Below are 55,034 nucleotides of genomic sequence, written 5' to 3' on the forward strand. Positions count from 1 at the left end.
AAATATAAGAAAACTGGAGCAGGATATATTTCCCCTCCAGTTTTAGTATAGAGCCTGTAAAACTAGTTGTTTTTTTGTTTGTAAATCTATAAGTTTTTATTTTATTTTAAAATAAATAAAAAGTGACAAATTATTCTACTGTAAGTATCTATAATCGATATTACGAGGTGAATGAAATGGATTTGACAGTAGCAAAAACAAAAACAAAAATAAAGAATACTGGAATGACTTATGTTTCAATCTTTGGATTAACCCTCCTTCTAGGTTTAGTAAAAATATATGACACATCACTGTGTTTTGTTCTCCCCATGCTAGTAGTATCATTTATGTGCGGCTATCGACATATCATTATGTACATGACCGCTTTATTATTGGTATCATACATATCTTATGATAACTATATGCTATTATTAGTTTCGATTACTAGCGTGATAATTATGCAAGTGATGATGTACTTAAAATTTGTCAAAAGTAAGTATTTAGCCCTAGTAGTTACTTTGGTAAGTTTACTCTTTCTTTACATTTATCAATATAATTATATTGAAGTATTAGTTATATTATCCTTTACACTATTACATAGTCTACTGTACCTAGAAGTAGTGCCTCTCTTTATCCATAACACGATTGAAGTATATACCAATAAACGGATGATGATTCTTTCAACAATGATAATGTTAGCCATCATTTCATTAGTTGAGCTCAATCAAGTCTATATGATGATATTACTAAGGTTCTATTTATTACTAAGTGTCTATTATTTAGGAATTAATAGTACCATGCCTACGATTCTATATATATCAATCATATTAATGTTTATTAATCCCTTATTAAAAGAGGAAATACTATCATTAATCCTTCCTTTTAGTATTTTCTTTATGTATAAGCCGGAAAATAAATTAGTCTGTTCAACCGTTTATCTTGTAAGTCATCTAGTTCTCCCTTTCTTTATTACATATGATTATTACTATCATAGTTTTATTATTGTAGTAAGCGCAACGTTGTTTTTATTTGTACCTACCTTTAAACATAAGCCTAAATTACTTAGTGATGATTTTAAAAATATCACAAGTCGAAACAAATTAATTCAACGTGCTACCACATTCGCCTCTTTATTTAAACAATTAACAGATATCTTTCAAGAAGCAAATCGTAATGTAAATGTCGGTGAGTTTGTTGGCTATGTTTATGAGGATGTATGTTCCAAATGTCCTAGTCGGGATTTATGTTTTTATCGTGATGGGAATGTAAGTCGATTAGGAAAATTGATTAATAAAGGATTTAAGACTAACTACACAAAAGAAGATATTAACTATATTAATAGTAATTGCATTAGTCCAAATCGCTTCTTAAAGAGTATCAGTGAATATAAGGATAGTTATGAAAAGATAAAAAGAGTTAATCAGGAAAATTCGCATTTAAAGAAAGATTTGTTTTATGAATTTTCGTTATTGAGTGAGGTGTTTGATAATTTTAGCAATTCTTTAGAACAAACGCCATTAAATGATGATAGTTTAAAAGAGCATTTATTAGGCTATCAATTTAATATTACATATTTATACCGTCATCAAATCGGTAATAATGTTTATACTTTAGAATTAGGATTAATGGATATTAGTGAGGAGGAGGTTGTTAATGAACTAGTTCCAATAGTAGAGTCATATTTAAATGAAACATTAGAAATAGTTTCTCTAAAGGATTCAATGCATCATCTTGGTTACACGTCATTAGTTTTAAAACATCAACAAAATTATTCATTGCAGTATGGTTTTCAGCAATATGCTTTAGAGCCTCTTAATTGTGGTGATTCGTTTAGCGCGTTCCATCAAGATAATCTTCATTATTTAGCATTGAGTGATGGAATGGGTCAAGGCAAGATGGCTGCTAATGAAAGTAAGTTGACATTAGAAGTACTATCAAAATTAATTTTAAATGGAATTGGATTAAAAGATACAATTGATTCAATTAATGCTTTATTAAAAATAAAAAATCGTAACGACATGTTTACGACTTTAGATCTATGTAATATTAATCTTGCTAATGCCCGAATGAAGTTAATCAAATATGGTGCTAATCCAAGTTATCATATTCGTAGTGGAATGGTTGAAAAAATTGCAACTAATTCATTACCAGTTGGAGTTGTTTCTAAATTAAAAATGGTTAGTTATGAGATGCCGCTAAAAAATAATGATTTAATTATTATGTCAAGTGATGGCACAGGAAATGATTTTGAACAGATCGTTAATGATAATGTTCACTTATATTGTGATCAGCACCCACAAGAAATAGCTACTTTTTTAATGGATCAAGTATTAGAGAAAAATAATTTAGATGATATAAGTATTATAGTTATTAAAGTGGTAAATAATTAATTTAGTGGACTTCATTAGTTTGAATGAATCAGCGATATGTACCCATAATTTTGGACACGTTTATTTATGAACTAGGCAATACATATGGATGTTTCCTTGTATCTTACAGGAGATATCCGTTTTGTTTTTCTTGAATTCTTTGGTTGTTGTAATGATCTATATATTCATCTATAACAACTGCAAATTCTTCAAAACATTTAAATTCATTTTTATAATACATTTTATTCTTTAATTTTCAAAAAAAATTAAACTAGGAAACATCAGTTGTACCAAAATTTCTATCTATGGTATTGTCAACAATCTTACTGAATAATCCTAAGTTGTACATAATGTGATGGACACGTTTATGATTTATCTGGTAAGCACAGTTAAGAAGTTCTCGATAGACCCTACACACTCCATAACGACTTTTATTTTGTTTGAATATTTTTTACTGTTTAAGCTAATTCTCTGTTTCTTTTTCTATTTTCATGGTAATACACTGCTAAATAATAAAGGCTATTTTTAGTATTATTAAAGCAAAATTTTAAAATATCTATATTTCAAAAAGTATAAAAAGATAGTGAGAATTTAGCTGAAATTTCTATTAGATGAGGTTAATTTATGGAATTGTGAATAAAATTAGTTATTTTAGAATAAATGTGTTATACTGCAAAAAACGATTAAGAGAGAGAAATAGATGAAATTTAGTGAATTAGAATTAATTGAACCATTATTAAATGCAGTAAAAGAAATGAAATATGATATCCCCTCACCGATTCAAGAACAGGCAATTCCAGCAATTATTTCGGGAAGAGATATTTTTGGATGTGCCAAGACTGGAACAGGGAAAACAGCAGCTTTTGCTTTACCGATTTTACAAAAATTATATTTACGTGATGAAAGCGAAAAGTATCCACGAACTATTAAAGCACTGATTTTGGCTCCAACTCGTGAATTAGCAATTCAAATCAATGAGACTTTTGAGGCAATGAATCCGCAGGTTAATTTAAAATCAGCAGTTATCTTTGGTGGGGTTCGTCAGGGTAGTCAGGTTACTAAAATTAATCGTGGGATCGACGTGCTGATTGCCACGCCAGGAAGACTGATTGATCTTTATAATCAAGGATTGGTGGATTTAAAACATGTAGAATACTTAGTTTTAGATGAAGCAGATCGTATGTTGGATATGGGATTTATTAAAGATATTCGTAAGATCTTAAGATTTATTCCTCGTCGTCATCAAACTATGTTATTTTCAGCAACCTTACCTGATGAAATTAAACACCTGGTTAGTGATCTACTGAATGACCCGCTTAAAATCATGATAAGCAGTGGTAATGTTGCAGTAGAAAAAATTAATCAATCGCTATACTTTGTTGATAAAGTAAATAAAGCTAAGTTATTGATCAAGTTATTAGAAAATCCTCAAATATATAATGCAATTGTTTTTGTTAGGACAAAAAGAAATGTGGATACTTTATGTAAGAAACTAATTAAGGCGCAAATAACTTGTGAGGGAATCCATGGTGATAAATCTCAAAATGCACGTGTTCGAGCATTAAATAACTTCAAAAATGATAAAGTTCGAGTTCTTGTTGCTAGTGATATTGCTGCTCGAGGGATCGATATTGATGAATTAACACATGTTATTAATTTTGATTTACCTGATCAAGCAGAAAATTATGTTCATCGGATCGGCCGAACTGCTCGTGCTGGAGCATCGGGAGAAGCAATTACATTTTGTAGTTTTCAAGAAAAGGCATTATTAAAAGATATTCAAAAATTTATTAACCAAGATATTCCGGTGGTGGATAACCCTTATTACCCAATGAAAGATTTATCAATACCAGAAAAGAAACATAAAAGTAAAAAAAAGGGTGAAACACAAAAATCACGTGATAAAGCTAAGCACTTGAAACAAGGACAAAAAAAGTCATCAGTAAGAACAAATAACATAAAAAAGAATAGTAAGACAAAAAGAAGTAATTTTAAAAGAAGGCGTCCTTAAAAATGACGTCTTTTACTAATTGATTAGTGAAAAAGTCACGAAAATGATATGTTAAATTAATAATTATTTGATATAATGGTAAAGATATTGAGGTGATTAAATGGATAGTTTTAAAGATTTGCTGAAAATGCAGGAGCTGTATATCCTTGGGGTATCAGGGGGCTGTGATTCGATGGCATTATTAGACATGATGAATCAAGCTGGTTACCAAATAATCGTATGTCACGTCAATTATCATTTACGCGAAGATAGTGACCTAGATCAACAGACAGTTGAAGCATATTGTCACCGATATGATTTGCCTTGTTATGTTCGAGAAATTGATAAACAAGTTTACGGACCGGATAATTTCCAAGATCAAGCTCGGCGGCTACGCTATCAATTTTATTTAGAAATTGGAATGAAATATCAAACCCAAAAGGTGGTTTTGGCCCACCATCAAAATGATGTTATTGAAAATATTGTAATGCAGTTACAGCGCCATAACACTAAGGGATATCTGGGAATCCAAGAAATCAGTGAAGTATTTGGAGTAACTGTAATTAGACCGTGCTTAGCGGTACGAAAACAGTTTTTAAGAGACTATTGTCATGGTCATAATGTTGAATATCGTGATGATTATACAAATTTTCAAACTGAGTTTACTCGTGATTATGTTCGAAATGTTACTTTGAAAGATTATGATGAAGAAAAAATAGAGAAATTACTTAAGTGGGCACAAGAACATAATCAAAGATATGCTAGTAAGCTAAAACAATTACAAATTTATCTTGATTTATATCATCAAAAAAATAAAATTGATTATACTTGTATTCCTAAAGAGCTGTTAGATGGATTTATTTATGAAATTTTAAAAGAAGTTGTTTATCCCCCTTTGATCAGCAATGCTTTGATTAAAGAAATTATTAAACAAATAAAAAGTAATAAGCCAAATATTAATATGGATTTGCCTGTTAATATTAGGTTCATAAAAGAGTATGATAATATATGTGTTTCTAATTTGAAAAATAACCATAGCTATTGTTTAAAATATGAACATTTAGTTTATGATAAGCATGAGCACTTTTATTTAAGTGAAGTAGGTCATTTAAATGAAGGCGTCTATGTGAGTAAAGAAGATTTCCCAATTACGATTAGATCGGCACGTCCTGGTGATGTTATTGTTACTGCTGGTGGAACAAAAAAGGTTTCGCGATTGTTTATTGACAATAAAATTCCTAAAAGTAAGCGGGATACTTGGCCAATTGTTGAAAATAGCCAAGGAATGATAATTCTTGTGCCACATCTTGCAAAAAATATTGGGTATTTATATTCAAAACCCAATATATATGTGGTAAAATTAGAAACATATACGACTAGGAGTGAGATAATGCATAAGGATATAAAAGAAATTTTGATCAGTGGAGATCAAATTAGTGCTAAATGTAAAGAATTAGGGGCAATCATTGATAAAGACTATGAGGGGAAAGAAGTCCTATTAGTTGGTTTATTAAAAGGTTCAGTCCCTTTTATGGCGGAGTTATCAAAATATTTAAATACTGATGTTACTTTCGACTATATGAATGTAAGTAGTTATGAGGGTGTTGAATCCAAGACATTAGTTGTTAAGCAAGATTTAAAGGAAGATGTCAGTGGTAAAAATGTCTTGATCGTTGAAGATATTTTAGATACTGGAAAGACGTTATTTAATGTTAAAGAGATGCTATTAAAACGTAAAGCCAATAGTGTTAAAATTGTCACTATGTTAGATAAAGAAGAGGGTCGGGTTTTTGAAATGAAGGCCGATTATGTGGGATTTAAAATCCCTAATGCTTTTGTAGTAGGCTATGGACTTGACTTTAATGAAAGATATCGTCAATTGCCATATGTTGGAATATTAAAAGAAGATTGTTATAAGTAAGGAGAGTATATGAGTAATAAGAATGGATTATTAAAATCGATTCTTCCATGGGTAGTTCTATTATTCTTAATCGGTGGACTTGTTACCTATATGAATCAGGGTAATAGTAAAGAGATTAAGTATAGTGAATTCGTGGAAGTAGTCCAAGACGAAAAAATTAAGGAAGTAGAAATTGTTCCTTCAAGTTTAGTCGTTGATGTAAGTGGGAAGTATACAAAGAAAGTAGATGGTAAATCAACAGAGTATGAATTTACAACTACGATTCCTAATACTGAAGCTGAAATGCAATCATTAACTGGATTGTTAAATGAAAAGGGTATTGAAACTACGATTGTTGATGCTAATGATCGTGGTGTATTTATGAAGGTCATTATTAGTATTTTACCATATGTATTATTACTTGGAGGAATGTTCTTTATCTTCAAGATGATGGGTCAAGGTGGCGGAAATGCTAAAGCCTTTGATTTTGGTAACTCTAGAGCTAAGTTAGAAAAAAACCAAACAACTAGATTTGCTGACGTAGCTGGTGCTGATGAAGAAAAAGAGGAATTAAAAGAATTAGTAGCATTCTTGAAAAATCCGAAAAAGTTCGCTCAAATGGGGGCTCGTATTCCAAAAGGGGTATTACTTGTGGGGCCACCAGGTACTGGTAAAACTTTATTAGCAAGAGCCGTTTCTGGTGAGGCTAGTGTGCCTTATTATTCAATTTCTGGTTCAGAATTCGTAGAAATGTTCGTTGGTGTCGGTGCTGGTCGTGTTCGTGATATGTTCAAAAAGGCCAAACAAACTGCGCCATGTATTATCTTTATCGATGAAATTGATGCTGTTGGGCGTCAAAGAGGTACTGGTATGGGTGGTGGACACGATGAACGTGAACAAACTCTTAACCAATTGTTAGTTGAGATGGATGGATTTAGTGGTAATGAAGGGATCATCATTTTAGCGGCAACAAACCGTGCTGATGTATTAGATCCAGCATTATTACGACCAGGTCGTTTTGACCGTCAAATTCAGGTAGCTAATCCTGATAAGAATGCTCGTACTGAAATCTTAAAAGTTCATGCGCGGAACAAAAAATTTGCTCCCGATGTAGATTTTAGTAATATAGCACAAAGAACTCCTGGATTCTCAGGGGCTGAACTAGAAAATGTTTTAAATGAAGCTGCTTTATTAGCAGTTCGTGAAGATCACAAAGTAATCTCAATGGATGATATTGATGAAGCAGTTGACCGTGTTATGGGTGGACCTGCGAAAAAATCTCGTAAATATAGTGAAAAAGAACGCCGTCTAGTTGCATACCATGAAGCTGGACATGCTGTGTTAGGTTTAACTTTAGAAGCTGCCAACAAAGTTCAAAAAGTAACTATTGTGCCACGTGGCCAAGCTGGGGGTTATAACTTAATGACGCCTAAAGAAGAAACATATTTCCAAACTAAGACTCAATTAGAAGCTAATATTGCTGGATTTATGGGTGGTCGTGTAGCTGAAGAAATTTTCTTTGGTGATGTAAGTTCCGGTGCTCATAACGATATTGAACAAGCAACTAGAATTGCAAGAATGATGGTTACTGAATTGGGAATGTCAGAACTTGGTCCAATCAAATATGATTCTGAACAAGGAAATGTTTTCTTGGGACGCGACTATACACAACACAATAATTCTCATTCTGGGCAAATTGCTTATGAAATTGATGTTCAAGTTCGTAAGATCATCGATGAATGCTATGCACAGGCAAAAGAAATTATTGAGGCTAATAAAGATAAATTAGTAATTATTGCTGATGCTTTATTAGAATATGAAACATTAGCTGGTGAACAAATTGAAGCATTATTTAATACAGGTAAGATGTTAGATCGTCATGATGGAACAGTTGATAGTAGCTCTAATGATGATTCATCAAATGATTCTAATGCTTCAAGTACAACAACACCATCGTTTGATGATGCTGATGATCTATTAGATGATATGAAATAAAAGCGGTATCCGCTTTTTTTCATATGTGAGGTAAATGATGAACAACAAGAAAAGAAAAATATTTATCTATTTTATTATTTTGTGTATGATAATACCAATGATATTATCATCATTGATGGTATTTTTATAAGGAGAATATATGAAAGATTATTTAGTTAGAGGTTTAGTTAATAGTAAAAACTGTCGTGTTTTTGCTTGTAAAACGACTAATTTAGTAGATGAGGCTCGCAAACATCATAATTTATGGCCTACTGCTTCTGCAGCAATCGGGAGAATGATGTCAGCTACTTTGATGATGGCAAAAATGAACAAGAATCAAGAGAAAATGACAGTTGTGATCAATGGTGGCGGTCCAATTGGAACTATGATGACGGTTACTAATGGTGATGGAAATATTAAAGGATTCGTTGCTAACCCAGAAGTGCATTATACTTATAATGATACTGGTAAATTAGCAGTTGGTGTAGCAGTTGGACATGAAGGAACTTTACAAGTAATTCGTGATATGGGTTTAAAAGAACCGTTTACGGGATCAGTTCCACTACAAACTGGGGAAATAGGTGATGATTTTGGTTACTACTTTGCAGTTAGTGAACAAACTCCTTCAGTTGTATCGGTTGGGGTACTAGTAAATGATACTAATGAAGTGCTTGCTTCAGGTGGATTTATTATTCAATTATTACCTGAGGCTATTGAAGAAGATATTGATTATATCGAAAAAGTTGTCGCTCAATGTCCGCCGGTATCTAAGTTGATCAATGAAGGGAAAAGTCCTGAAGAGATATTAAAGCAGCTATTTGATGATGTGGAGATTACTGAAAAACAAGATTTGTTTTTCAAATGTGATTGTTCAAAAGAAAAAATGGGTAAGGCTTTGATTACAGTTGGTAAGGATGAGTTACAAGCGATGATTGATGAGGATCATGGTTGTGAATTAAGTTGCCAGTTTTGTAATAAAAAATATCAATTTAGTGAAGAAGAATTAAAAGAAATTAAAAATAGATTATAGTAGAATAGTGAAAACTATTCTATTTTTTGTAATTTTATGTGATTATTTTGCTACAAATGTACTATTATGGTATTTTTTAGGTAAATTTTGTGCTATGATAATGGTATAGACAAATAAAGTGAGGGAAAATCAAATGAAAAAACTATTAAGTGTAATGTTACTGGCATTGCTATTAACAGGATGTGGTGGAGAAGAAAAAACCACTACTATTTGTAAAGGAAATATTGATGAAATGACAGCAGCTGAAGTTACGATCGAAGCAACTGGTGATAAAACTGATGTCATGAAAAGTACAGTTACTTATGATTTTACTGGTTATGTAACTGAAAGTACACCAATTGATACTTATTGGCTTCCTAAAGTGAAATCTATTAATGTTGATTATGATTCATTAAAAGGTGGTTCAGCTAAATATACTGTAGATGGTGAAAAAATTATTCTTAAAATTGAATTAGATTATGGTGAAGCTGATTTTGATGAACTTAAAAAAGCTAAATTAGTTACAACTACTGATAGTGATAAGAAAATCGTGTATATTTCTTTAGAAGAAACAATTAAAGAACAAGAAAAAGGTGGACTTACTTGTAAAGAAAAATAAAAAGAAAGGCGGGGGAAGCCTTTCTTTTTTTGTTGGAAACCAACATATTTAGGAATATAACTAACTCGATAACTTACGTCTATTTCGGGGAGGAAAATAGCGGGGAAGGGTAAGTTATCTATAAATAGTATGGCTATGAAGAAATATTTTATACATTTATATTTCTTTTTTTTTAATTTATTGATAAGATACTTTTGAGGAGTGACATAATGTTTAAAATAGGAAATGTAGAAATAGAAAATCCAGTAGTAATGGCACCAATGGCAGGGATTACTAATATGGCTTTTCGTAAAATTATTAAAGACTTTGGTGCCGGACTTGTCTATTCGGAAATGGTTAGTGATAAAGCGCTATGTTATGGAAATGCTAAAACAATAGAAATGTTACAAGTAGATGATGGCGAACATCCAGTTAGTATTCAGCTATTTGGCGGTGAAATAGAAACAATGGTTCAAGCAGCCAAATATATCGATAAACATTCTAATTGTGACATTATTGATATTAATATGGGATGTCCAGTAAATAAGGTTTTAAAGGCCGATGCTGGTAGTAAATTATTATTATATCCTGATAAAATTTATGAGATTGTTAAAGGTGTCGTTGATAATGTAACTAAACCTGTTACAGTAAAAATACGTAGTGGTTTTGATAAAGAACATATTAATGCAATTGAGGTTGCTCAACTAATTGAGAAGGCTGGTGCTAGTGCTATTGCAATTCATGGTAGAACTCGTTCGCAAATGTATGAAGGTCATGCTGATTGGGAAATAATTCGTCAAGTCAAAGAAGCTGTGAAAATCCCAGTAATTGGCAATGGCGATATCAAGAGTGTTGAGGATGCTAAAAGAATGCTTGAAGAAACAAAAGTTGATGCAGTTATGATTGGTCGTGCGGCCTTAGGAAATCCATGGTTGATTAAACAGGTTGTAGAGTCTTTAAAAACTGGTGAAACAATTAGTGAACCTACTTATCAAGAAAAAATTACGCAGTGTTTAGCACACGCACGACGTTTAATGGAAATTGAACCAGAAAAGGTTGCTATGTTTCAAATGCGTGGCCATGCGCCATGGTATATCAAGGGATTAAAGTCTTCAGCTCGTGTGAAAAATGAATTATCTAAGATTAATACTTTTGAAGAACTTGAAATTATTTTGAAAGAGTATCAAGAATATTTAGATCAGTTGGACTAAGAGTTGCAACAAGTTTATATTTTGGTATAATTGAAATAATAATTAAAGGGGGATTTGAGTAGTGATTATTAGTGGTAAAGAAATATCTGTAAAAATAAAGGATCAATTAAAGGAAGAAGTAAGTAAGATAAAAGAAACATATCCACGTCTACCTAAGTTGGTTGTAATACTAGTAGGGGATAATCAAGCTAGTCAGACATATGTTAGGAACAAAGAAAGAGGTTGTCAGTATATTGGGATTGAATCAAAAATCTTGAGACATGATGCATCTTTTAGTGAAATCGAATTATTACAAGAAATTAATGATTTAAATAATGATGATACTGTTGATGGAATTTTAGTGCAATTACCATTGCCACAGCATATTAATGAAGAAAAAGTTTTAGATGCGATTGTTCCTAGTAAAGATGTTGATGGTTTTCATCCCGAAAATGTGGCTAAATTATTTTTAGGACAACATAGTTTGGTTCCTTGTACACCAAAAGGGATGATGGTTTTATTAGAAGAAATTAATTATGATTTGGCGGGTAAAGAAGTAGTAATTGTTGGGCGCAGTAATATTGTTGGTAAGCCGGTAGCCTTATTGTGCTTACAAAAAAATGCAACTGTTACAATTGCACATAGTCAGACAAAAGATTTAAAGGCAGTTTGTTCACGTGCTGATGTACTTATTGCAGCAATAGGGAAACCGAAATTTTTTAATCACGAGTATGTTAAAGATGGTGCAGTAGTATTAGATGTAGGAATTAATCGTGATGAAAATAACAAATTATGCGGTGATGTTGATTTTGATGATGTTAAAGACAAAGTGTCAGCAATTACTCCAGTTCCAGGGGGAATTGGACCAATGACGATTACAATGTTAATGAAAAATACAATTGAAGCTTTTTATCATAGAAATGGTGACTAATATGGAATATAAATTAAATGATATTGTTGAAATGAAGAAGGCTCATCCATGCAAAAAGTCAACACAATGGCAAATTATTAGAATGGGTGCAGATATTAAAATTAAATGTTTGGGATGCGGAGCGATTGTAATGTTCCCACGCCGTGAATTTGAAAAAAAATTAAAGAAGATAATTGAGTAGTATGGATGATGATGATTTATTAGAAGATGAATTAGATAATGTCTTAGATATATATTGGCACTTTTAGTGCCAATTTTTTTGTTTGATTAATCTTGTAAAAAATATACAGTATTGGGAATAGACAATTTAAGGAAAGATAGCTATGATTGAAACAGGAGGAAAGCATTATGACGATTAAGGAATTATTGGAACAAGCTGATACAGTATTGAAAGATGAAAAGTTACGCGAAATGTTTAAACGGTGCTTTTTGTCTACGCTAGAAACAAGTGTTAAACGAGAAGGTGATAAGACTTATATTATTACCGGAGATATTAATGCAATGTGGTTACGTGATTCAAGCTGTCAAGTTAATCATTATTTAAAATATATTCATAATGATAGTGAATTACAGTCAATAATCAAAGGATTAATTAAAGCTCAAGTTGAATATGTTTTGTGGGATCCTTATGCAAATGCATTTTTAAATACAGAAGATGTTGAAAGGGAATATCATGATACGACTATTATGAAGCCGTATGTCTGGGAGCGAAAGTATGAATTGGATTCATTATGTTATCCGGTAAAATTAAGTTATCAATATTATAAAGAAACTGGTGATAAAAGTATTTTTAATCAACAGTATTTACATTTTATTAGAACTCTTTTAAATGTTTTTGAATGTGAACAAAATCATAGTCAAAATTCATCATATACGTTTGAACGAGAAGAAGCAAAAAAATGGAATTTAAGAAAAACCGAAACCCTCCAAAATAAAGGACGTGGTTTTGAAACACGTTATACCGGAATGATTTGGAGCGCATTTAGGCCAAGTGATGATGCATGTACTTTTAATTATAATATTCCTGGCAATATGTTTTGCAGTGTTGTTCTGGGATATCTCAAGGAAATTGTGGAATTAGTGTATCAGGATGAATATCTTCAAGAGCGAATTGTTGATTTGAAATTTCAAATTGATTATGGTATTGAATTATTCGGTATTGTTAGACACCCTAAATATGGGAAAATATATGCCTATGAAACAGACGGTTATGGGAATCATGTATTAATGGATGATGCCAATGTACCAAGTTTATTGTCAATTCCATATTTAGGATTTGCGGATGCTAATGATGAAATTTACAAAAATACACGAGCGTTTATTTTAAGTAAAGAGAATCCATATTATTTTGAGGGGAACAGGGCAAAGGGAATTGGATCGCCACATACCTGGTCTGAATATATATGGCCGATTGCGCTATCTATGCAAGGATTAACAAGTTTATTACAGCATGAAAGAGAAGCATTGATCCAGACTATTATTGATAATACCGGAGGTACTGGATATTGTCATGAAAGTTTTGATGTAAATGATGATACTCAGTTTACAAGACCATGGTTCTGCTGGGCTGATTCTTTATTTGCGGAGCTTGTAATCAAAACTTATTTTGAATAAATAATATCTATGATAAAATAGAAAAATGATAAGAAGATTTCGATCTTCTTTTTTTGTTTTTTGATTAGGAAAAATTTTACAAGTTCTGTAATTCTCTTATGGAAGCGCTTTGTATATACTTTTATATGAAAGAGGGAGGAAATAAAATGAAATTAATTATGTCATTATTAGAAAAGTATTTAATGCCATTTTCTAATAAAATTACATCAAACAAATTGCTTAATGCAATTAAAGATGCTTGTATTCTTACAAGTCCTTTTACCGTGGTAGGTTCGTTGGCAGGTCTAGTAAGTCAGCAGGCAAATTATTGGTTTGGAGAATGGGGAATCCCATTGGATGGTATTTTAGGAAGTATTATCAATGCCTTTACAAATATTAATACTGTGGCTATGGGTTTAACTGGATTAGTTGTTGTTATTGCTTCTTCATACAATTATGCTAATCAATTAAAAGGGCTAAATAAAGGAGATAAATGTGTTCCATTAGTTGCTTGTATTGTTTCTTTGATTGCTTATATAGCAACTATTCCTAATGCTATTAATGTAGGTGATAGTACAATTACAGCTTTTCAAATCAACTTCTTTAATTATGAAGGAATGTTTGCGGGAATGATTATTGGATTGGCTTCATCATATATGTACTATAAACTAGTTAATTCAAAATTTACAATTAAATTACCCGGACAAGTACCGCCAATGGTATTAAGTTCATTCTTATCAATTATTCCATTCTTTGTTATCATTACTGTATTTTCAGTGATAAAGGAAATTGTTGTTTTAGCAGGATTTGATTCAATCCAACAATTGATTACTCAATTTATTATTACTCCACTAAATGGGATTGGTACAGGTTTACCAGCAGTTATTTTAGTAATTATAATTATGCAATTATTATGGTTCTTTGGAGTTCATGGTTTTTCAATTATGTGGGGATTAATTTCTGTATTGTGGATGCCAATTTTCTATGAACATATTCAAATTTTTGTTGAAACAGGTTCTTTTGATAAAATTACACAAGTAGCACCAAATACTTTATGTAATGTCTATGCAATGATTGGTGGTTCTGGCTCTACTCTAGCATTAGTTGTATTATTATTAGTATTAGGGAAAAAAGGTTCTGCTGAGAGATCGATTGGAAAGGTTTCAATTATTCCTGGTTTATTTGGGATTAATGAACCTGTAACATTCGGATTACCGATTGTATTAAATCCAATTATGTTTATTCCATTTGTATTTGTACCAGTTATTAATGCAATTATTGGATATTTTGCAACATCATGGGGATTAGTTAACCATTTGGTTGTATTGAATTCTGGGGTGGAACCAATCTTTGTTAATGCTTGGGTATTGGGGGCATTTACATTGAGTCCAGTTATTTTATGTATAGTATTATTTATTTTAGATTTAGTTTTATATTATCCGTTTGTAAAATTACAAATCAAGCAAAATACTTTAGAAGCACAGAATGAAGGTGCTGCCGTTGAGTAAGATACATTTTATTCCCCATGTTCATTGGGATAGAGAGTGGTTACGTTCAACGGATTCATCAAGAATTAAATTAGTCTATTTTTATGATCGACTGATTGAAATGTTAGAGAATGATCCACAAATGAAATATTTTACATTTGATGGACAAACAGCAGCGTTAGAAGACTATTTAGCGATTAAACCATTTCAAAAAGATAGGATTTCGCAATTAGTAAAGAATCGAAAATTATTTATTGGACCATGGTATGTTCAACCAGATATGATTATTCCCTCGGGTGAGGCGCTGTTAAGAAACTTATTAGTTGGTTCTAAATATGCTGCGGGATTAGGTCATTGTATGAATGTTGGCTGGGTCCCGGATGCATTTGGGCAAAATAAGATAACTCCTTATCTATTTAAAGAAATTGGTATGAAAGGGATATTTGCTTGGCGTGGTTTTGATTATGATGTTTTAGATGATTCATTATTTATGTGGCAAGGAAATGGTGATGCATCGCTACCAACTGTTCATTTTGCTTTGGGATATGGGCATTACCGAGGATTTCCAGAGGATTATGAAGAAGTAAAAAAAGATATGACAGATTTTATTCCTAAATTAGAAGCTCGTTATCAAGATCAAGAAGTTTTATTTATGCTGGGGAGTGACTATGCTTTTCCACGGAAACATTCTTCAAAGACAATTGAACAATTGCAAAAAGATGGTTATGACTGTATTATGAATAACCCTGAGGATTATCTTGATACACTGCTTAATGCAGCAAAGAAAAATCATCATCAATTAAAAATTTATCAAGGTGAAGCAAGAAGTGCTGCACTAGGTCGAATTCACGCTGGTATCACCTCAACTAGAATTGATATAAAAAATGCAATGCGTCATTATGAAACAATGATGGCAAAAGTAATTGAACCAATGATTAGTATCTCGCGTTTTCAAGGAGGCTATTGTGATCAAGAATTAATTAATTATTTTTGGAAGATTATTTTTAAGAATCAATTTCATGATTCTATCTATGGTTCTTCACCAGATAGTATTAACCATACTGTAGAAAATCGTTTATTAAATTTAAGACATGGTTTAAATGAGCTAATCTGGATGAATTTCCGTTATTTGGCAGAATCAGTGGATTTGAGTGTACTAAAGGAAAATGAGGACATCTTAGTTCTATTTAATACTCTTCCTTATCAGCGTAATGATTATGCTTTTACAAGCATGATTGTTAAAGATAAGAACTTTGTGTTAAAACGTCAAGATGGAACAATCGTCCCTTATGAAATAATGAATGAAGTTAAAGCAACTAGCCATGATATTGAATATTATAATGGAATGGAAAATTTTCATGATGCAGGAGAAGTTTTAGAAGGAACAAAATTTAAAGTACAAATTAAGATTGCGGCATCTTTCTTACCACCAATGGGCTATGAAGTTTTAAAAGTGTGTTTCCACGAAAGAACTTCAAAAAGACCAGAAGGAGATGTTGTCATTTTAAAAAATGGTGCTGAAAATAAGTATTTAGTGATGCACATTCAAGAAGATGGAACGCTTTCTGTTACGAATAAACAGACTAAGGAAACATATCATCAGTTAAATACCTTTGTCGAAAAGGGGGATGATGGTGATGAATATAATTATTCTCCATGTATAGATGATACAGAAATAAGAATTAATGATATTCATCCAATGATTACTTGTATTGAATCATCTTCTATTGAAGTAAAGTATCGGCTTGAATATCAAATTCAAGTTCCTGAAAAAGTAGTTGATCACCATCGTGTACAAGCATTAAAACCCCTTAAAATATGTAGCGATGTCTCTTTGAAGGCAAACAGTCAAACAATAGATTTCGTAACTAAAATTAATAATCATTCATGTGATCATATCGTAAGAGTATGTTTTGAAGATATTTATAAAGCAGCAGAAAACTGTAGTCAAGATCAATTTGGAACAATTATCCGTCAAAACGTAATAAAAAATCAAAAGAGTTTAAAAGATGGTGCCACTGAGTATGTTCTGCCAATATATGCAATGCAGCGTTTTGTTAAACTAGATCATCAAAAATCAATTATGGCAGTATTAAGTAAAGGACCATTGGAATATGAAATTGAAAATAATCAAAAAATTTGTTTAACCTTATTAAGAAGTGTAGGAAAATTTGGTAAAGCGGATCTATTGATTAGACCTGGACGTTCTTCAGGATATCGTATGGATGCACCATCTTCACAATTATTAAATCAAACTATAACAAGTGAATATTCATTGTTTTTTGGAACAAAAGAACAGATGAGTAAGATGATTCAAACAGCAGAAGTAATAAATACACCAGTTCAAACACGCTATCTTAATGATATAAGTAGACGTGAAAATTTAAAACTTGATTGGTCTTATAGTGCGATTACGTTGGATGAACGAGTGGAATTTATGGCTTTGAAAAAAGCTGAAAATAGTGAAGCTTCTATCTTCCGGATTTTAAATAATCGTGAAGTAGATGTCGCAGATGTTGAGCTTTTCATTCCTATTAATAAACGATGTTATTTATGTGATGTTCAAGAAAATAAACAAACAGAAGTTGAAAATCAAAATGGAAAGGTAATCATCAAAAATATTGTGTCAAATACTTTCGTTACTGTTATAATAGAGTAGATTTTTTCTACTCTATTTTCATATAGGAAGGGTAATGCATATGAGTTTAATTAAGAATTTTCAAAAATATGGAAATAATTTAACAGAATTAGAAATTGAATGTTTTAATAAATTATTAACGTTTCGGGATTTAGAACCAAGTTTGACGATTTCTTCTTTAGCAGAAACATTAAATGTATCTACAACGACTATTTTTAGGATGGTAAAGAAATTGGATTATAAAACATTTATGGACTTTAGATATGATCTTTTATATCATCGTCGAGACGAATATGAGTATCAATCTCCAGTTGAGAGTACATGTGATTCCTTAGAAAAAGAAATTAAAGATACGATTGAGATGTTACGCAATCTAGATATTGATGATGTCATTAAGGATATTGTTAAAGCTAAAAGTGTTTTAATCTGTTCTTCAGGAATGAACAAATATGTCGCAAAGATATTAGCAGTGAAGTTGAGTTTATATGGAATTAGAACGATTTATCCTGATGATCACTGGTTTTTATACTTAGAAGCTAATAATTTGACTCAGGATGACTTTGTAATTGTGCTATCAAGAGGTGGTGCTACTGAGGCAATTATCGATGTAATGAAAAATGCCAAACTTAGTGGTTGTAAAATATTATTGGTTACAGAAACGAGAAATTCCCCAATGACGAAACTGTCAAATTATGTGATGAATGTTTCTGTAACTAAGGATGAAGGATATGATATTGATTCACGTTTGCATATCCATTTAGCAATAGAATATTTATTAAGAGAATTAATGAATCAATACTTATATAATAAAAAATATTTATAAGAAATGAGAAAATAGAGATGATTGAAAAAATTGTAAAAGAGATGACGTTGAAAGAGAAAGTTGGTCAATTAAATCAACATTTATATGGATGGCAATGTTATCAAAAAGTTAATGGAAAATATGAATTAACAGACTTATTTAAAGAACATGTTAAGGAATATGGTGGCGTTGGAGCAATTTATGGCATTTTACGTGCTGATGCCTGGTCTCAGATCAATAGAGAAAATGGAATTAGCCGTGAAGATAGTAAAATTGTCATTACAATGATTCAAGAATATATAAAAAAACATTCACGTTTTGAAATCCCAGCATTAATTAGCGAAGAATGTGTGCACGGACATATGGCATTAGGGGCACCGGTATTCCCAACTAATTTAGCAATGGGGATGACTTGGAATCCTGATTTGATGGAAAGAATTACGCATAATGTGAGCCAGGAACTTGCTGCCAAAGGTGGAAATTTGGCATTATTTACGGGATTTGATGTTTTAAGAGATCCTAGATGGGGCCGTAGTGAGGAATGTTTTAGTGAGGATGCTTACTTAACAAGCTGTATGACAAGTGCAGCAGTACATGGATTCCAAAAAGAAAAGAACGGTGTAGCTGTAGTTGTCAAACATTTATGTGCGCAAGGGGGTTGTGTAGGTGGACATAATTCAGATGCTGCATTAATTGGACCTCGGGAGTTGCGAGAAATTCATTTACCACCAGTTAAAGCAGCGATTGATGCTGGCGCTAAGGCAGTTATGGCTGCATATAATGAAATAGATGGAATTCCTTGTCATATTAATAAAGCATTGCTTTTTGAAACCCTTAGAAAAGAATATGATTTTTCTGGTATTGTTATGGCTGACGGATGTGCTTTAGATAGATTATTGTTGTTGGATGATGATATCTTAAAAGTTGGCAGTTTAGCACTTAAAGCGGGAGTAGATCTGAGTTTATGGGATAATGTTTATTTACGATTAGATGAAGCAATAAAACAAGGTTATTTAACTGAAGAGGAACTTGATCAAGCAGTATTAAGGGTATTGAGATTAAAAGAAGAATTAGGATTATGGGAAGAACTAAATACTTATTCATTACCAGAAGCATCAGATTTATTACTTCAGGCCGCTCGGGAATGTCAAGTATTATTGAAAAATAATGATTCACTTCTTCCATTATCCTCAAAACAAAAAATTGCTGTTATTGGTCCAAATGCTAACCACTACTTAAATCAACTTGGAGACTATACTGCTTATCAAAACAAAAGTGATATTGTTACAGTGTACGATGGTATTTGCCAAAAAACAGAAATTTCCCCTATCTATGTACAGGGATGTTCAATACGGGGAAGAAAATTCGATATTGAGCCCGCACTCGTGGCAGCTAAAGCGGCGGACATTGTTATTTTAGTATTAGGCGGTAATAGCACAAGATTATATCAAGATACCTTTGAAAACAATGGTGCGGTAAAAGCAAATCAAGAAAACCAAATGAATTGTGGGGAAAACATTGATTTAGCTTCATTAGAACTAGAAGGTTATCAAAACGAGCTTTTATTAGCTTTGAAAGAAGTGAATCCACACATAGTAACAGTATTGATTCAAGGCAGGCCACACGTCATAAATACGGTTCTAAAGCATTCTCAAGCAGTTTTAGCAAGTTTTTATCCTGGTAGTAGAGGCGGTGAGGGAATTGCTGATGTCTTGTTTGGAGATTATAATCCAAGTGGGCATTTAAGTGTTTCTATACCGCAACATGTAGGACAATTACCTTGTTATTACAATCATAAACATAATGGAGCACAAAAAGATTATGTTGACATGCCCGGTGAAGCGCTGTTACCTTTTGGTTATGGCTTAAGTTATTCACAATTTATTTATCGAGATATCAAGGTACCTAAAGCCATTAAAATAACCGATTTACTTGAAAATGGAATTGATTTGCAGTTAGAAATATACAATAACAGTACCTATGATGGTGAAGATGTAATACAAGTTTATTTAAAGGATCATCAGGCTTCAGTTGTTTCTAGAGTAATTGAACTTAAGGCTTTTAATAAAGTAAAAATTCAAGCCTATCAATCAAAACAGATAAGTATTCATTTAACTTCAGATGCTTTTGCTATTTGGAATTATGAAATGAAATATCTTGTTGAACCAGGTGATGTTTCAATTTGTATCGGAGTCGATTCTAAGCATTATCAAGAATTTAAGCTTACTCTTGTAAAATAAATATAGTATTAGTCATTTTATTATTATCTAATAAAAATATACTTTATTAATTTAAAATTCACATAAGAAGAGTAAGGTAAATGTAAAAATATGGTAAAGTTTGGTGAATGAAATTTTTGTTTTAGGTCTATTTATATGCTAGAATAAATAGAAATAATAAGAAGAAAGATGGTTGTGATGATAGAAAGAATAATACAGTTAATTACATTTAAAGAAGTGATTGGATCATTGATGATATTTATTGCAGTTTTGATCGTAGCCTCAATTATTTGGGGAAATCGAACTTTTTCTGTGAAGACATTAAATCAAATGATTTTTCATTTAAAAGTTCCTATGGATGGTACAGATGATGGAATTTATACTGACTGGTTTCTTCATACAGTTCCTCAGAGTTTTGTAATTGTTGCATTCACAGAAATAATCGTTTTTAATCTACCTTTACCAGCATTTCATATATATTTAATAGCGCATATATTTGCAATTGGTTGTTTTGCAATTATTGGTTCTTTGCTCTTTGCTTTGTATAATTATCAAATTTTTGGATATGTTTTTGATATGCTTAGAAAAACACAATTATATGAAGAACATTATGTTGATCCCAAAGGGGTAACGTTAACTTTTCCAAGCTGTAAACGAAATATTATTCATATCTATTTAGAATCTATCGAAAATGCTTATTTAGCAAAAACATCGGGTGGTGGTCAAGATGTTTCTTATATGCCTGAACTTGATGCATTAGCGAATCAAAATATTAACTTTTCTCATCATAACCAAATCGGTGGAAGTTTGACCTTAGAGGGAACACAGTGGACGATTGCTTCAATGGTTGGACAAGAAGCAGGAATTCCGCTGTTAGTACCATTTAATTCAAAATCATATAATGATAAATCGAATTTTTTTAGTGGTGTTTATACACTTGGTGAAATTTTGGAACAGCATGGTTATATAAATGAAATCATGATGGGTTCTGATAGTAATTTTGGGTGTACATCAAATTTTTATAAACAACATGGTAACTATTATATTTCCGATTACAATACCGCAGTTGAGGAAGGAAGAATTGCTAAAGATTATTTTGTTTTTTGGGGTTATGAAGATAAAAAGTTATTTGAGTTTGCTAAAGCGGATATTACTAAATTGGCTAAAAGTGGTAAACCTTTTAATATGGAGCTAGTCACGATTGATACGCATACACCTGATGGGTATGTATGTGAAGATTGTCAGCATAAATATAAAAGCCAATATGCAAACGTAATTGCCTGTCAATCAAAACAAGTGAATAATTTTATAAATTGGTGCAAGAGCCAGCCATGGTATGAAAATACAACTATAGTTATTACTGGTGATCATAATAGTATGTCAGAAAAGTTTTTTACTAATCTTGATCACGATTATGTTCGGACACCATACAACTGCTTTATTAATAGTGCAGTTACTACAAAATTTAATAAAAACCGAAAATTTTCAATTATTGATATGTATCCTACTATTTTAGCAGCAATAGGGGTAAAAATAGATGGAAACAAATTAGGTTTAGGAGTTAATCTTTTTTCTGGTGAGAAAACTTTGATTGAACAATATGGTTATAGAAAGATTAACCAAGAGGTCAAAAAGAAATCTAGATATTATCGTCATAAGTTAATTGGTGATGATATAAAAGAATGTGAACAAAAAGAATTAAGTAAACGAAGTGATTAAAATCGTACACTAAAAATAGTGTACGGTTTTAATCGTTTTTTATTTAAAAACATTGACTATACGCTTAGACAATAGTTTAGAGTAAAGGAAGAAAAGGATATTATTAAAGCATCTTTTTAATAAAAAAGGAGGGATTGGGATGCTGCAGATTTCTTTACAGATGCTATGGAAAGAGCGAAAAAAAGCTTTAAATCTTGGAATTACAATTACAATAACTTTATGTGTATGTATTATTTTTCTCCAATTCTTTAATAATCCCATAATTAACTATTTAGTAAATATTTTAAAAGATACAACAAAGTTTTATGGTTATGAAGCAATTACTGAATACGAAGTGATGCGATTTTATGATGGAATGTATAAAGGGACAATGGTCATTATTTTATTAGTGATTTTTATTTCATTAATAATGTATTCTTGTAATTACTATAATAAAACAAATTCACGGATTGTTGGTCTATTGAAAATAATGGGGTGTCGTGATCGAGAAATTTTATTTTTCCAGATGATTCAGTTGATTGTAATCACTTTAATTAGTTATTTAATTGCTGTGGGAATTAGTTTTTTGCTGATTCCATTATGTCAGGCACTTGCTTATCTTTATATGGGGGTTAGTGAAAATATCTTTTATTATGCTTTAGAAACATATGTCGATTCTTTGCCCTTGGTACTGCTTCTATTAGTTTTTATGACTTTTATGCAAATATCGTATTCTATCCGCGGAGTTATTCCTGATTTACTTAAAAATGATGAAATCGTCTCGTTTAAGAAAAGAAGGCGAATAACGATAGTAGCTAACGTTAATTATATTGTATTATTTATTATAGGTACTTTTACTATCTACATCAGTGATTTAAATCAGGGATTGATTTTTCCAGCCGGTTTATATGTAATAGGAGCATATAATTTAGGTGTTATGTGTTTTCCTAACTTATTAGAAAAGTGGATTAAATTAAAGAATATTGATGCTAAAGAAAGTCTAATTTTTAATAACTTTATTTTGAATCTGCAGCAGATGAAATCAGTTATTTTAATGTTTGTATTATCTTCTGCAATCTTATTAACAATGATGTGTACTAATCTTGATGATTTACAGTATACGATCTTATTTCAATTGGGGTATGTGCTAACAAATATTGTTTTAAGCTTTACATTGATTAATCGTTTTAGAATTAATCAAATTAATAAAAAGCAATATTATCGTAATTTAAGTCGATTAGGTCTTAATTATGAAGAAATCAGATATATGACAAAAAAAGAAAAAACATTGATGTATGAAATGATTGCGGTCTTATCATTGGTATATTTATCAAATTTAAATATTGCTTTTGTCTATCGTGATAAAATGGGAGTTTTGTCTGCATTATTTCTTATATTAGAGCTTATTATTCCATTGTTTATTTCATATCGAGTTGCTGTATATCAAGAGGAAATGAGGATAAGAAAATGGAAGAAATAATTAAAGCGGCTAATTTAAAAAAAGTGTATGGCTTAGATACACCATATCCTAAAACGGCATTAAATGGAGTTTCAATTTCAGTAAATAAGGGGACTTTTGCATGTATTATGGGGACTTCAGGTTCTGGTAAAACAACATTGATAAATATTCTATCAACAATTGATGAGGCTACTTCAGGAAAATTATTAATCTTTGATCAGAATATAGTTGGGTTGTCGGATAAAGAAAAAGCAAATATTAGAAAGAGATATATGGGATTTATTTTTCAAGATTATAATTTGATAGATTCTTTAAAAGTAATTGACAATATTTTATTTTCTTTAAAACTTAATAAAAAGAATATTATCAATGAAGCAGAAATCAAGCAAATAATTAGCAGTTTAGGTATTGAAGAACTTTTAGATAAATACCCTTTTGAATGTTCAGGGGGTCAACAGCAGCGAATTGCAATTGCTCGTGCACTTGTATGTAAGCCAAAAATTCTTTTTGCTGATGAGCCGACAGGGAACGTAGACAGTATTAGGGCTAAGCAATTAATGGAGTATTTTACAGAGATTAATCGTAAATATGGTATTACGATTGTTATGGTTACTCATGATTGCTTGGTTGCATCATATGCATCAGAAATGTATTATGTTGAGGATGGGAAGATAATTAATCATATTTTTAAAGGGAACGATTCTTTTGAGAAATTTTATAATCGAATTGCAAGGATATCAATGCAAATTAAATTGTAAACTAAAAGGGTAGCATTTTTTGCTACCCATAAGAGTTTAACGAGCTTTTTGTAAAGCTTTTTTTAGTTTGAAATCATCGATAAAACGAAGTGGAGTTTCATAGGTTCTTTGTCCATAAACAAATCTTAATTTTTTTGCTTTTGGATATGAAACACGTTTAATTTTACGATAATCCAGTTTGATCTTACCGATCATCATTTGACGGTGCCCAACTAAGATGATTTGCTGTAAAAGAAAACCAATCGCTAGTGTTCCGATCGTTAAGACATTTAGTGGTAAATATAGGTCGTCTAATTTATTGTTGATTAGCGCTAATACCATTAAAGCAACGCTCCCCACAAATAAGGCAATATAGAAAATTGTTAGGCCAATGTAAAAATATTTACCAGTATTGCTTAGACATGATGATAGGGTACTATCATCTTTTTTTGCGCGATACATTGCTACTGCTAAAGAAATATTTGTGTATGTAAACCATAATAAGGCTAAAAATACCAAAAAAGGTAATACATTTGTAATAATATCCATTAGTCATACTCCTTCTTTCAATATCTCTATTATACTAGAAAATCATGAATTAGCCTATATAAAAATTGATAAAAGTTTAATAATCATCATAAATTTTAGTGAAAAAATAATAGCCTGAGTACTGAAACAGGCTATTTTGCATAATTTTGTGCGTAATATTCATCATATGTTAAATTACTAGCAGTCACTTTTTTAGCTAAATCTTTTCCTAAATAGCGAAGATGCCAAGATTCGTAGCTATATCCGGTAAGTGTATCTTTGTTTTCTGGATAGCGAATAATAAAGCCGTAGTTAGCTAGTTGTCCAAGAAACCACTGATATTGGGGATGCTTTATAACGTCTTCAAAACTGTAATTATCAAGTGCAATATCACAAGCTAGACCGGTCGTATGTTCGCTATGACCGGGGCGGCTACAAGTTTGGTCAGCTTTAGCAACGCTGTATGTATTCACCATATGATTATAGATTTCGGTTTGCCAGGTTGTCGAACGATAGCCACTAACGACGTATAGATTAAAGCCTTTAGTTTTACATGCTTCTTTTAATGCAATAAAATCATCATAAACAACTTTTCGCATCTGATGTTTTCGATATTTATAGGCAGGATCGCTTGTATTGGCATAAGTATCATTGATGTAAATAAGATCGTCGGGAGTGAAGTTATCATCTAATTTATAATATTTATTTACGATTGTATTTAATTCTAATGGCTTATTTTGAGGAATGATTACTTCATAGAAAGGATAATCAAGATTCATGTTAACTCGGGTAATTATTTCTTCTGTCGAAAGATCGGGATTAGTTTTTTGATAGTTTTCATAACGTTCTTTTAACGAAGTTTGATAATATTGGGGATCGTTATTAACTGTTTTTTTCGGTTGCTTTTCTTCTGTTTTGGTTGAATTACTAGGCAAGAACCAGTAGATTATAGTACCGGCAATAATAAGGGGAATAAAAACTAATAATACTTTCTTTTTATTTAAGCGTTTTTTATTCATGGATTTAGTCCTTTATAGTTATTTTATCACCAATAACATCTCTTGTTTTGGCTTTGTATTGCTGAATAATGTTAGGTTTATCATGTAAAACAAAATGTTTAGCTAATTTATCATCTGGATATTTTGCAAGAGGATAAACTTCAACAGTATTATCACCGAAATGATTGATTAGTGGTGTCCAGGTAATGTCATCTATAAAAATTTTAGCATCTTTTTTAATAAAGTTTAATGATAACATCCCTTCTAATTGTGTATCTTGAGTTTCCATTGTACTTAAAAAATTTCCTAAACTGTAAGCAATGAGTGTTTTATTCCCACTTTGGCCATTCACCCATGTAACAGGTTGAATGATATGAGGATGAGTTCCGATTACTAAATCAACTCCTAAATCAGCAAATAATTGAGCATACTCTTGTTGTTTAGCAGTTACTTCCGCCTCATTTTCATCACCCCAATGGGCAGAGACGATTATTACGTCTGCTTGTTCTTTGGCTTTTTGAACATCTGCTTTGATTGCTGCTGTATCCTCCAATAAGGGTACAGCATAGGCAGTTTGTTTTAACAACTTATAAGGATTAGTATTATATTCATTGAGACTTTGGGTATAAGATAAAAGTGCAAATTTGATACCGTTTTTTTCAATGATCCTAATTGTATCACGATCACTTTGGCTATCGTATGTACCAGTATAAATAATATCTTGATATTGGCGCCAAGTCTGAGAAGCCGCTTTAACACCTTCAAAATCACGGTCGAAAGAATGATTAGTAGCACCATTGATCATATTAAACCCAGTGTCAATTAAATTTTTAGCTAATTCACTTGGTGAATTAAAAGCCGGATATCCTGTAATTTTTAAGGTATCACCACCTAAAATTGTTTCTTGATTAATAAAAGCAAGATCAGCATCTTGAATATATTTTTTTATATGTTTATAGCAAGGGGTAAAGTCATATGTACCGTTAGTGCTGGCATATTGAAAAACACGCTCATGAATAATATTATCACCAACAGCAACCAGAGATACAGTATCATAGCTTTCTTTTTTTGCTTTAGCTTGCTTATTTTTTGTAACACCGTTTGAATTATTAAATAATGGTAAGATAGTTAAATTGATAATAAGTGCGATTATTATGATTAAGCAGATTATTACCAGTGATGCAAAGGCTACCCTCTTTTTATTGATCTTCTTCATATGATTACCTCTATACAATAGTTTTAATTTGTTTTATTATATAGTTATTATATACTGATATTTATATTTTAGTATAAAAAAAAGGAGATATTATGGAGAATATTGTTTCTTATTGCGATTTAACAATTGAATGTCAAGAAGCTGATTATCAAGGAAACTATCGAATCTCATCTTTATTATCCAAGTTATCAGATTTAGCAACTAAAAATGCTGTTGAAGTAGGAATATGGAGGCCGGAGTTAGGGGAACGATTTGGTTTTGTTTTAGCTAAAGAAACATTAATTTTAAAAAGACCAATTAAGATAGATGAAAAAATAAGATTAAAAACTCGTGCCGCAGCCTGTAAAAGAATCCAGTTCACACGTAACTATTGGGTTGAAGATGAAAACGGTGATGAAATAGCATCAGTATACTCATTATGGACTTTAATAGATTTAGAAAAACGAAGAATTACTAAACCTGATAAAGCAGGAATTATAATGCCAGAAATCAAGTCTTATGATTATACGATCGAAGAATATCATGAAATTATTAAAGAACTGCCATTGGATTATGTCATGGAACGTCAAGTTTTATATAGTGATGTTGATGTAAATCAACATATGAATAATAGTCGTTATATTGAATGGGCATTTGATGCTGTGGGTCTAAGAATATTTGAACAACATTATTTTAAAGAAGTAAGTATTTTATATAAACAAGAAATGGCTCCGGGAACAATTGCTAAAATATATCGTTATTTTGATGATAAATATGTTAAAGTTGTTTTCAAATCTATTGATGATAGTGTTATATATTTTGAAATGGGTGGCTATTTAGATAATTTTTGATAAAATTTTCATTATATGAAAATTGATTTTCACTATTTGAAAACTATTAATAAGATATTATGGTATTATAAACGTGTCCCAAATATCTATAATAGTATTCGTTTTCCCGTATAGAATACAGATATTAAAAAAAGCTCTTGTCCCAAAGGGCTTTTTTATTTTTACAAAACAGATCTTACAATTATTTTGATGCAAAAAGCGATAAATAGAAAAATTTTCAGCTTCAATTTTTTCATCAAGAACTAATTTTTTGGTAAATAATGAATTTTATGAATATAAGGCTCACTGCCAAGACAGTAAGTTAGCTCAATTTTTAAACATTTAGAATCATAAGCTGAATATAATTCAGCTTGAGGAGATAACATGATTAAATAAAATTTTATATCTTCTTTTTTAGTTGCAAACCATTTTTATTAAGAATGCTAGAAAAAGATTGTTTATTGATTAAAGAATTAGAGATAATCGTAGTTCTCTTACCGTTTTTTACGGTTTATCACATCATTATGATGATGAATATCTTATTAATTATGCTGCTATATTGGGGGTGTTGGCTCGTAAGACTTAAGGCGACAGTCCGGTTATAGGTTGTAATGATATTGAGGAGTATCTTAAATATGATAGCAGTGGCACTAAACGAGAGAATTAAAGTCATCTTAATTTTAGTTCTTTTTCTTATCTAATTAGTGACGAACTTGGACATAATAACGTATAATGGAGATATGGAAAGAAGGTGGCATGATGATTTTAGATTATCCAAAAATTTATAAAGAGAAAGAATTGATTGGTCAGGGTGGTAATCAAGATTGGTTTGCTGACTCTTGGGCTCGTAAAGCTGGTTGTGCAAGTGTTAGTGCTACTGATATTTTTATCTATTATACGAAAAGAGAACGTGAATTTGATAAATCAACGTATTTAGACTACATGAATGAAATGTTCAAGCTGATGGAACCTGGTAAGCGTGGATTTCCGTATGTCTTTTTATATGCAAGACGATTGAGTAAATTGTTAAATAATTGTGAGTATCGTATTTTTAGACGTCCAAGACTTTATGATGCTAGTGAAATTGTTAAAGAGAGTATTGAGCATGGTAATCCTTTAGGATTATTGATCTTAACACATCGACGTCGTAAGATTCGAGATGATTTATGGCACTGGGTAACGATTGTCGGTTACGAAGAAACTAAAAAGGGTCTAGATATTATCTTTTTAGATTGTGGTGATGAAAAAAGGATTCCTGCGCGGATTCTTTTTGAAAAAAGTCGTTTTAATGTTGTTAAGATGGTTCGTTTTTTTTATCGATAAAAATAGTATTAAATAACGAAATATTTTGATGAAATAATGATTTAATATAATGCAAAGAAACACTATAAAAATTTAATAGGTTCTCTTGAAATATGTTGTTAGGGGAATCATGATATCTATTTGGAGATAACAGAAGACCGATGAAATTATTAATCAGCTATATAATTATAATTAACTTGATGATGATATTATTATATGGAATTGATAAGTATAAAGCAATTCATCATCATTGGCGAGTTTCTGAGAAGATACTATTAATAGGCGCTTTGTTTGGTGGTTCACTAGGAGCGATATTAGCGATGTATGGATTTAATCATAAGACTAGGAAAAATATTTTTAAGTATGGAATACCTTTACTTCTAGGACTTCAAATCATACTGATAATAAAAATAAGCATCGGTTAATCGATGCTTGTTTGATATATTGTTATTTTAATATCAATTGTAATATCTAATCGTTCTAATTCATCAAGAACGCCCCGGCGTTCTTTTTTTATATGGTAATAATGGGGGGTCATCTTTAGTAAATTTAAAGCATCTTCACGATTATCAATTTTTACTTGATGAACTAGATCATAGCTTTCAATTGTTTCAAAATCTAAACGAATATATTTGTCACTTTTAACTTTGATTTCATCATATATTAATTCTTTTATTTCAATTAGATGATTTGGGTTGGCAGTTACATGGATAATATAACCACCCTTTTTTAAAGTACGTTTCAGCTCATCTTGATTTACGACTGTAAATAGAGCTGTGATAAAGTCTAATGAGTGATCAACGATAGGCAAGTTCTTACTATTACCGACAAGCCAATAAACATCTTTAGTATATTTAGTGGCCATATTGATAGCTTCTTTAGATATATCTAATCCATAAATAGTGTCTAGGCTAAAGATTTCTTTTAATCCTCGAGTATAATATCCTTCACCGCAACCGAGATCAAGTATATCTAGTGGGGTATCATCACGATATTTTTTTATACAGTCAATAACTGATTTTAAAATGACATCATAATATCCTTTAGTTAGATATGCTTTGCGGGCAACTAAACTTTCTTTACTATCACCAGGGTTATTTGTAGCTTTATCAGGATTTAATAACAAATTTAAATATTTAGTTTTAGCTAGATCATAGCAATGATTATTGGCACATTTATATGAATTTCCTTCTTGAACGATTGATTCATGACATTTTGGACACGCTAATTTATGCATAATTTCACCTCGGAGTTATTATACCATAAATATAATCTGTGGTATAATTTATTCTTAAAGGAGGGATAGTTTTTGATTTTAACCGTAATGATGGTAGTAATTGCTATCTTGATCAATATATTTATTGCATATCATTTTAAAAAATATTTAAATAAGCATAGAGTTGTTGCAGCAGTAATTATTGTTTTAGTTGCTGTAAGTGTAAGTATTGAAATGATAATTTTAGGATTTTTAATCAATTTGTGTATTTGTTTGATAATTGCGGATTTAATTTACCCGCTTATATTTAAGACAAAATTGAAAAGACCATATCAAAAAGTTTATCTTATTGGAGTACTTATTTGTAGTTTAAGCTTGAGTGTTTATGGGATATATAATGCAAATAATATTGTAATCACAAATTACCAAGTAAGTATTAATAAGGAATTTAAGGATAAAAAGATCATGGCACTTTCCGATATTCACTTGGGAACAGCTGTTAAAACAGTAGATCTAAAACAGCTTGTTACGCAAGCTGAGAAAATTAAACCAGATATGATTTTTTTAGTTGGGGATGTTTATGATGAAAATACCAGTAGCGATGAAATTGATGATTCGATGAAAATATTCACCCAGTTAGCTAAATCCTATCCAGTCTATTATGTAATTGGAAATCATGAAGTTGGTTATAGTAGTTCCCCATTAAAAGAATATAACATATTAGAACGATTGCAATTGGCAGGAGTCAATACTTTAAATGATGAATATGTTGAATTTGAGGATATAAATATTGTAGGACGTCAAGATTATAAGATTAAAAAGCGAAAACCTGTAGAACAGATTATTAACGGGATGAATCAGAATAAACCAGTGATCTTATTAGATCATCAGCCTCGCTCATTAGAGGAAAATAAAAAGCTAGGAATTGATTTGATGATCTCTGGTCATACTCATGCTGGACAAGTATTTCCGATGTTACCGCTTTGGAATCTTTTAGGAATTAATGAGATGAATTATGGTTATCGTCATGATGATAATTTTAATGCGATCGTTTCTTCGGGAATGGGGACTTGGGGGTTTGCCATGAGAACTAGTAAAAATTGCGAGATTGTAGTAATTGATTTGATTAGTAAATAAGAACATAAAAAACTAAACAGATTTTGTAATGTATTACTATTTTTGAAGCTTAAGTGTGCGAAAAAAGAAGTGATTTCAAATGATCTTAGTTTAGTTTTTTATTGACAATAGTGAGATAATTTAAGATTATTTTGTGATATAATTTACTAAGGAGATGATTTTATTATGAGCTGGTTTGTTTTAATGGAGATGACTTTGGTAGCAGTTATGACAGTATATCTTGCTTATCATACACATTTGGTTTTTGCTAAAGCAAAATATCGAAAGATTATTACAACAGTTATTATTGGAATTTTAATCGGCTTGTGTTTATATAATTTGATTTTCTTTGGTTTTTTGGCTAATGCATGTATTTGTTTTGTAATCTTTGATATTATTAATTTAATTTTATATAAAACTAGATTTAATCGTTATTTTAAATTTATTTATCAACGGGGAATGGTTGCTTTGGCTGCCAGTGTTATTTTAAGTTTTTATGGAATTTATAATGCTAAAAATACTGTTATTACTACGTATGATGTAATAATCAATAAATCTTTTGTAGATAAAAGCCTAATGGTAGTTTCTGATATCCATTTAGGAACAGTTGTCACTAAGGCGGATTTAACAGAGCTTAGTGAACATGCTGAAGCTATTGCTCCAAGTGGGATTATTCTACTTGGTGATATCTATGATGAAGGGACCACCCAAGATGAATTTGATTATTCATTACAGGTATTTAAAATATTGGCTAGTAAATACCCTGTTTATTATATTGAAGGAAATCATGAAATTGGTTTCCAAGGTGGCTCACCACTTAGGGAATTTAATATTGTTAAGAAATTAAAAGAAATAGGGATTAAGGTATTGTTGGACGATGTTACTAAATTGGATGATATTTATTTAATTGGGCGTAAAGACTATGTTGTAAAAAAGCGAGAAGCTTTAAAAGATTTGACGGAACCTTTAGATACTTCTAAACCGCTTATTTTATTGGATCATCAGCCACATGATTATGAATTAAATGAACAATTGGGAATTGATTTACAATTATCAGGTCATACTCATGCTGGACAAATATTTCCTTTAAATTTCTTGTTTAGTTTTATTAGGGTTAATGATTTGAACTATGGAATTGAAGTAAATAATAATTTTCATGGGATCGTGACCTCAGGAATGGGCGGCTGGGGATATGCAATGAGAACTGCAAAACACAGTGAAATAGTAGTTGTGAATTTAAAAAGCTCCTAGATATAATAAGCTCTGTTGTTAAAACAACTTAAAGGGCATTACAGCTAGGAACTGTTTGATTTGAAGTATTTTAGTATTACCTTTGTTTATTGTGAATTTGATAATTAACGAATATGTGTTTTTCCGTTAATATAATCAATTTCTAATTCGATGATATTAGTTGTATCGACCATCTTATCATTGTATGGGTGTTCTGGCGCTAAATGGCTGACTATTTCTAATAGTGCAGCTTTTTTTGTCTCAAACTCAGTTACTTCATGAACTGTTCCAAAGACAGCGACGGAATTATGGTTATGAGTTCCTGCTTTTAAATTAATACCTAGATCTTCAACTATAAGATAAGTGGCACGCTGTTCAATGCTGTTTAGTTTATAGCCGCTTTTAGCACAGTGAAAAAAAATACGGTTATCAACAATGATGTGATTTAAAGCTACACTATAAGGTAGTCCTTCATGGGTGAATGATAAAACACCGTAATGAATTTTATCCATGATTTTATAGCATTGATTTAAAGAAATTAACTGCTTGTTTTTTCTGTTTTTAGTCGGTAGAGAAAAAGCTAATAATGATTCGAAATCATCTTGATAGTGCATTGTTATGCAGTTATTGATTGTCTGAATAGAACATTCATTTTTAATGATTGCCAAGTAATCAGTGTTTAAGTCACGTAATTGTGAACGAGTGAAAATGTAGATTAGGTCATCTTGATATAAATCTTTTATTTTATCCATTGCTATTCTCCTTTGATAAAGTTAGTATTATTATATCATGATTATACAGTTTATCTTAGAAAAATGGAGGAATTATCAATGACGAAAATTAGGCTTGCTGTTGCAACAGCTGATGATGCTGCAAGGTTATTGGAAATATATCGACCTTATGTACTAACAACAGCAATCACATTTGAATATGAAGTACCAACTTTAGAAGAATTTAGGGCAAGAATTGTTTCAACTTTAGAAAAGTATCCGTATCTTGTTGCTAAGCTTGATGATAAGATAGTAGGCTATGCTTATACATCCGCATTTAAAAGTCGGGCTGCATATCAGTGGGCTGTAGAAACATCGATTTATATTGACCTTGATTATAAAGGTGGAGGAATTGGCAGTATGTTATACCATAAATTAGAAGAAATTACGAAACAGCAAAATATTATTAATTTAAATGCTTGTATTACTGCTGGGAATCCAGAAAGTATTGTGTTTCATGAACATTTTGGTTATCAAAAGGTGGCTTATTTTACTAAATGCGGCTATAAGTTTAATCAATGGCATGACATGATCTGGATGGAAAAAATGTTAGGAGAGCATCCAGGCAAACCAGCACCAGTGATTCCTTTCGGGAAGTTATATAAACATCTCTCAATTTAAAAATAACAAACTTTTCAAAACTAAGTAAACACGCTATAATTATAAAAATAACAATGGAGGTAGTTGAAATGGGATTGTTTGGTAAGAAGAAAAAGACAGTTGATTTGCAACAGGTATTTAAAGATAAATATAAAGATATTAATCAAATTGTAAATGATGCTAATAATGAGTTAGATTTAGAAATTCAAATCTCGTTATTAGAATTAGCATATGATAAATATAATGATCTTTTAGATTTAATTGATCAAGGTGTTGATTTTGATAAAGCACATTTTTTATCAATGCAGCAGGATTTGAAAAAGCAAATTGATTTATTGAAAGGTTTATAAAATGAAAATAAAAACATATCATAAAGATTTTGATTATACATATACTCTTGGGGTTTTTGAAACGATTGAATTATTAGAGAATAAACCAGAATTGGTGATGCGTGTTTATCTCAAAAGTAACTCTTATCAAAATAAGGGTGTTAAGATTATTGAGAATTTATGTCAACAAAATAAAATTGAATTAATTGAAAGTGATAATACAATTAATAAATTAGCGAAAAAAGATAATTGTTTTGCTATTGCAATCATTAAGAAATATACGATGGATTTAGAAGATGCTAATCATGTTGTTTTAGTTAATCCCGGAGATATGGGAAATATGGGGACGATTATTAGAACTATGTTAGGTTTTAATTATACTAATTTAGCGATTATTCGTCCTGGAGTCGATGTTTTTGATCCACGAGTAATTAGGGCATCGATGGGGGCTTTGTTTAATATTAATTTTGAATATTTTAATAGTTTTGATGAATATCTAACTAAATACCCTGAACGTGAAGTCTATCCATTGATGTTAAAAGGAGCTAAAAATATTCATCAGATTACTGCTGCAAATAATAAACATTCATTGGTTTTTGGTAATGAGAGCAGCGGACTGCCAGATGATTATTTAAAATATGGGCAAAGTGTATTTATCCCTCATAGTGATAAAATTGACTCACTAAATTTATCCATGGCATTAGGAATCACGTTATGCCACTTTTCAATGATGGAATTCAAAGATAAACAGGTATTGCGATAATAAGTGGATTATAAGGAGATTGTAAGAATGTATGATTTTGATAAAATAGTCAAACGTAGAAATACAAAATGTATTAAATGGGATACTTGGAAAAAAGAAGGAAAACCGAAAGATATTTTACCTTTATGGGTTGCTGATATGGATTTTGAAACCTTGCCAGAAGTTACTGAGGCAATTATTGAGCGCGCTAAACATGCAGTGTATGGGTATTCAATGGCTGGCGATGATTATTATGAGGCGGTTTGTAATTGGATGAAGCGTCGCCATCAATTAGATATAAATGCAGATAATATTGTAACAACAACGGGGGTAGTAACAGCGCTTAAAATCGCTGTTAATGCTTTTACAGCTCCCGGTGATGCTATTATCATTAATAAACCAGTGTATTATCCATTTGATTTTTCTATTGATGAAAATCAACGTAAGAAAATTGAATGTCCGATGATGTTTACTGGTCAAACATACGAACTAGATTTTAATTTGTTTGAGCAGTTGATTATTGATAATGATGTGAAAATGTTTATTTTATGTAATCCGTATAATCCAATAGGAAAAGTTTGGAATAAAGAAGAATTATTTAAATTAGGTAATATTTGTAAGAAACATAATGTACTGGTAGTCAGTGATGAAATTCATCAAGATTTTATTTATAAGGGGAATAAGCACCTTCCTTTTGTTAATGTTGATGCCTCATTTAAAGAATTTACAATTATTTGTACAGCACCAAGTAAGACTTTCAATCTGGCGGGTTTACAGACGTCTAATATATTATTTTTTAATCATAAATTAAAAGAAAAGTTTATTAAGGTTAAAAGTTCACTAGGATTTCCGGTGGAACCAACAATTTTTGGTATTGAAGCGTGTAAAGCAGCTTATAATCATGGTGATAAGTGGGTTGATGAATTAGTGGCTTATCTTGATGGCAATATTAAATATCTTGATGGTTTTTTAAAGAAAAAACTACCAATGCTCAAAATGATTAAACCTCAGGGGTTATATCTTGTTTGGGTTGATTTTAGTGCTTTGCAAATGACGCACGAGGAATTAGAAGCATTTATGGTCAATGAAGCTAAATTATGGCTTGATGAAGGATATATTTTTGGTGTTGGTGGAGCAGGTTTTGAGAGATTTAATTTAGCGATGCCGCGCTGTTTATTAGTGCAGGCTCTAGATAATTTATATCAAGCGTTAAAGAATAGACAGCTAATATAAAGATCACCGGTGGTGGTCTTTTATTTTTTTTATAATAAATTATTATTGACATAATAATAAAATGTAATATAATAAAACCGTATCAAACCTTGTTTGATATAATGAGCGCAGATTTAATATGTTATCTTTAGAGATTGATTTTTTAATTGTTCTCCAAATAGTTTAATAATTCAATCTTTTATAGATAAGGAGAAAATGTAGTTGATGTTATGTCCCGCCAGTAGCAACAAGTTTCCCACTGCTATTCATCGTGTATATCTATTTTTTAGTGATGTAGCATCATTGATGCTGCATTTTCTTTATTTTCTAAAAAAGAAATCGCTTACGACTCAGATAATGGGGTAAAAATATAGGAAATAGGCAAAAAAACTTTGTGTTACTATGGAAATTTCAATTAAATAATAGTAATATATAGGAGTAAAAAGAAAAGGAGAAATTTTATGGGATTAGTATCAGCAACAGAAATGTTAAATAAAGCAAAAGAAGGACATTATGCAGTTGGTCAATTTAACATTAACAACTTAGAATGGACAAAATCTATTCTTTTAACTGCAGAAGAATTAAAAGCTCCAGTAATCTTAGGAGTATCTGAAGGTGCTGCTAAATATATGACTGGATTCAAAACTGTATCAGCAATGGTATCAGCAATGGTAGATTCTTTAGGAATTACTGTACCAGTAGCTTTACATTTAGATCATGGTAGCTATGAAGGAGCTAAAGCTGCTTTAGAAGCTGGTTTCTCTTCAATCATGTTCGATGGTTCTCATTATGGAATTGAAGAAAATATTGAAAAAACAAAAGAAATCGTTGAATTATGTCACTCAAAGGGTGTATCTGTAGAGGCAGAAGTTGGATCAATTGGTGGAGAAGAAGACGGTGTCGTTGGTAAAGGTGAAGTAGCTGATCCAAAAGAATGTAAAATGATCGCTGACTTAGGAGTTGACTTCTTAGCAGCAGGTATTGGAAACATTCATGGTAAATATCCAGAAAATTGGGAAGGTTTAGATTTTGATGCATTAGATGCAATTCAAAAAGAAACTGGTAAATTACCATTAGTATTACATGGTGGAACTGGAATTCCAGAGGATATGATTAAAAAAGCAATTACTTTAGGTGTTTCTAAAATCAATGTAAATACTGAATGTCAATTATATTTCCAAGAAGCAACAAGAAAATACATTGAAGCTGGAAAAGATTTAGAAGGTAAAGGATTTGACCCTCGTAAATTATTGGCACCAGGTGCTGCAGCTATCCAAGAATGTGTTAAAGAAAAAATGGAAATCTTTGGTTGCATTGGTAAAGCTTAATTATAACTATAGTTAATGGGGATTTCACATATGTGAAATCCTTTTTTACTTTAAAGTTGCTAAAATCGTAAATATATTAGGGTGTAAAGGAATACTTTCAGTTAATAAAAAGATGATTGTATAACATTAATAAATTCTTTAATAATTGTATTATGAATTGAAGCATATTCATCAGTCATTTTTATGTTTGTTTATCTTTTTGCTTTAATTATTTGTAAACAGATTTGTTCTGCTTTTAATTTAATTAATCAAGGTTAGTTTGAAGTGATAATAGAGTAGTATTTTTAATGAAATATAGAAAAATTAGAAGCTATTTACATAAAGGTTTCTTTTTTTCGTTAATATTGAGTTAATATTAGTTTGGTAGATTTTTTTATGTTTTGAAAATAGAAATATATTAGATATTGTCAAAAAAATTCGAAACTTTTAAAAATACATTTTTTGGTTGTTTTTAACAATAAATTAATATATAGTAGTTACGTAGATTAAATTTTAAGGAGGACTAAAATGAGTGAAGTAATTGCCATTGAAGGTGGACACAAATTGAATGGAACTGTGGTGGTAAGCGGTGCAAAAAATGCAACGGTAGCTCTAATTCCTGCGATTGTCTTAGCAGATAGTCCTGTAACAGTATATGGGGTACCAAATATTTCTGATGTCGATGCACTAGGAGTATTGTTAAGAGAATTAAACTGTGAAGTAGATAAAAATGATGATGTGTTAGTGGTTGATCCTTCTAACTTAAAAAATATACCTTTAGTAAGTGATGCAGTTGATAAATTAAGAGCATCTTATTATTTAATGGGAGCTTTATTAGGAAAATGCAAAAAAGTGACGATGAAGATGCCTGGTGGGTGTTTTTTAGGACCACGACCAATCGATTTACATATTAAAGGATTTGAAGCATTAGGTGCAAAAGTTAGTTATAGTGATAATGGAACCTATACGATTGAAGCTGATCGTTTAGTTGGGAATAAAATTTATTTGGATTTTGCTTCAGTAGGAGCAACAATCAATATCCTGTTGGCAGCGGTTAAAGCAGAAGGAAAAACAACAATAGAAAATTCTGCAAAGGAACCTGAAATTATTGATGTTGTTAATTTACTTACGAAAATGGGAGCTAAGATTCGTGGGGCTGGAACAGATACGATCACAATTGAAGGTGTAGAAACTCTTTGTGGTTGTGATCATGAAATTATTCCTGACCGAATTGAAGCTGGGACATTTTTAGTGATGGCTGCAGCGGCAGGAGAAAAAGTAATTATTCAAAATGTTATACCTCAACATTTAGAAGCAGTAACTTCTAAACTAAAAGAAATCGGGGTTAAAATGGATATTGTTGGTGACAGTATTATTGTTCATGGCGGCCTTGATAATTTAAAACCAATTGATATTAGGACACAGGTATATCCTGGTTTTGCAACCGATTTACAACAACCGCTAACAGCGTTATTAACTCAATGTCAGGGAGCTTCACAAGTAGTTGAAACGATTTATCCTGAACGCTTTGGACATTGTTATCAGCTGAATTCAATGGGAGCAAAAATTGATCAAGAAGAAGCAATGTGTTATATTAATGGTCCTACGCCATTACATGGAGCACGTGTTTATGCGACAGATCTACGTTGTGGTGCAGCGTTGATCGTGGCAGCTTTAATGGCTGATGGTGTTACTGAAATTGGAAATGTTTATCATATTGATCGCGGCTATGAAAATATTGATCATAAGTTAATTTCACTTGGAGCTGTGATTACTAGACGTCAAGTCGAAGATTAGTGATTAATTTAAAAAAATGACTTGAAATCTAGATATTTTAATGTTATTATACTAAAGCAACTTACTTTGTAGCTATATGCTATAAGGCGGAAGGAGATTGATATTTATGAAAAAAGGAATTCATCCAGATTACAAAAAAGTAAAAATCGTTTGTACTTCTTGTGGAAACGAATTTGAAGGTGGATCAGTTTTAGACGAAGTACGTGTTGATACTTGTTCAAACTGTCATCCATTCTATACTGGTAAACAAAGATTTGCTAGTGCTGATGGACGTGTTGATAAATTCAATAAAAAATACGGACTTAAATAATTACACAAGTAAAGGAGCGCAAGCTCCTTTTTTGCAGCAAAAAAGACTTATGAAGATTCATAAGTCTTAAAATTCTAAATGTCTACGGGTTCGCTTCATTAAAATAAAAGAAGTCACTGCAGAGAAAATTTCCGCAATCGGGAAACATAGCCAAATTAAGTCTAAGTTACCTGTTAATGATAATACATAAGCACAAGGTAATAATACTAATAATTGTCTGATCAACGAAGTTAAAAGACTATATGTACCTTTACCAACAGCTTGGAAAGTTGCACTACAAACAATTGAGAAACCTGCAAAAATGAAATGAATAGCAATTATTCTTAAAGCCGGTGTTCCAATTTTTATCATTGCCTCAGAGGCGTTAAAGAAACCTAAAAGAGTTTGCGGAATTGTTTCAAAGAAGATAACACCAATGATCATCATGCCAGTAGCGTAGATCATTGCCAATTTTATTGTATCAAACATTCGTTTCTTTTGTTTAGCCCCAAGATTATAGGCAATGATTGGAATCATACCGTTATTAAGACCGAAAACAGGCATAAAGACAAAGCTTTGTAATTTGAAGTATACACCAAAAACCGCAGTAGCCGTGGTAGAAAAAGTAATTAAGATAGTATTCATACCAAAAGTCATGACACTACCGATAGACTGCATGATGATAGATGGGATTCCTACTGAATATATTTGCTTAACAATATGAGCATTAGGTCGAAACCTTTTAAATTTAAAATGAATATCATGATTAAATTTAAGATTGAAAAATAGAGCTAAAAGACAAGCAATGATTTGACCGGTTATTGTCGCAAGTGCAGCACCAGCGACACCCATTTTAGGAAAGCCACATAAACCAAAAATAAAAATAGGGTCTAAAATTATATTGATTATGGCACCTAATCCCTGAGTAACCATAGTAAACAGGGTTCTTCCAGTTGCCTGTAATAATCGTTCAAATAGAAATTGACAAAACAATCCAATTGAACAGCCAACTACGATCATTGAATATTGGGTACCGGCATTAACAATTTCAGTATTAGTTGTTTGAACATTAAAAAAGAGGTTAGACAATGTTAGTCCGGCGATCATAAATATAACCGCCGTGACAAGAAAAATAAATACTGAATTGACTGCTGTCTGGTTAACATGATCTTGATTCTTCTCACCTAAACTACGTGACAATAAAGCATTGACGCCAACTGCAGTTCCCCCGGCAAAGGCAATCATCAAGTTTTGCAATGGAAATGCTAAAGAAACAGCAGTTAAAGCGTTTTCGCTTATTTGGGCAACAAAGACACTATCAACGATATTATACATTGCTTGAACTAACATTGAGATAATCATTGGTAGAGACATTGAAATTAGCAGTTTGTTGACCGGCATTGTTCCCATCTTATTTTCTTGGGTCACTATTTTTCTCCTTTTAAAAACAAATCAGCAATGATCGTTGCGACTTCGTCGATTCCTAAATCACTGTTAATCGTTAAATCGAAATTTTTTAAATGACCCCATTTTTTTGTTGTATAGTAATTGTAATAATTACTCCGACCTTTGTCTCTTTTAGTAACGTATTTTTTATAATCATCATGTACTTCTTGATAATCCTCTTTAACTCGGCGAATTCGTGATTCTAGTGGTGCATGAATAAAAATAGATAAAACATCATCATAATCCTCAAGGATATAATCAGCACATCCATTAACAATGATACATGAATCATGATTAGCTAAATGACGAATGATTTTAGACTGCATTACAAAAACCTGATCATTTAGTGGTAATGAAAAAGCGGAAGATGACATTGTATACATAAAGCTAGATGATTTTTGTTCAGCTACTTTACGGATTGCATCAACATCCATTCCCATTTCGCGAGCTGCCAAGTCGATGACTTCATTATCATAGTATACAAGTCCGACTTTCTGCGCAACTTTTTGTGCAATTAAGCGTCCGCCAGAACCGTATTCTCTGGCAATAGTAATAATTCTAGGCATATTGAAAATCCCCCTTTATATTCTTATTTTATCATAAAATTTAAAATTAATGACAATATTTTCACATCCTGCTTTTTCCAAGACAAATTTATTGTTTTTGTGCATACAAGTTTGTATAATAAAACAATAAAAGGAGAAGACAATGGAATTTCATATTTTAGCAAGTGGTTCAAAAGGAAACAGTACCTTTATTTATGATAATGGTGTGGGAATATTGATTGATTGTGGGATTGCTAGAAAACAATTATTATATAAACTTGGCAATCTTGGTTTTCAAGAAAGTAATATTAATTATGTTTTATTAACACACGATCATTATGACCATAATAAAAATATTAGTATATTTGATCAAAGAATCTGTTTTTGTGGTAAAGGATGTATCAAAGGAATCGATAGCAGCCATGAAATCAAGCCATATAAAAGTTTTCAATTAGCTCATTTTGAAATCATGCCTTTAAGTATATCTCATGATGCGACAAGTCCGCTGGCTTTTATCATTACTGGTGTGAATGAATCTATTTTGTATATGACAGATACTGGTTATGTATCTCAAAAAAATCGGAAATATCTTAATAATCTAGACTATTATATTATTGAAAGTAATCATGATGTTGAGATGCTGATGGCAACGAAACGACCTTATTTTTTAAAACAGCGTATTCATGGTGATCTAGGCCATTTAAACAATGAATATAGTGCAAAGATGATGGTAGAGTTAATCGGTGATAAAACTAAAGAAATTGTTTTAGCGCATTTGAGTGAGGAAGCTAATACTAAAGAGAAGGCATTAGAAACCTATCGTAAGATTTTTAATCAAAATAATCTAGAGTTCGATAATATTAAAGTAGCTAGCCAAATTGATGTGGTCAGCGGAGGTAATTATGAAGATTAAAATAGTTTGTGTTGGGCGTTTAAAAGAAAAATATTTAGTGGCAGGAATGCAGGAATATTTAAAGAGATTGCAGGCCTATTGCAAAGTAGAAGTTTATGAAGTAGCAGATGAAAGTATACCGGATAACTGCTCACTGGCCAATGAAACATTAATTAAAGCTAAAGAAGGGCGTAAGATGCTTGATAAAATTAAGCAGGATGATTATGTTATTTTGCTAGATGTGTCGGGAACGCAAATAGATTCTGTTGAATTATCAAATAAGATGGAAAAAGCCATGATTTCTGGTAAAAGTACGATTGCATTTGTAATTGGTGGTTCACTTGGTCATGGTGAAGAAATGCTTGATCGTGCTAATTTTAGGCTAAGTTTTTCTAAGATGACTTTACCGCATCAATTGATGAGGCTAGTCTTAGTAGAACAAATCTATCGGGCATTTAAAATTATGAAAAACGAAACATATCATAAATAAGGTATTAATAAAAAAGAATATAGATGAAAAAACCTAATATTTAAATTAGGTTTTTTAGTTTCTTTTTATTTGATCTTTATATTGACTTAAACTTTCGTTAGTGTTCATTATAAAAACTAAATCCATTTTTACCTGAATATTTTGAATTATACAGAGCTTGATCCGCATTTTTATATAGAACTTCAAAAGTTGCCCCGTCTATAGGTGCTACAGCAACTCCAATAGAACCAGTTATTAGAATTGTTTCTTCATGCCATTGATAAGGTAATCGTAATTTTTTAAGCAGGTTATTTAATGATATGATGGCATTTTCTTTTTGAACAATATTTTTCATAAATACAATAAATTCATCACCACCCAAACGAGCAATTATATCTGTTTTTCGAAAATTTTCTTTTAATATATTAGCTACCTGCTTTAATACTTCATCACCTTGTAAATGCCCTAAACTATCATTGATTTTCTTAAAATTATCTAAGTCAATGATAATAAAAGCACTCATTTCATTATTTGATTTATGAAGATATTCTACTATTAAACGCTGAGCACCAATCCGGTTATAGATACCTGTAAGGGCATCTGTATCAGCTGCTTTTTTAATAGCTTTTAGCTTGTTTTCTTGATTTTTTTGTTTAAGATATTCTTTTGTAATGTCACTTCTTCGAATAAGTACGATTTTATTTTCTTCATCATAATATTGAACAGTAATTAATTTTCTCCGATATTCTTTATTTTCATCTAACATACCTAGTTCAATTTTATAAACACTTTGTTCTTGCAGACGATTAAGTATATATTCAGGAGTCAATTGTTCGATAACTCTGTCTTGATCTTCTAAAACGGTATTTTGTCGTGTGTATTTTATCATTGCTTGAGTATAATTATTGCCTTCTTGAGGAGGAATGACAGTACCGTTATCAGTTATCGAAAAATTAGAAAAATAGCCATTTTTTGTATCAAGATAATACAAATAATCCCCTTTTTTATAAACAAATTTTTCTGTAATTGAATTAATGATATGTTCTCTATCGACATTACTAAATACAAGATATATTTTTTCATTGTTCTTGGGAAGATAGAGAGTTTTTAATTGGACCCATTCATAATTTTCTAGTTCCTTTTGGAAACGTAGGTCAAGATGTGATGTTTTTTGTGTTTTAGAAAGTAATCTTAAATTATCAATTGTTAAAAAGTTTTCTAATTCTTTTTTTTCAAAGTTGATAATTAATCTTTTTTCAAGTAGCAAAAGAAATTGTTTTAGTGAAAATATTTTTTGATCATGATCATTATTGGTAGGTAAAACAGATTTTAATATATGTAATTTTTCAGTAGCTAAGTCCACTTCAACAATTGTAGAATATAGATTAAAAAAAGCATCTAATATTTCTTCTTTTTCTTTTACTAAAGAGGAAATAGTTTTTCTATCAGAAATATCATAAATATAAAATAATAATTTTTTAATTCCCATTACTTGGGCACAAAATATTCTAGCTTCTACCCAAGTATAATCTCCAAAAATTGTTTTTGTTTTAAACTCAATTTGTTTTATCTTTTTTTTATTGATTATTTGTTCTAGAGATGCAGATACAAAAATATTATCTAAACGTGTAATATCGTTTGGGTGTGTCCATTTTCTTATAACAGAAAAAACATTATCCCCATCATCAATTTTATGATATTTTTTCTTTTTATAAAAAATAGTCTTTATTTCTAAACTATCTATATCAATTTCAAAAAGGCCTTCACAATTTTCGATAAAGTAAGGTGAATATAATCGTAATTTTTTGAAATCGATTATTTTGTGCTCATTATTTTTGATATCCATCTCAAGTTCTTCTGTTATATCATGATAATAGCCTTTAAATCTTATTCCATTTTTATATGATTTATCAAGAAAACCGCCACACCGAACCCATGTCCACCCTTTTTCTTCATGTCTCCATGGATACCGTATTTCGGTTCTTTTGTTCTTTTTTATATTTTCGATTGCATCAAAAACTAATCCTATATATTCAGAATCAATTCTCTCCATACAAAATGAATAGAGTTCTTCCGGTGTCAGAGTATTGCTGTTTCCTCCTAATAACGAGTACATAATTGTATCACCATACATCTTTGGAATTCCGTCGTTAGGATATTCTATTATCCAAAAACCGATTTGCAAATCTGCTAATAATTCGGTTTTATTAACAATATCTGATACATCTTCTCTTATATTCAAATTTTCCATTATTTAAAACCTCCCCAATATAAATTTGTATCAAATAATTTGCATATTTTTTATCATTTTTCAGTTAACCATTATACAATATCAATTTCTTTTATGAAAGGCTCTTTTAGTTATATCAGTTGATAAAATGATAAAAAAGATTTCAATTTTAAACCATTATATCAAATAAAAATAATTTTTTATTTACCATGTTTGTACGACTTCACCTATTGGATTAAGTAGAAAATATAATTATAAAATAAAAATGATAGTTTACTTTAATAGCAAGCTGTAGGCTTATGAATAATCATGATATGATAAATTTGGAAGTAAGATTAATTGTAATAGAGTTTTTAATTATGATTGATATAGATGGATATTTTACAATTAGCGATGGAATAAATAGGGGATAGGGAGACTTTTTTGAAAAATATTTTCTTGTACGTATAAATAATAGACATAAATTTTTTTGATAAGGTAAAATAAATGTGATTGAGGGAAGAAAATCTTTTAAAATATGTGTAAAAAGGAGTTGACAGTCATGTTCAAAACTGCGATCCTGCCAGACAGTAGGATAGTGTCTGCTTTTTTTGCATATATCATTACTTGTTGCAGCCGGAATTCTAATTACTATATTTGTTGTATTAAAGAAAAAGAAAGGATTAAAAATTCTTAGTTTATAAATATAAATCAGCATTCTGCAGGGGGATAATATGCTAAAATGTATATAGATTCAAATAGAAAAGTTATTTTTAGTTGCTATTTCTTTTGGTATGCATAAGCATGAAACTGGCAATAATATTAATTATATTGTATCAGGGATGGGTAAAGCCATATGTGATGATGACGAAGAAAGTTTATTTGCAGGAATCTGCCATATTTGTAAAGAAGATTCTAAACATAGCATTATTAACATTGGAACAGAGGATTTTGCCATGATTACGATCGTTGTTGAGCAATAGGTGCTGATTTTATAATTTAAGACGATATCAAGCGATTAGTCGTTAAGATTAATCGCTTTTTTGTATATAAATACATGATTGATAGACGAAATCTGACGGGAGAATAGATAGTTTTATTGATTTATAAAATTTATTATATAAATCAATAAGTTAAGATTTCAATGAATGACATTTTAAATAAACCTTTTTGTTCATAATTGTACTAATGATAATTTGGCAGTATAATAAGTAAAAATATAAGAGATAAGGAAAAATTATGAAATATATAATAAGACTGGTATCAGCAACAATAGTTTTTGTGTTGGCAAATAGGTTGTTATTAGGTTTTTCAAACGTATTGTTAATTGGTTTATTAGTGGGGATTTTTATAGTTATTAATGCAATACCATATGTCCCTTATCCTAGACCTCTTTTGAAACGATATCGCATATGTAAAGCAGGGTGTGAATTATTAAAAATATTTTTAATATCTTTAATAATGACAATTGTTTATATGCTTTATTCATTTTTTAAAGTAGATATTGGCGCATGGTTAACTAATCTATTAGTGGTAATAATAGTTGAGGCTGTTGTTTTTTGGAATGGCATTATTAGAATTTATTTAACGGCTAACCAATTAGGAGCTAAATGGCGCATAATCGGGGTTGTTTGGGGATGGTTTCCACTTGTTAATTTGATTATTTTAAGAAAGCTTATTAAAATTGCTGATGATGAAATTATATTTGAAAATGAAAAAACTATTTTAAATGGAGTTAGAAAAGAACAACAGCTGTGTAAAACAAAATATCCATTGCTGTTGGTTCATGGAGTGTTTTTTAGAGATTTTAAATATTTTAATTATTGGGGACGAATTCCCGAGGAACTAGAACAAAATGGAGCGGTCATTTATTATGGTAATCATCAGTCAGCAGCTAGTGTTATTGCTAGTGGCGATGAGTTAGCAAAGCGAATCAAAGAAATTGTACAGGAAAGCGGGTGTGAAAAGTTAAATATTATTGCACATTCTAAAGGTGGTTTAGATTGTCGTTATGCGATTGCAAAGCTGAATATTGCGCCATATGTGGCATCACTTACTACGATCAATACTCCACATCGAGGATGCATATTTGCAGATTATTTATTGGAAAAAATCCCTGAAAAAATTAAACAAAAAGTGGCTCAGGGATATAATACAGCCCTTAAGAAATTTGGGGACGAGAATCCAGATTTTATTGCTGCGGTCAATGATTTAACTGCTTCAACGTGTCAAAAGTTCAATGCGGATGTTCCTGATGTGGCAGAAGTATTTTATCAAAGTGTTGGTTCGAAACTAAATGTTGCTTCAGGAGGTCGCTTTCCGCTTAATTTTTCGCATCATTTAGTGAAGTATTTTGATGGGCCTAATGATGGATTAGTGGCTGAAAACTCATTTCCTTGGGGTTGTGATTATACTTTTTTAACAACAAATACGAAAAGAGGAATATCGCATGGTGATATGATAGATTTAAATCGTGAGAATATTGCTGAGTTTGATGTTCGGGAATTTTATGTTCAATTAGTTAATATGCTCAAAGTACATGGTTATTAGTCTGGAGACACGATAGTTGCTCTGGAAGTCAAAATCATGATATGATAAGAAAGGATGAAGGAGGGTTATTTATGGAAGTCGCTTTAGTAATAGGGATGTTTGTTTGTACAGCTTTAGCCCTTAATTTTTTGGTTAATGGAAGACGGAAATTATCAGGGACTTTTGAGATAATTAATTTATGTTTGATTGTAGCAACAGCTTATCAATTTAAATTAGTTAGTTCAATTATTTGGGTTCTTGTAATTTTAGCAATCTTACTGATTGCAGGATTGATCTTTAATAAAAAAAGAAAAGATAAAAAAGTTGCTAATGAAATAATTGAAGCAAGAATAGTAGATAAAGGAGAATAGAATGGAAACAGTAAATATTATTATTGAAATGGAAGATGGCGGAGTGATGAAAGGTGAGTTATATCCTGAAATTGCTCCAATTAGTGTGGAAAACTTTTTAAAATTAATTGATCAAGATTTTTTTGCAGGGTTAATATTCCATCGTGTTATCCCAGGATTTATGATTCAAGGTGGAGGATATGATAAAGATTTCAACCATCATGAGGCTGACAGTATTAAAGGTGAATTTAGAAGTAATGGAGTAGCTAATGATTTATTACATACTCGTGGTGTATTATCAATGGCTAGAACAATGGTTCCTGATTCAGCATCATCACAATTTTTTATCATGCATGCTGATGCTCCTCATCTTGATGGTGACTATGCGGCTTTTGGGAAAATCACGGAAGGATTAGAGGTTGTTGATCAAATTGCAAATGCTCCTAGAAATATACAAGATTGCCCTAATCAGCCAATCGTAATTAAAACTATTAAAAGAGGATAAGGAAATGAAATTATTTATTTTAGAAAATTGTCCTCATTGTCGTAATGCACGGCGCTGGATTAAAGAATTGCAAGATGAAAACCCAGAATATAATCAAATTGAAATTGAATTGATTGATGAGCAAATCAATAGTGAATTAGCAGATCAGTATGATTATTATTATGTTCCAGCTTTGTTTGATGGGAATACTAAGTTACATGAAGGTGTTGCCAGCAAAGATGGTTTGAAAAAAATATTTGATCAATATTTAGGACATTAGTTTGTCCTTTTTATTTTAAATTTAATATAGTGTATGAGTAATCAAAGAATCTTATTACTATTTGATGTTTTATTGTAATATAGACAAAAAGCCTCGCTCAAGAGGCTAAGAGATTTTTAATAATTTGACCAAGTATTTTAATACCTTGATCAATTGTTTTTAGATCACAATTAGTATAATTTAATCGTAGAGTTGAAACGTTTCGTTCTTCTTCATAGAAAGGATCACCAGCAGCAATTGCGATGTCATGTTTGATTGCTTCATTTGCTAGAGCGACAGCAGTTAGTTTTTGGGGTAATGTGACCCATAAGAACATTCCGCCTTGGGGAATTGTATGTTTAACTTCAGCAGGGAAATACTTTTGAATACTAGTTATCATTTGTTCCGCTTGTTCTTTATAAAGTTTTTTTATTTTTTCAAGGTGTTGTTCAAGACTGTTATCACAAAGATATTGATGAAGGACCATTTGCCCAAAAATATTAGTATGAAGATCAACGATTTGTTTATAGGCTAAGAGCTTTTGCTTTAAATAAGAGTTTGAACAAGCAATCCAGCCTATTCTCATACCTGGAGAAACTATTTTTGAGAAAGTTCCGAGCAGTATCGTTTGATCTTTTAGCAAGGGATAAATAGGTAAAAATGTTTCATCGTTAAAACGAAGATCACCATAAGGGTTGTCCTCAATAAAGATAGTGTTAGTTTTTTTAAGCAAATTTGCTAGAGCAATTCGGGTTTCATTGTCATAAGTTAAACCGGTAGGGTTTTGAAAAGTCGGGATAGCATAAAAGAATTTTGGTTTTTGTTCAAGATATGCTGTTAATTCCTGTAGGTCAATTCCGTGATGATTTAAAGTAACCGAGTTGATTTTTGGATTATAGAGATGAAATACTTGGAGTGCAGCTAGGTAACTAGGTTTTTCAATAAGAATTTTATCACCTTCATCGATCAGTACTGCCGATAAAATATCGAGTGCTTGTTGGGAACCGTTAGTGATAATAATATCATTGGCACTAATATCAATTCCTTGTTTCAAATATTGATGTGCAATAAATTGACGTAAGGGTAAATATCCTTCTGGAATACTATACTGCATAGCGATTGTACCATGCTGATCAAGTACTTTTTGTGTGGCTGCTGCCATTTCCTGAGTGGGAAAAGAGATGGGATTAGGTAATCCACCGGCGAAAGAAATCAAATTAGGCTTGTTAGTCGCTTGTAGCATCATGTCTAAAAAATCTCCTTGAAAATCGGGTCGGGTAGAGCGAGTTGAATAATTAAATGTTTTCATTTTAAATTTCCTCCTTTAGATAAAATAAAAACCCTAAGCACTTATGCTAGGGCGAATAGATTATCCGTGGTACCACCTAATTTCCAAATTTCTTTGGCTCTTGCTTCATGTACGGAGTTAAATACTCGATACACTATCCTGATAACGTAGGAAATACGTTGAAGTCTACTTAAGTTTCCTTGTTCGATTCACTGCTCGAAGGCTACCTTCAATAATTATGTTGTAAAGATTTTCACCAGCCATCTTTTCTCTAAAACTCCATAATTATTTACTCTTCCCTGTCATTGCATTTGTACTTGGATGTTTATTTTTACTCATAATAGTCCTATTTTAAAGAAATGTCAATTGTTTTTTATCATTGATAACTATGTCTTTTTTGAAATCTTATCATAAATGAATTGCATAAATATCCTTTTGAGTTAATAACAATTTCCCAAATATCTAATATTTTCATATAATATTTTTTACCATTTTTTAAAACTTTATATCTACTTGAAAAATCATTATCATTATAATATATTGTTTCTCTAGTAGATGAATAATTATTATTTTCAATAGCGGCTGGGCAAATATTATCATTTGCGTAAACATTTGGTTTTGATAATGGAACAACGATCCCCATTAGAACTATTATGGACAACAAAGCTGCATTAATTTTTTTACATATTATTTGATATAATATAAAATATTTGATTTATTATATCTTTTTCTTTTTCGATATTATTGATACTAGATAAATCAAATTATGAGAAAAACAATAATATTATATGAAAGTTATCTTTTGTATTATTATATAAAGATTTATACTTTTTGCATTTGTTTTTAATGTATTTCTTTAAATAAAGTATATCGTAATTATTTTTTGTCTACTAACACCTTAATGTGTTCTTTCTAATTTTCGATAGTAATTTTTTTTAAAAGTAATATAATAGTTAGAGCAGGGAGATGATGTAATGGCAAAATTTGATATAAAAAAAGAATATCCAAAATTATATCGAGCAACAACTAAAAAGATAAGTAGTTTAACTATTCCGATGATCAAATATATTGCAATAGATGGAATTGGGAATCCGACAGTGCCGGAATTTAAAAATAAATCAAAATTATTATTTGAATTTAATAAGGCTTTAAAAGAATATTATTGTCAGCAAGAGATTGTATTTAGTGGTTCAAAGTTAGAAGGTATTTGGGACACCTATGATAATAGCCATTTTGATGTTACACGTAAAAAAATGATTAAATATACACTAATGATGCCACAGCCACCGATTTTAACTGATCATATTCTTGAAGAAGTGAAGAATGAAGTGTTGACGAAAACGGGTAATTGTTTAGCATTAGACGTATATCTTAAAGAGTTTGAAGAAGGTAAATGTATTCAAATGCTGCACATTGGACCTTATAATACGGAAATCAATTCAACTAAACAGATCATGGAATACATAACGGTGGCGAATCTTAAGTTAAGTGGTTTTCATCATGAGATATATTTAAATAAACCTGAAAAAGTAGCGCCAGAAGATTTGAAGACAATTGTACGATATCCAGTAGAGGAGGTTTTTCTATGAAATTAATGTTTATTTCTGATATTCACGGTTCATCTTTGTATGCTCAAAAAGCAATTGATACATATAAGCAGGAAAAAGCAGATAAACTAATTATTTTAGGAGATATTTTATATCATGGGCCTCGTAATGATTTACCTGAAGAATATGCTCCTAAAAAAGTTATTTCGCTATTGAATGCTTACAAGAAAGATATTATCGCAGTTCGTGGGAATTGTGATGCTGAAGTTGATCAAATGGTTTTGGATTTTCCGATCCGTAGTGATTTTGCAACTGTTGATGTAGATGGACATCATTTCTTTTTAACGCATGGTCATTTATTTGATGAGGATAATTTACCAGGCTTGAATGATGGTGATATTTTTGTGTATGGTCATATTCATAAACCGGTTGCTAAGGAAATTAATGGTATCTATATTATTAATCCTTCGTCGATTTCTTTGCCTAAAGAGGGAAAGAATAGCTATGGTATTTATGAAAAGGATACTTTTATGATTAAAGATTTTGATCAAACGGTAGTTAAAAAGATTGATTTTAGAAAATCGCAATAATTGCGATTTTTTATATTCTTGGGAGTAAAAAATATTTGTAATAAATTGTCTTAGTAAATAGTTATCATATTATTCGAATAAAAAGATTAAAGTGTTATAATATATAATATAGAAGGACGTTAAAGGAAAGGAGGAAATAAGATGTATAAGATACTATTAGTATGTAATGCGGGAATGTCTACTAGTATGCTTGTTCAACGGATGGAAAAGGCCGCAACTGAAAAAGGAATCGAAGCAGAAATTATCGCATTGCCAATTACCGATGCATTATCTAAGATGGATGATTGGGATGTGGTGATGTTAGGTCCACAAGTACGTCATGAATTAAAAGGTCTTAGAACTAAAACAGAAACTCCAATTGAAGTAATTGAAATGAGAGATTATGGAATGATGAATGGAGAAAAAGTATTAGAAGCAGCTATTAAAGTTATTGATGCAAAATAATAATAGTGAAAAAGTCTCGATAAGAGGCTTTTTCATTTTGAGAAAAATATACATTTAATTTAATGGTTTTTTATATCTAAAAAAAGTCCGTGCAAATTTATTAAAAGTATGGTATTTTTAAAGAGAGCTAGATAGAGGAGGGGTAGCCATGGTAAAATACATCGATATTGCTGATGATATTAGATCCAAGATAATAGAAGAGAAATACACCTATGGACAAAAACTCCCGTATGAATATGTATTGTGTGTAACGTACCATTGTAATAAAGAAACAATGAAAAAAGCACTAGATATTTTAGTTAAAGAAGGATTGATTGTAAGACGTCGAGGGGCTGGAACCTTTGTTAAAGATTATAATCCTTCGATGGAGAGTCCTAATAAATCTAATTATTTTACCAAAGGATTAACAGAACGTTTTGCGGGGATAAAGAAAATTGATAGTGAGATTATTGCTTTCGAAGTTATTCCAAGTGATGAGACGATATCGAAAAAATTGCAAATAGAAGAGGGTTCGTTTGTGTATCATATCATTAGATTCCGCAAACTAGATGATAAGCCGTATTCATTAGAAATAATTTATATGCCAATCTCAATTATTCCTAATTTAAAGGTTGATCATTTGAAGACATCAATTTATCAGTATATTGAAAATGATTTAAAGCTAAAAATTCAAAGTGCTCATAAAACTGTTCGTGGTCATTTGTCATCACAGCTTGAACAGGATTATCTAGGTTTAAAAGAAACAGAGCCATATTTTGAAGTTGAACAAGTAGCTTATTTGAGTAGTGGTGTGATCTTTGAATACTCATTTTCACGTTTCCATTACAATGATTTTGAGCTCCAAACTGTTACTGTAGCAATGTAAAGCGCTTATTTTTGTAAGCGTTTTTATTTTTTTGTAAAAAATTATAAAAAAATTTTTTGTAAGCGGTTTAGTGAAAAATGGCTATATACCAACGTTTTTTAGGACAATACCGGTTTTATTTTTAAAAGTATGGTACTTTTGAAAGTAAAAAGCATTGACTTTTACCAGTTTAAATTTTATACTAATAGTGTCAATAGATATTTTAAGGGAGGAAAAAAATATGGACAAAATGGCAGATGTCCTTGGCCGCGTTGGTGCGTGGTGTGGGCAAAACAAGTATTTATCTGCAATTAAGAATTCGTTCCAAACATTCATGCCTTTGACTATCGCAGGTGCGATCGGGGTTTTATGGTGTAACGTATTAGTTAATGCAGATTCAGGGTTAGGTATGTTCTGGGAACCTATCATGGCTTTAGAAGTAATTAACCCAGCGTTTGCAGCAATGCAATTCGCAACAATTTCTTGTATCACAGTTGGAATCACTTTTGGTATCGCTCAAGAAATCGGGGAATCAAATGGTGAAACTGGATACTTCGCAGGTTTATTAGGACTTGCTTGTTGGTTATCAGTAACTCAAAGTGGATGGGCTAACTATGCATTAGTAGATACTGCTAAACAAACTTTATCATTAACAGCTGATGGAGCATTACAAACATTTACAGGTGTTGCTGGTGGTGCTTTAGGAGCAACAGGTTTATTTACAGGGATGATCGTTGGGGTTGTTTCAGTAGAAATCTTCTGTGCATTACGTAAAGTAGAAGGATTAAAATTAAAAATGCCTGAAACAGTACCTCCAGGTGTTGCTCGTGCATTCGAAGTTTTAATTCCAGCTGTAATTACTTTAGCAATCATTGCGTTAATTGGACGTGGATGTGAATTAGCTACTGGATTATATTTAAATGACGTAATTTCAACTTACATCCAAGGACCTTTAGGTGCTATCGGTGCTACAGTTCCTGGTGTAATTATCATTTACATCATTATCATGTTATTCTGGTTAGTAGGTATTCATGGTAACAACATGTTATCTGCAGTAAAAGAAGCATTATTTACACCATTAATGTTAGAAAATATCGAAACATT

At 31.0% G+C, this 55,034-nt stretch carries 53 protein-coding genes and 1 other annotated feature; of the genes, 41 read left to right on the forward strand and 12 right to left on the reverse strand.

Annotated features, from left to right (window positions below):
• The first annotated feature begins 176 nt into the window (after positions 1–176).
• Positions 177–2,369 (forward strand): PP2C family serine/threonine-protein phosphatase, encoded by a 2,193-nt coding sequence (locus KSU54_RS11345; protein ID WP_009299404.1) that lies wholly within the window; start codon positions 177–179, stop codon positions 2,367–2,369.
• A gap of 103 nt (positions 2,370–2,472) precedes the next feature.
• Here the strand turns inward: KSU54_RS11345 and KSU54_RS19455 are convergent, their stop codons facing one another.
• Together KSU54_RS19455 and KSU54_RS19460 are read right to left on the reverse strand one after the other, a co-directional pair.
• Complete coding sequence (locus KSU54_RS19455; protein ID WP_083830754.1) at positions 2,473–2,589, reverse strand: IS3 family transposase; 117 nt, start codon at positions 2,587–2,589, stop codon at positions 2,473–2,475.
• A 30-nt stretch (positions 2,590–2,619) separates the two neighbouring features.
• Positions 2,620–2,796, reverse strand: a complete 177-nt coding sequence (locus KSU54_RS19460) for an IS3 family transposase (protein WP_081446362.1) — start codon at positions 2,794–2,796, stop codon at positions 2,620–2,622.
• A 252-nt stretch (positions 2,797–3,048) separates the two neighbouring features.
• Between KSU54_RS19460 and KSU54_RS11360 the strand changes: the two genes are divergently transcribed.
• The 16 genes from KSU54_RS11360 (at position 3,049) to KSU54_RS11435 (ending at position 24,594) form a co-directional block, all read left to right on the forward strand.
• On the forward strand, positions 3,049–4,359 hold the full coding sequence (locus tag KSU54_RS11360) for a DEAD/DEAH box helicase (protein ID WP_117791915.1): 1,311 nt from the start codon (positions 3,049–3,051) through the stop codon (positions 4,357–4,359).
• Positions 4,360–4,459: 100 nt separating this feature from the next.
• Positions 4,460–6,259 carry a hypoxanthine phosphoribosyltransferase gene (hpt, locus tag KSU54_RS19295; RefSeq protein ID WP_003534974.1) on the forward strand — a complete coding sequence of 600 codons (1,800 nt, stop codon included), beginning with the start codon at positions 4,460–4,462 and terminating at the stop codon, positions 6,257–6,259.
• Between the two features lie 9 nt (positions 6,260–6,268).
• Entirely contained in the window at positions 6,269–8,233 is a 1,965-nt protein-coding gene (ftsH, locus tag KSU54_RS11370) for an ATP-dependent zinc metalloprotease FtsH (RefSeq protein ID WP_003534973.1), read from the forward strand.
• Positions 8,234–8,372: 139 nt separating this feature from the next.
• Complete coding sequence (hslO, locus tag KSU54_RS11375) at positions 8,373–9,242, forward strand: Hsp33 family molecular chaperone HslO (protein ID WP_003534972.1); 870 nt, start codon at positions 8,373–8,375, stop codon at positions 9,240–9,242.
• A gap of 133 nt (positions 9,243–9,375) precedes the next feature.
• Positions 9,376–9,840 (forward strand): DUF1307 domain-containing protein, encoded by a 465-nt coding sequence (locus KSU54_RS11380; protein ID WP_008792379.1) that lies wholly within the window; start codon positions 9,376–9,378, stop codon positions 9,838–9,840.
• Between the two features lie 209 nt (positions 9,841–10,049).
• On the forward strand, positions 10,050–11,030 hold the full coding sequence (gene dusB, locus KSU54_RS11385) for a tRNA dihydrouridine synthase DusB (RefSeq protein ID WP_117791916.1): 981 nt from the start codon (positions 10,050–10,052) through the stop codon (positions 11,028–11,030).
• A gap of 61 nt (positions 11,031–11,091) precedes the next feature.
• On the forward strand, positions 11,092–11,940 hold the full coding sequence (gene folD, locus KSU54_RS11390; RefSeq protein WP_117791917.1) for a bifunctional methylenetetrahydrofolate dehydrogenase/methenyltetrahydrofolate cyclohydrolase FolD: 849 nt from the start codon (positions 11,092–11,094) through the stop codon (positions 11,938–11,940).
• Positions 11,930–12,121, forward strand: coding sequence for a DUF951 domain-containing protein (locus KSU54_RS11395; RefSeq protein ID WP_003534968.1), 192 nt, complete (start codon positions 11,930–11,932; stop codon positions 12,119–12,121). The genes folD and KSU54_RS11395 overlap by 11 nt, the downstream gene beginning before the upstream one ends.
• 167 nt (positions 12,122–12,288) lie before the next feature.
• Positions 12,289–13,554, forward strand: coding sequence for a glycoside hydrolase family 125 protein (locus KSU54_RS11400; RefSeq protein WP_008792377.1), 1,266 nt, complete (start codon positions 12,289–12,291; stop codon positions 13,552–13,554).
• 146 nt (positions 13,555–13,700) lie between these two features.
• Entirely contained in the window at positions 13,701–15,041 is a 1,341-nt protein-coding gene (locus KSU54_RS11405) for a PTS sugar transporter subunit IIC (protein ID WP_009299413.1), read from the forward strand.
• Entirely contained in the window at positions 15,025–17,679 is a 2,655-nt protein-coding gene (locus tag KSU54_RS11410; RefSeq protein ID WP_226814491.1) for a glycoside hydrolase family 38 C-terminal domain-containing protein, read from the forward strand. Before KSU54_RS11405 ends, KSU54_RS11410 begins: the two co-directional genes overlap by 17 nt.
• A 40-nt stretch (positions 17,680–17,719) precedes the next feature.
• Positions 17,720–18,481 carry a MurR/RpiR family transcriptional regulator gene (locus tag KSU54_RS11415; protein ID WP_034559684.1) on the forward strand — a complete coding sequence of 254 codons (762 nt, stop codon included), beginning with the start codon at positions 17,720–17,722 and terminating at the stop codon, positions 18,479–18,481.
• Between the two features lie 17 nt (positions 18,482–18,498).
• Positions 18,499–20,700: a glycoside hydrolase family 3 N-terminal domain-containing protein gene (locus tag KSU54_RS11420; RefSeq protein WP_003534962.1), complete on the forward strand. Its 2,202-nt coding sequence runs from the start codon at positions 18,499–18,501 to the stop codon at positions 20,698–20,700.
• A gap of 177 nt (positions 20,701–20,877) precedes the next feature.
• On the forward strand, positions 20,878–22,398 hold the full coding sequence (locus tag KSU54_RS11425; RefSeq protein ID WP_226814490.1) for an LTA synthase family protein: 1,521 nt from the start codon (positions 20,878–20,880) through the stop codon (positions 22,396–22,398).
• A gap of 139 nt (positions 22,399–22,537) precedes the next feature.
• Positions 22,538–23,857, forward strand: coding sequence for an FtsX-like permease family protein (locus tag KSU54_RS11430; RefSeq protein WP_009299417.1), 1,320 nt, complete (start codon positions 22,538–22,540; stop codon positions 23,855–23,857).
• The gene (locus tag KSU54_RS11435; protein WP_009299419.1) at positions 23,845–24,594 is read left to right on the forward strand and encodes an ABC transporter ATP-binding protein; all 750 of its coding nucleotides are present in this window, start codon (positions 23,845–23,847) and stop codon (positions 24,592–24,594) included. The genes KSU54_RS11430 and KSU54_RS11435 overlap by 13 nt, the downstream gene beginning before the upstream one ends.
• A 36-nt stretch (positions 24,595–24,630) precedes the next feature.
• Here KSU54_RS11435 and KSU54_RS11440 read toward each other — a convergent pair whose 3' ends face one another.
• From KSU54_RS11440 to KSU54_RS11450, 3 genes are all read right to left on the reverse strand, one after another.
• Positions 24,631–25,122 carry a hypothetical protein gene (locus tag KSU54_RS11440; protein ID WP_003534957.1) on the reverse strand — a complete coding sequence of 164 codons (492 nt, stop codon included), beginning with the start codon at positions 25,120–25,122 and terminating at the stop codon, positions 24,631–24,633.
• A gap of 131 nt (positions 25,123–25,253) precedes the next feature.
• The gene (locus tag KSU54_RS11445) at positions 25,254–26,120 is read right to left on the reverse strand and encodes a M15 family metallopeptidase (protein WP_003534954.1); all 867 of its coding nucleotides are present in this window, start codon (positions 26,118–26,120) and stop codon (positions 25,254–25,256) included.
• Between the two features lie 4 nt (positions 26,121–26,124).
• Positions 26,125–27,315 (reverse strand): CapA family protein, encoded by a 1,191-nt coding sequence (locus KSU54_RS11450; RefSeq protein WP_008792369.1) that lies wholly within the window; start codon positions 27,313–27,315, stop codon positions 26,125–26,127.
• A gap of 92 nt (positions 27,316–27,407) precedes the next feature.
• On the opposite strand from KSU54_RS11450, the gene KSU54_RS11455 reads away from it, so the two are divergent.
• From KSU54_RS11455 to KSU54_RS11465, 3 genes are all read left to right on the forward strand, one after another.
• On the forward strand, positions 27,408–28,145 hold the full coding sequence (locus KSU54_RS11455; RefSeq protein WP_003534950.1) for an acyl-[acyl-carrier-protein] thioesterase: 738 nt from the start codon (positions 27,408–27,410) through the stop codon (positions 28,143–28,145).
• Positions 28,146–28,883: 738 nt separating this feature from the next.
• Complete coding sequence (locus KSU54_RS11460; protein WP_008792367.1) at positions 28,884–29,447, forward strand: hypothetical protein; 564 nt, start codon at positions 28,884–28,886, stop codon at positions 29,445–29,447.
• A gap of 182 nt (positions 29,448–29,629) precedes the next feature.
• Entirely contained in the window at positions 29,630–29,851 is a 222-nt protein-coding gene (locus KSU54_RS11465) for a DUF1294 domain-containing protein (RefSeq protein WP_230328629.1), read from the forward strand.
• Here KSU54_RS11465 and KSU54_RS11470 read toward each other — a convergent pair.
• Positions 29,848–30,663 (reverse strand): methyltransferase domain-containing protein, encoded by an 816-nt coding sequence (locus tag KSU54_RS11470; RefSeq protein WP_003534942.1) that lies wholly within the window; start codon positions 30,661–30,663, stop codon positions 29,848–29,850. The genes KSU54_RS11465 and KSU54_RS11470 overlap by 4 nt on opposite strands.
• 72 nt (positions 30,664–30,735) lie before the next feature.
• Here KSU54_RS11470 and KSU54_RS11475 point away from each other — a divergent pair, with 72 nt between their 5' ends.
• Positions 30,736–31,779, forward strand: a complete 1,044-nt coding sequence (locus KSU54_RS11475; RefSeq protein WP_009008563.1) for a metallophosphoesterase — start codon at positions 30,736–30,738, stop codon at positions 31,777–31,779.
• Between the two features lie 165 nt (positions 31,780–31,944).
• Positions 31,945–33,009: a metallophosphoesterase gene (locus KSU54_RS11480; protein WP_009299423.1), complete on the forward strand. Its 1,065-nt coding sequence runs from the start codon at positions 31,945–31,947 to the stop codon at positions 33,007–33,009.
• A 104-nt stretch (positions 33,010–33,113) separates the two neighbouring features.
• Here the strand turns inward: KSU54_RS11480 and KSU54_RS11485 are convergent, their stop codons facing one another.
• The gene (locus KSU54_RS11485; protein ID WP_009299424.1) at positions 33,114–33,740 is read right to left on the reverse strand and encodes a pyridoxamine 5'-phosphate oxidase family protein; all 627 of its coding nucleotides are present in this window, start codon (positions 33,738–33,740) and stop codon (positions 33,114–33,116) included.
• A gap of 78 nt (positions 33,741–33,818) precedes the next feature.
• On the opposite strand from KSU54_RS11485, the gene KSU54_RS11490 reads away from it, so the two are divergent.
• The 7 genes from KSU54_RS11490 to rpmE all read left to right on the forward strand — a co-directional run bounded on the left by KSU54_RS11490 (position 33,819) and on the right by rpmE (position 40,055).
• Complete coding sequence (locus KSU54_RS11490) at positions 33,819–34,379, forward strand: GNAT family N-acetyltransferase (protein WP_008792361.1); 561 nt, start codon at positions 33,819–33,821, stop codon at positions 34,377–34,379.
• Positions 34,380–34,447: 68 nt separating this feature from the next.
• Complete coding sequence (locus KSU54_RS11495) at positions 34,448–34,708, forward strand: hypothetical protein (protein ID WP_008792360.1); 261 nt, start codon at positions 34,448–34,450, stop codon at positions 34,706–34,708.
• A 1-nt stretch (position 34,709) separates the two neighbouring features.
• Positions 34,710–35,450, forward strand: coding sequence for a TrmH family RNA methyltransferase (locus KSU54_RS11500; RefSeq protein WP_003534927.1), 741 nt, complete (start codon positions 34,710–34,712; stop codon positions 35,448–35,450).
• Positions 35,451–35,477: 27 nt separating this feature from the next.
• Complete coding sequence (locus KSU54_RS11505; RefSeq protein WP_117791965.1) at positions 35,478–36,662, forward strand: MalY/PatB family protein; 1,185 nt, start codon at positions 35,478–35,480, stop codon at positions 36,660–36,662.
• Between the two features lie 440 nt (positions 36,663–37,102).
• Positions 37,103–37,969: a class II fructose-1,6-bisphosphate aldolase gene (gene fba / locus KSU54_RS11510; RefSeq protein WP_003534921.1), complete on the forward strand. Its 867-nt coding sequence runs from the start codon at positions 37,103–37,105 to the stop codon at positions 37,967–37,969.
• Between the two features lie 507 nt (positions 37,970–38,476).
• The gene (locus KSU54_RS11515) at positions 38,477–39,745 is read left to right on the forward strand and encodes a UDP-N-acetylglucosamine 1-carboxyvinyltransferase (RefSeq protein ID WP_003534911.1); all 1,269 of its coding nucleotides are present in this window, start codon (positions 38,477–38,479) and stop codon (positions 39,743–39,745) included.
• Positions 39,746–39,851: 106 nt separating this feature from the next.
• On the forward strand, positions 39,852–40,055 hold the full coding sequence (gene rpmE, locus KSU54_RS11520) for a 50S ribosomal protein L31 (protein WP_003534909.1): 204 nt from the start codon (positions 39,852–39,854) through the stop codon (positions 40,053–40,055).
• A gap of 66 nt (positions 40,056–40,121) precedes the next feature.
• Here the strand turns inward: rpmE and KSU54_RS11525 are convergent, their stop codons facing one another.
• Complete coding sequence (locus KSU54_RS11525) at positions 40,122–41,462, reverse strand: MATE family efflux transporter (protein ID WP_003534907.1); 1,341 nt, start codon at positions 41,460–41,462, stop codon at positions 40,122–40,124.
• The gene (locus KSU54_RS11530; RefSeq protein WP_003534905.1) at positions 41,462–42,046 is read right to left on the reverse strand and encodes a cytidylate kinase-like family protein; all 585 of its coding nucleotides are present in this window, start codon (positions 42,044–42,046) and stop codon (positions 41,462–41,464) included. Before KSU54_RS11530 ends, KSU54_RS11525 begins: the two co-directional genes overlap by 1 nt.
• Before the next feature lie 142 nt (positions 42,047–42,188).
• Here KSU54_RS11530 and KSU54_RS11535 point away from each other — a divergent pair, with 142 nt between their 5' ends.
• Positions 42,189–42,938, forward strand: coding sequence for an MBL fold metallo-hydrolase (locus KSU54_RS11535; protein ID WP_003534904.1), 750 nt, complete (start codon positions 42,189–42,191; stop codon positions 42,936–42,938).
• Complete coding sequence (gene rlmH / locus KSU54_RS11540) at positions 42,928–43,407, forward strand: 23S rRNA (pseudouridine(1915)-N(3))-methyltransferase RlmH (RefSeq protein WP_003534903.1); 480 nt, start codon at positions 42,928–42,930, stop codon at positions 43,405–43,407. Before KSU54_RS11535 ends, rlmH begins: the two co-directional genes overlap by 11 nt.
• A gap of 97 nt (positions 43,408–43,504) precedes the next feature.
• On the opposite strand, the gene KSU54_RS11545 is transcribed toward rlmH, so the two are convergent.
• The gene (locus KSU54_RS11545; protein WP_117791966.1) at positions 43,505–45,637 is read right to left on the reverse strand and encodes a GGDEF domain-containing protein; all 2,133 of its coding nucleotides are present in this window, start codon (positions 45,635–45,637) and stop codon (positions 43,505–43,507) included.
• Positions 45,638–46,389: 752 nt separating this feature from the next.
• Between KSU54_RS11545 and KSU54_RS11550 the strand changes: the two genes are divergently transcribed.
• The 5 genes from KSU54_RS11550 to KSU54_RS11570 all read left to right on the forward strand — a co-directional run bounded on the left by KSU54_RS11550 (position 46,390) and on the right by KSU54_RS11570 (position 49,238).
• Complete coding sequence (locus KSU54_RS11550) at positions 46,390–46,578, forward strand: cupin domain-containing protein (RefSeq protein WP_003534901.1); 189 nt, start codon at positions 46,390–46,392, stop codon at positions 46,576–46,578.
• A 256-nt stretch (positions 46,579–46,834) separates the two neighbouring features.
• On the forward strand, positions 46,835–48,145 hold the full coding sequence (locus KSU54_RS11555; protein ID WP_003534900.1) for a lipase family alpha/beta hydrolase: 1,311 nt from the start codon (positions 46,835–46,837) through the stop codon (positions 48,143–48,145).
• Positions 48,146–48,216: 71 nt separating this feature from the next.
• Positions 48,217–48,495: a hypothetical protein gene (locus KSU54_RS11560; protein WP_008792356.1), complete on the forward strand. Its 279-nt coding sequence runs from the start codon at positions 48,217–48,219 to the stop codon at positions 48,493–48,495.
• Position 48,496: 1 nt separating this feature from the next.
• Positions 48,497–48,979 (forward strand): peptidylprolyl isomerase, encoded by a 483-nt coding sequence (locus KSU54_RS11565; RefSeq protein ID WP_003534898.1) that lies wholly within the window; start codon positions 48,497–48,499, stop codon positions 48,977–48,979.
• Between the two features lie 4 nt (positions 48,980–48,983).
• Complete coding sequence (locus KSU54_RS11570; protein WP_003534897.1) at positions 48,984–49,238, forward strand: glutaredoxin domain-containing protein; 255 nt, start codon at positions 48,984–48,986, stop codon at positions 49,236–49,238.
• A 97-nt stretch (positions 49,239–49,335) separates the two neighbouring features.
• Here KSU54_RS11570 and KSU54_RS11575 read toward each other — a convergent pair whose 3' ends face one another.
• Positions 49,336–50,526, reverse strand: coding sequence for an aminotransferase-like domain-containing protein (locus tag KSU54_RS11575; RefSeq protein ID WP_008792355.1), 1,191 nt, complete (start codon positions 50,524–50,526; stop codon positions 49,336–49,338).
• A gap of 44 nt (positions 50,527–50,570) precedes the next feature.
• Positions 50,571–50,820: a binding site (T-box leader), on the reverse strand.
• A gap of 61 nt (positions 50,821–50,881) precedes the next feature.
• A complete protein-coding gene (locus KSU54_RS11580; RefSeq protein ID WP_224209054.1) occupies positions 50,882–51,166 on the reverse strand; it encodes a hypothetical protein in 285 nt (94 codons plus the stop codon).
• A gap of 313 nt (positions 51,167–51,479) precedes the next feature.
• Here KSU54_RS11580 and KSU54_RS11585 point away from each other — a divergent pair, with 313 nt between their 5' ends.
• The 5 genes from KSU54_RS11585 to KSU54_RS11605 all read left to right on the forward strand — a co-directional run.
• A complete protein-coding gene (locus KSU54_RS11585; protein ID WP_003534893.1) occupies positions 51,480–52,094 on the forward strand; it encodes a GyrI-like domain-containing protein in 615 nt (204 codons plus the stop codon).
• Positions 52,091–52,642: a phosphodiesterase gene (yfcE, locus tag KSU54_RS11590; protein ID WP_003534890.1), complete on the forward strand. Its 552-nt coding sequence runs from the start codon at positions 52,091–52,093 to the stop codon at positions 52,640–52,642. The genes KSU54_RS11585 and yfcE overlap by 4 nt, the downstream gene beginning before the upstream one ends.
• A gap of 141 nt (positions 52,643–52,783) precedes the next feature.
• Positions 52,784–53,086, forward strand: coding sequence for a PTS sugar transporter subunit IIB (locus KSU54_RS11595; RefSeq protein ID WP_003534888.1), 303 nt, complete (start codon positions 52,784–52,786; stop codon positions 53,084–53,086).
• A gap of 148 nt (positions 53,087–53,234) precedes the next feature.
• A complete protein-coding gene (locus KSU54_RS11600; protein WP_003534885.1) occupies positions 53,235–53,951 on the forward strand; it encodes a GntR family transcriptional regulator in 717 nt (238 codons plus the stop codon).
• Between the two features lie 220 nt (positions 53,952–54,171).
• Positions 54,172–55,034: PTS transporter subunit EIIC (locus KSU54_RS11605; protein ID WP_147344262.1), on the forward strand; the 863-nt coding region annotated here is incomplete at its 3' end.

It is taken from the genome of Erysipelatoclostridium sp. MSK.23.31 (genome assembly GCF_019125875.1).
Taxonomy (GTDB): domain Bacteria; phylum Bacillota_I; class Bacilli_A; order Erysipelotrichales; family Coprobacillaceae; genus Thomasclavelia; species Thomasclavelia ramosa.

Excerpts from the sequence above, each read along its gene's own strand:
- KSU54_RS11345 (WP_009299404.1), top strand. The coding sequence starts at position 177 with ATGGATTTGACAGTAGCAAAAACAAAAACAAAAATAAAGAATACTGGA.
- KSU54_RS19455 (WP_083830754.1), bottom strand. The coding sequence starts at position 2,589 with ATGTATTATAAAAATGAATTTAAATGTTTTGAAGAATTTGCAGTTGTT.
- KSU54_RS11360 (WP_117791915.1), top strand. The coding sequence starts at position 3,049 with ATGAAATTTAGTGAATTAGAATTAATTGAACCATTATTAAATGCAGTA.
- hpt (WP_003534974.1), top strand. The coding sequence starts at position 4,460 with ATGGATAGTTTTAAAGATTTGCTGAAAATGCAGGAGCTGTATATCCTT.
- ftsH (WP_003534973.1), top strand. The coding sequence starts at position 6,269 with ATGAGTAATAAGAATGGATTATTAAAATCGATTCTTCCATGGGTAGTT.
- hslO (WP_003534972.1), top strand. The coding sequence starts at position 8,373 with ATGAAAGATTATTTAGTTAGAGGTTTAGTTAATAGTAAAAACTGTCGT.
- KSU54_RS11380 (WP_008792379.1), top strand. The coding sequence starts at position 9,376 with ATGAAAAAACTATTAAGTGTAATGTTACTGGCATTGCTATTAACAGGA.
- dusB (WP_117791916.1), top strand. The coding sequence starts at position 10,050 with ATGTTTAAAATAGGAAATGTAGAAATAGAAAATCCAGTAGTAATGGCA.
- KSU54_RS11395 (WP_003534968.1), top strand. The coding sequence starts at position 11,930 with ATGGTGACTAATATGGAATATAAATTAAATGATATTGTTGAAATGAAG.
- KSU54_RS11400 (WP_008792377.1), top strand. The coding sequence starts at position 12,289 with ATGACGATTAAGGAATTATTGGAACAAGCTGATACAGTATTGAAAGAT.
- KSU54_RS11405 (WP_009299413.1), top strand. The coding sequence starts at position 13,701 with ATGAAATTAATTATGTCATTATTAGAAAAGTATTTAATGCCATTTTCT.
- KSU54_RS11415 (WP_034559684.1), top strand. The coding sequence starts at position 17,720 with ATGAGTTTAATTAAGAATTTTCAAAAATATGGAAATAATTTAACAGAA.
- KSU54_RS11420 (WP_003534962.1), top strand. The coding sequence starts at position 18,499 with ATGATTGAAAAAATTGTAAAAGAGATGACGTTGAAAGAGAAAGTTGGT.
- KSU54_RS11425 (WP_226814490.1), top strand. The coding sequence starts at position 20,878 with ATGATAGAAAGAATAATACAGTTAATTACATTTAAAGAAGTGATTGGA.
- KSU54_RS11430 (WP_009299417.1), top strand. The coding sequence starts at position 22,538 with ATGCTGCAGATTTCTTTACAGATGCTATGGAAAGAGCGAAAAAAAGCT.
- KSU54_RS11435 (WP_009299419.1), top strand. The coding sequence starts at position 23,845 with ATGGAAGAAATAATTAAAGCGGCTAATTTAAAAAAAGTGTATGGCTTA.
- KSU54_RS11440 (WP_003534957.1), bottom strand. The coding sequence starts at position 25,122 with ATGGATATTATTACAAATGTATTACCTTTTTTGGTATTTTTAGCCTTA.
- KSU54_RS11445 (WP_003534954.1), bottom strand. The coding sequence starts at position 26,120 with ATGAATAAAAAACGCTTAAATAAAAAGAAAGTATTATTAGTTTTTATT.
- KSU54_RS11450 (WP_008792369.1), bottom strand. The coding sequence starts at position 27,315 with ATGAAGAAGATCAATAAAAAGAGGGTAGCCTTTGCATCACTGGTAATA.
- KSU54_RS11455 (WP_003534950.1), top strand. The coding sequence starts at position 27,408 with ATGGAGAATATTGTTTCTTATTGCGATTTAACAATTGAATGTCAAGAA.
- KSU54_RS11460 (WP_008792367.1), top strand. The coding sequence starts at position 28,884 with ATGATTTTAGATTATCCAAAAATTTATAAAGAGAAAGAATTGATTGGT.
- KSU54_RS11465 (WP_230328629.1), top strand. The coding sequence starts at position 29,630 with ATGATATTATTATATGGAATTGATAAGTATAAAGCAATTCATCATCAT.
- KSU54_RS11470 (WP_003534942.1), bottom strand. The coding sequence starts at position 30,663 with ATGCATAAATTAGCGTGTCCAAAATGTCATGAATCAATCGTTCAAGAA.
- KSU54_RS11480 (WP_009299423.1), top strand. The coding sequence starts at position 31,945 with ATGAGCTGGTTTGTTTTAATGGAGATGACTTTGGTAGCAGTTATGACA.
- KSU54_RS11485 (WP_009299424.1), bottom strand. The coding sequence starts at position 33,740 with ATGGATAAAATAAAAGATTTATATCAAGATGACCTAATCTACATTTTC.
- KSU54_RS11490 (WP_008792361.1), top strand. The coding sequence starts at position 33,819 with ATGACGAAAATTAGGCTTGCTGTTGCAACAGCTGATGATGCTGCAAGG.
- KSU54_RS11495 (WP_008792360.1), top strand. The coding sequence starts at position 34,448 with ATGGGATTGTTTGGTAAGAAGAAAAAGACAGTTGATTTGCAACAGGTA.
- KSU54_RS11500 (WP_003534927.1), top strand. The coding sequence starts at position 34,710 with ATGAAAATAAAAACATATCATAAAGATTTTGATTATACATATACTCTT.
- KSU54_RS11505 (WP_117791965.1), top strand. The coding sequence starts at position 35,478 with ATGTATGATTTTGATAAAATAGTCAAACGTAGAAATACAAAATGTATT.
- fba (WP_003534921.1), top strand. The coding sequence starts at position 37,103 with ATGGGATTAGTATCAGCAACAGAAATGTTAAATAAAGCAAAAGAAGGA.
- KSU54_RS11515 (WP_003534911.1), top strand. The coding sequence starts at position 38,477 with ATGAGTGAAGTAATTGCCATTGAAGGTGGACACAAATTGAATGGAACT.
- rpmE (WP_003534909.1), top strand. The coding sequence starts at position 39,852 with ATGAAAAAAGGAATTCATCCAGATTACAAAAAAGTAAAAATCGTTTGT.
- KSU54_RS11530 (WP_003534905.1), bottom strand. The coding sequence starts at position 42,046 with ATGCCTAGAATTATTACTATTGCCAGAGAATACGGTTCTGGCGGACGC.
- KSU54_RS11535 (WP_003534904.1), top strand. The coding sequence starts at position 42,189 with ATGGAATTTCATATTTTAGCAAGTGGTTCAAAAGGAAACAGTACCTTT.
- rlmH (WP_003534903.1), top strand. The coding sequence starts at position 42,928 with ATGAAGATTAAAATAGTTTGTGTTGGGCGTTTAAAAGAAAAATATTTA.
- KSU54_RS11545 (WP_117791966.1), bottom strand. The coding sequence starts at position 45,637 with ATGGAAAATTTGAATATAAGAGAAGATGTATCAGATATTGTTAATAAA.
- KSU54_RS11550 (WP_003534901.1), top strand. The coding sequence starts at position 46,390 with ATGCATAAGCATGAAACTGGCAATAATATTAATTATATTGTATCAGGG.
- KSU54_RS11555 (WP_003534900.1), top strand. The coding sequence starts at position 46,835 with ATGAAATATATAATAAGACTGGTATCAGCAACAATAGTTTTTGTGTTG.
- KSU54_RS11560 (WP_008792356.1), top strand. The coding sequence starts at position 48,217 with ATGGAAGTCGCTTTAGTAATAGGGATGTTTGTTTGTACAGCTTTAGCC.
- KSU54_RS11565 (WP_003534898.1), top strand. The coding sequence starts at position 48,497 with ATGGAAACAGTAAATATTATTATTGAAATGGAAGATGGCGGAGTGATG.
- KSU54_RS11570 (WP_003534897.1), top strand. The coding sequence starts at position 48,984 with ATGAAATTATTTATTTTAGAAAATTGTCCTCATTGTCGTAATGCACGG.
- KSU54_RS11575 (WP_008792355.1), bottom strand. The coding sequence starts at position 50,526 with ATGAAAACATTTAATTATTCAACTCGCTCTACCCGACCCGATTTTCAA.
- KSU54_RS11585 (WP_003534893.1), top strand. The coding sequence starts at position 51,480 with ATGGCAAAATTTGATATAAAAAAAGAATATCCAAAATTATATCGAGCA.
- yfcE (WP_003534890.1), top strand. The coding sequence starts at position 52,091 with ATGAAATTAATGTTTATTTCTGATATTCACGGTTCATCTTTGTATGCT.
- KSU54_RS11595 (WP_003534888.1), top strand. The coding sequence starts at position 52,784 with ATGTATAAGATACTATTAGTATGTAATGCGGGAATGTCTACTAGTATG.
- KSU54_RS11600 (WP_003534885.1), top strand. The coding sequence starts at position 53,235 with ATGGTAAAATACATCGATATTGCTGATGATATTAGATCCAAGATAATA.